The organism is Escherichia sp. HH41S (assembly GCF_009820115.1).
GTDB lineage: Bacteria > Pseudomonadota > Gammaproteobacteria > Enterobacterales > Enterobacteriaceae > Escherichia > Escherichia coli_F.
The window spans coordinates 1-56,813 of sequence record NZ_VNXE01000119.1 but is presented as its reverse complement, the minus strand read 5'-3'; the positions used below and the strand labels follow the sequence as shown (position 1 = coordinate 56,813).

Annotated in this window: 61 protein-coding genes and 2 pseudogenes (1 of these 63 running past the window's edge); 25 read left to right on the top strand and 38 right to left on the bottom strand. The window is 49.7% G+C overall.

The genetic code is table 11. The features are described from left to right. On the bottom strand, positions 1-177 hold the 5' end (the start) of the coding sequence (yoaE, locus tag FQZ95_RS22230) for a CNNM family cation transport protein YoaE (protein WP_000394976.1). Its footprint begins 1,380 nt before the window's first position; 177 of the gene's 1,557 nt are visible here — the first part of the coding sequence; its start codon is at positions 175-177; its stop codon lies beyond the left edge, outside the window. After that, a complete protein-coding gene (locus FQZ95_RS26780; protein WP_269218577.1) occupies positions 165-323 on the bottom strand; it encodes a protein YoaL in 159 nt (52 codons plus the stop codon). Before FQZ95_RS26780 ends, yoaE begins: the two co-directional genes overlap by 13 nt. 316 nt (positions 324-639) lie before the next feature. Here FQZ95_RS26780 and manX point away from each other — a divergent pair, with 316 nt between their 5' ends. The 5 genes from manX to mntP all read left to right on the top strand — a co-directional run bounded on the left by manX (position 640) and on the right by mntP (position 4,846). Then, positions 640-1,611, top strand: a complete 972-nt coding sequence (manX, locus tag FQZ95_RS22225; protein ID WP_000150550.1) for a PTS mannose transporter subunit IIAB — start codon at positions 640-642, stop codon at positions 1,609-1,611. A gap of 62 nt (positions 1,612-1,673) precedes the next feature. Next, a complete protein-coding gene (gene manY, locus FQZ95_RS22220) occupies positions 1,674-2,474 on the top strand; it encodes a PTS mannose transporter subunit IIC (protein WP_000406926.1) in 801 nt (266 codons plus the stop codon). Between the two features lie 12 nt (positions 2,475-2,486). Beyond that, positions 2,487-3,338 carry a PTS mannose transporter subunit IID gene (gene manZ, locus FQZ95_RS22215; RefSeq protein ID WP_000228655.1) on the top strand — a complete coding sequence of 284 codons (852 nt, stop codon included), beginning with the start codon at positions 2,487-2,489 and terminating at the stop codon, positions 3,336-3,338. A gap of 54 nt (positions 3,339-3,392) precedes the next feature. Then, complete coding sequence (locus FQZ95_RS22210; protein WP_000156290.1) at positions 3,393-3,851, top strand: DUF986 family protein; 459 nt, start codon at positions 3,393-3,395, stop codon at positions 3,849-3,851. Positions 3,852-4,279: 428 nt separating this feature from the next. After that, positions 4,280-4,846 carry a manganese efflux pump MntP gene (mntP, locus tag FQZ95_RS22205; RefSeq protein ID WP_001296134.1) on the top strand — a complete coding sequence of 189 codons (567 nt, stop codon included), beginning with the start codon at positions 4,280-4,282 and terminating at the stop codon, positions 4,844-4,846. Here the strand turns inward: mntP and rlmA are convergent. The 5 genes from rlmA to mgrB all read right to left on the bottom strand — a co-directional run bounded on the left by rlmA (position 4,843) and on the right by mgrB (position 7,358). Beyond that, positions 4,843-5,652: a 23S rRNA (guanine(745)-N(1))-methyltransferase gene (gene rlmA / locus FQZ95_RS22200; RefSeq protein WP_000010120.1), complete on the bottom strand. Its 810-nt coding sequence runs from the start codon at positions 5,650-5,652 to the stop codon at positions 4,843-4,845. The two genes, mntP and rlmA, sit on opposite strands and share 4 nt — an antisense overlap. Before the next feature lie 165 nt (positions 5,653-5,817). Next, positions 5,818-6,027, bottom strand: coding sequence for a transcription antiterminator/RNA stability regulator CspE (cspE, locus tag FQZ95_RS22195; RefSeq protein WP_001062678.1), 210 nt, complete (start codon positions 6,025-6,027; stop codon positions 5,818-5,820). Between the two features lie 12 nt (positions 6,028-6,039). Further along, positions 6,040-6,183: a DUF2627 domain-containing protein gene (locus tag FQZ95_RS22190; protein ID WP_001295496.1), complete on the bottom strand. Its 144-nt coding sequence runs from the start codon at positions 6,181-6,183 to the stop codon at positions 6,040-6,042. 669 nt (positions 6,184-6,852) lie between these two features. Continuing rightward, positions 6,853-7,140 (bottom strand): YebO family protein, encoded by a 288-nt coding sequence (locus FQZ95_RS22185; RefSeq protein ID WP_001006867.1) that lies wholly within the window; start codon positions 7,138-7,140, stop codon positions 6,853-6,855. Positions 7,141-7,214: 74 nt separating this feature from the next. Beyond that, positions 7,215-7,358 (bottom strand): PhoP/PhoQ regulator MgrB, encoded by a 144-nt coding sequence (gene mgrB, locus FQZ95_RS22180; protein WP_000714550.1) that lies wholly within the window; start codon positions 7,356-7,358, stop codon positions 7,215-7,217. Between the two features lie 158 nt (positions 7,359-7,516). Between mgrB and FQZ95_RS22175 the strand changes: the two genes are divergently transcribed. Beyond that, the gene (locus FQZ95_RS22175) at positions 7,517-7,756 is read left to right on the top strand and encodes a YobH family protein (protein WP_001211011.1); all 240 of its coding nucleotides are present in this window, start codon (positions 7,517-7,519) and stop codon (positions 7,754-7,756) included. Between the two features lie 143 nt (positions 7,757-7,899). Here FQZ95_RS22175 and kdgR read toward each other — a convergent pair whose 3' ends face one another. Then, the gene (gene kdgR / locus FQZ95_RS22170) at positions 7,900-8,691 is read right to left on the bottom strand and encodes a DNA-binding transcriptional regulator KdgR (protein ID WP_001262182.1); all 792 of its coding nucleotides are present in this window, start codon (positions 8,689-8,691) and stop codon (positions 7,900-7,902) included. Between the two features lie 176 nt (positions 8,692-8,867). Here kdgR and FQZ95_RS22165 point away from each other — a divergent pair, with 176 nt between their 5' ends. Next, positions 8,868-10,241: an MFS transporter gene (locus tag FQZ95_RS22165; RefSeq protein WP_001354729.1), complete on the top strand. Its 1,374-nt coding sequence runs from the start codon at positions 8,868-8,870 to the stop codon at positions 10,239-10,241. 45 nt (positions 10,242-10,286) lie between these two features. Here the strand turns inward: FQZ95_RS22165 and htpX are convergent, their stop codons facing one another. From htpX to msrC, 4 genes are all read right to left on the bottom strand, one after another. After that, entirely contained in the window at positions 10,287-11,168 is an 882-nt protein-coding gene (htpX, locus tag FQZ95_RS22160) for a protease HtpX (protein WP_000984517.1), read from the bottom strand. Between the two features lie 191 nt (positions 11,169-11,359). Next, the gene (gene prc, locus FQZ95_RS22155; RefSeq protein WP_160530683.1) at positions 11,360-13,408 is read right to left on the bottom strand and encodes a carboxy terminal-processing peptidase; all 2,049 of its coding nucleotides are present in this window, start codon (positions 13,406-13,408) and stop codon (positions 11,360-11,362) included. A gap of 19 nt (positions 13,409-13,427) precedes the next feature. After that, positions 13,428-14,126: an RNA chaperone ProQ gene (proQ, locus tag FQZ95_RS22150; protein WP_000431368.1), complete on the bottom strand. Its 699-nt coding sequence runs from the start codon at positions 14,124-14,126 to the stop codon at positions 13,428-13,430. A 96-nt stretch (positions 14,127-14,222) separates the two neighbouring features. Next, the gene (gene msrC, locus FQZ95_RS22145; RefSeq protein ID WP_001043890.1) at positions 14,223-14,720 is read right to left on the bottom strand and encodes an L-methionine (R)-S-oxide reductase; all 498 of its coding nucleotides are present in this window, start codon (positions 14,718-14,720) and stop codon (positions 14,223-14,225) included. 129 nt (positions 14,721-14,849) lie between these two features. Here msrC and yebS point away from each other — a divergent pair, with 129 nt between their 5' ends. The 5 genes from yebS to FQZ95_RS22120 all read left to right on the top strand — a co-directional run bounded on the left by yebS (position 14,850) and on the right by FQZ95_RS22120 (position 20,904). Beyond that, complete coding sequence (gene yebS, locus FQZ95_RS22140) at positions 14,850-16,133, top strand: membrane integrity lipid transport subunit YebS (protein WP_160530681.1); 1,284 nt, start codon at positions 14,850-14,852, stop codon at positions 16,131-16,133. Further along, positions 16,102-18,735, top strand: coding sequence for a lipid-binding membrane homeostasis protein YebT (gene yebT, locus FQZ95_RS22135; protein WP_001360729.1), 2,634 nt, complete (start codon positions 16,102-16,104; stop codon positions 18,733-18,735). Before yebS ends, yebT begins: the two co-directional genes overlap by 32 nt. Positions 18,736-18,814: 79 nt before the next feature. Then, complete coding sequence (rsmF, locus tag FQZ95_RS22130; RefSeq protein ID WP_160530679.1) at positions 18,815-20,254, top strand: 16S rRNA (cytosine(1407)-C(5))-methyltransferase RsmF; 1,440 nt, start codon at positions 18,815-18,817, stop codon at positions 20,252-20,254. 117 nt (positions 20,255-20,371) lie between these two features. Continuing rightward, the gene (locus tag FQZ95_RS22125; protein ID WP_001295499.1) at positions 20,372-20,608 is read left to right on the top strand and encodes a YebV family protein; all 237 of its coding nucleotides are present in this window, start codon (positions 20,372-20,374) and stop codon (positions 20,606-20,608) included. A 104-nt stretch (positions 20,609-20,712) separates the two neighbouring features. Further along, entirely contained in the window at positions 20,713-20,904 is a 192-nt protein-coding gene (locus FQZ95_RS22120; RefSeq protein ID WP_001296140.1) for a YebW family protein, read from the top strand. On the opposite strand, the gene pphA is transcribed toward FQZ95_RS22120, so the two are convergent. The 4 genes from pphA to yobA form a co-directional block, all read right to left on the bottom strand. Continuing rightward, positions 20,905-21,561 carry a protein-serine/threonine phosphatase gene (gene pphA / locus FQZ95_RS22115; protein ID WP_088541808.1) on the bottom strand — a complete coding sequence of 219 codons (657 nt, stop codon included), beginning with the start codon at positions 21,559-21,561 and terminating at the stop codon, positions 20,905-20,907. 394 nt (positions 21,562-21,955) lie between these two features. Continuing rightward, positions 21,956-22,297 (bottom strand): YebY family protein, encoded by a 342-nt coding sequence (locus FQZ95_RS22110; RefSeq protein WP_000976467.1) that lies wholly within the window; start codon positions 22,295-22,297, stop codon positions 21,956-21,958. 12 nt (positions 22,298-22,309) lie between these two features. Beyond that, on the bottom strand, positions 22,310-23,182 hold the full coding sequence (gene copD / locus FQZ95_RS22105) for a copper homeostasis membrane protein CopD (protein WP_160530677.1): 873 nt from the start codon (positions 23,180-23,182) through the stop codon (positions 22,310-22,312). Between the two features lie 3 nt (positions 23,183-23,185). Beyond that, positions 23,186-23,560, bottom strand: a complete 375-nt coding sequence (gene yobA / locus FQZ95_RS22100) for a CopC domain-containing protein YobA (RefSeq protein ID WP_000204701.1) — start codon at positions 23,558-23,560, stop codon at positions 23,186-23,188. A gap of 138 nt (positions 23,561-23,698) precedes the next feature. On the opposite strand from yobA, the gene holE reads away from it, so the two are divergent. The 3 genes from holE to exoX all read left to right on the top strand — a co-directional run bounded on the left by holE (position 23,699) and on the right by exoX (position 25,373). After that, complete coding sequence (gene holE, locus FQZ95_RS22095; RefSeq protein WP_000916763.1) at positions 23,699-23,929, top strand: DNA polymerase III subunit theta; 231 nt, start codon at positions 23,699-23,701, stop codon at positions 23,927-23,929. Positions 23,930-24,030: 101 nt separating this feature from the next. Then, positions 24,031-24,687: a carbon-nitrogen hydrolase family protein YobB gene (yobB, locus tag FQZ95_RS22090; protein WP_160530675.1), complete on the top strand. Its 657-nt coding sequence runs from the start codon at positions 24,031-24,033 to the stop codon at positions 24,685-24,687. 23 nt (positions 24,688-24,710) lie between these two features. Next, the gene (exoX, locus tag FQZ95_RS22085) at positions 24,711-25,373 is read left to right on the top strand and encodes an exodeoxyribonuclease X (protein WP_000944256.1); all 663 of its coding nucleotides are present in this window, start codon (positions 24,711-24,713) and stop codon (positions 25,371-25,373) included. Here the strand turns inward: exoX and ptrB are convergent. The 4 genes from ptrB to yebG all read right to left on the bottom strand — a co-directional run bounded on the left by ptrB (position 25,370) and on the right by yebG (position 29,335). Then, positions 25,370-27,430: an oligopeptidase B gene (gene ptrB, locus FQZ95_RS22080; protein WP_160530673.1), complete on the bottom strand. Its 2,061-nt coding sequence runs from the start codon at positions 27,428-27,430 to the stop codon at positions 25,370-25,372. The genes exoX and ptrB overlap by 4 nt on opposite strands. 206 nt (positions 27,431-27,636) lie before the next feature. Next, positions 27,637-28,296, bottom strand: a complete 660-nt coding sequence (locus FQZ95_RS22075) for a tellurite resistance TerB family protein (RefSeq protein ID WP_105279000.1) — start codon at positions 28,294-28,296, stop codon at positions 27,637-27,639. 325 nt (positions 28,297-28,621) lie between these two features. Beyond that, positions 28,622-28,978, bottom strand: a complete 357-nt coding sequence (yebF, locus tag FQZ95_RS22070; protein WP_001295500.1) for a protein YebF — start codon at positions 28,976-28,978, stop codon at positions 28,622-28,624. A 66-nt stretch (positions 28,979-29,044) separates the two neighbouring features. Further along, positions 29,045-29,335, bottom strand: coding sequence for a DNA damage-inducible protein YebG (gene yebG / locus FQZ95_RS22065; protein WP_000257738.1), 291 nt, complete (start codon positions 29,333-29,335; stop codon positions 29,045-29,047). Positions 29,336-29,468: 133 nt separating this feature from the next. Between yebG and purT the strand changes: the two genes are divergently transcribed. Then, positions 29,469-30,647 carry a formate-dependent phosphoribosylglycinamide formyltransferase gene (gene purT, locus FQZ95_RS22060; RefSeq protein ID WP_160530671.1) on the top strand — a complete coding sequence of 393 codons (1,179 nt, stop codon included), beginning with the start codon at positions 29,469-29,471 and terminating at the stop codon, positions 30,645-30,647. A 54-nt stretch (positions 30,648-30,701) separates the two neighbouring features. On the opposite strand, the gene kdgA is transcribed toward purT, so the two are convergent. From kdgA to zwf, 3 genes are all read right to left on the bottom strand, one after another. Beyond that, positions 30,702-31,343, bottom strand: a complete 642-nt coding sequence (gene kdgA / locus FQZ95_RS22055) for a bifunctional 4-hydroxy-2-oxoglutarate aldolase/2-dehydro-3-deoxy-phosphogluconate aldolase (RefSeq protein ID WP_000800512.1) — start codon at positions 31,341-31,343, stop codon at positions 30,702-30,704. Positions 31,344-31,379: 36 nt separating this feature from the next. After that, positions 31,380-33,191, bottom strand: a complete 1,812-nt coding sequence (edd, locus tag FQZ95_RS22050) for a phosphogluconate dehydratase (RefSeq protein WP_001069467.1) — start codon at positions 33,189-33,191, stop codon at positions 31,380-31,382. A 234-nt stretch (positions 33,192-33,425) separates the two neighbouring features. Further along, positions 33,426-34,901: a glucose-6-phosphate dehydrogenase gene (zwf, locus tag FQZ95_RS22045; protein WP_160530668.1), complete on the bottom strand. Its 1,476-nt coding sequence runs from the start codon at positions 34,899-34,901 to the stop codon at positions 33,426-33,428. A 337-nt stretch (positions 34,902-35,238) separates the two neighbouring features. Between zwf and hexR the strand changes: the two genes are divergently transcribed. After that, positions 35,239-36,108 (top strand): DNA-binding transcriptional regulator HexR, encoded by an 870-nt coding sequence (gene hexR / locus FQZ95_RS22040; RefSeq protein WP_001056701.1) that lies wholly within the window; start codon positions 35,239-35,241, stop codon positions 36,106-36,108. Positions 36,109-36,235: 127 nt separating this feature from the next. Next, complete coding sequence (gene pyk, locus FQZ95_RS22035) at positions 36,236-37,678, top strand: pyruvate kinase (RefSeq protein ID WP_000091148.1); 1,443 nt, start codon at positions 36,236-36,238, stop codon at positions 37,676-37,678. Positions 37,679-37,809: 131 nt separating this feature from the next. On the opposite strand, the gene lpxM is transcribed toward pyk, so the two are convergent. The 3 genes from lpxM to znuA form a co-directional block, all read right to left on the bottom strand. Then, on the bottom strand, positions 37,810-38,781 hold the full coding sequence (gene lpxM / locus FQZ95_RS22030) for a lauroyl-Kdo(2)-lipid IV(A) myristoyltransferase (RefSeq protein WP_000448381.1): 972 nt from the start codon (positions 38,779-38,781) through the stop codon (positions 37,810-37,812). Between the two features lie 119 nt (positions 38,782-38,900). Continuing rightward, positions 38,901-40,223 carry a murein DD-endopeptidase MepM gene (gene mepM, locus FQZ95_RS22025; protein ID WP_032184424.1) on the bottom strand — a complete coding sequence of 441 codons (1,323 nt, stop codon included), beginning with the start codon at positions 40,221-40,223 and terminating at the stop codon, positions 38,901-38,903. A 15-nt stretch (positions 40,224-40,238) separates the two neighbouring features. Further along, complete coding sequence (gene znuA, locus FQZ95_RS22020) at positions 40,239-41,171, bottom strand: zinc ABC transporter substrate-binding protein ZnuA (protein ID WP_032184796.1); 933 nt, start codon at positions 41,169-41,171, stop codon at positions 40,239-40,241. A gap of 78 nt (positions 41,172-41,249) precedes the next feature. Here znuA and znuC point away from each other — a divergent pair, with 78 nt between their 5' ends. Further along, entirely contained in the window at positions 41,250-42,005 is a 756-nt protein-coding gene (znuC, locus tag FQZ95_RS22015; protein WP_000202996.1) for a zinc ABC transporter ATP-binding protein ZnuC, read from the top strand. Next, complete coding sequence (gene znuB, locus FQZ95_RS22010; protein WP_000571478.1) at positions 42,002-42,787, top strand: zinc ABC transporter permease subunit ZnuB; 786 nt, start codon at positions 42,002-42,004, stop codon at positions 42,785-42,787. Before znuC ends, znuB begins: the two co-directional genes overlap by 4 nt. A gap of 146 nt (positions 42,788-42,933) precedes the next feature. Here znuB and ruvB read toward each other — a convergent pair whose 3' ends face one another. The 4 genes from ruvB to FQZ95_RS21985 form a co-directional block, all read right to left on the bottom strand. Beyond that, complete coding sequence (gene ruvB, locus FQZ95_RS22005; protein ID WP_000568522.1) at positions 42,934-43,944, bottom strand: Holliday junction branch migration DNA helicase RuvB; 1,011 nt, start codon at positions 43,942-43,944, stop codon at positions 42,934-42,936. Between the two features lie 8 nt (positions 43,945-43,952). Further along, positions 43,953-44,564 (bottom strand): Holliday junction branch migration protein RuvA, encoded by a 612-nt coding sequence (gene ruvA / locus FQZ95_RS22000; RefSeq protein ID WP_000580323.1) that lies wholly within the window; start codon positions 44,562-44,564, stop codon positions 43,953-43,955. A 167-nt stretch (positions 44,565-44,731) separates the two neighbouring features. Next, positions 44,732-45,316 (bottom strand): hypothetical protein, encoded by a 585-nt coding sequence (locus FQZ95_RS21995; RefSeq protein WP_105276930.1) that lies wholly within the window; start codon positions 45,314-45,316, stop codon positions 44,732-44,734. A 37-nt stretch (positions 45,317-45,353) separates the two neighbouring features. Beyond that, positions 45,354-46,178: a hypothetical protein gene (locus FQZ95_RS21985; protein ID WP_001235962.1), complete on the bottom strand. Its 825-nt coding sequence runs from the start codon at positions 46,176-46,178 to the stop codon at positions 45,354-45,356. Positions 46,179-46,271: 93 nt separating this feature from the next. Between FQZ95_RS21985 and FQZ95_RS21980 the strand changes: the two genes are divergently transcribed. Continuing rightward, a complete protein-coding gene (locus FQZ95_RS21980; protein WP_032184426.1) occupies positions 46,272-46,874 on the top strand; it encodes a YebB family permuted papain-like enzyme in 603 nt (200 codons plus the stop codon). Between the two features lies 1 nt (position 46,875). Here the strand turns inward: FQZ95_RS21980 and ruvC are convergent, their stop codons facing one another. Genes ruvC through aspS form a run of 4 tightly spaced genes read right to left on the bottom strand, consistent with a single transcriptional unit; the run spans position 46,876 to position 50,418 of the window. Continuing rightward, positions 46,876-47,397 (bottom strand): crossover junction endodeoxyribonuclease RuvC, encoded by a 522-nt coding sequence (ruvC, locus tag FQZ95_RS21975; protein ID WP_001295503.1) that lies wholly within the window; start codon positions 47,395-47,397, stop codon positions 46,876-46,878. A gap of 34 nt (positions 47,398-47,431) precedes the next feature. Next, positions 47,432-48,172, bottom strand: coding sequence for a YebC/PmpR family DNA-binding transcriptional regulator (locus tag FQZ95_RS21970; RefSeq protein ID WP_000907234.1), 741 nt, complete (start codon positions 48,170-48,172; stop codon positions 47,432-47,434). Positions 48,173-48,200: 28 nt separating this feature from the next. Further along, entirely contained in the window at positions 48,201-48,653 is a 453-nt protein-coding gene (gene nudB / locus FQZ95_RS21965; protein ID WP_077626310.1) for a dihydroneopterin triphosphate diphosphatase, read from the bottom strand. Continuing rightward, positions 48,646-50,418, bottom strand: coding sequence for an aspartate--tRNA ligase (aspS, locus tag FQZ95_RS21960; protein ID WP_001258663.1), 1,773 nt, complete (start codon positions 50,416-50,418; stop codon positions 48,646-48,648). Before aspS ends, nudB begins: the two co-directional genes overlap by 8 nt. Before the next feature lie 309 nt (positions 50,419-50,727). Here aspS and FQZ95_RS21955 point away from each other — a divergent pair, with 309 nt between their 5' ends. Beyond that, positions 50,728-51,294, top strand: a complete 567-nt coding sequence (locus tag FQZ95_RS21955) for a hydrolase (RefSeq protein WP_160530666.1) — start codon at positions 50,728-50,730, stop codon at positions 51,292-51,294. Further along, positions 51,291-51,392, top strand: a pseudogene (locus FQZ95_RS26600) (DUF72 domain-containing protein); the annotation flags it as partial. The gene FQZ95_RS21955 and the pseudogene FQZ95_RS26600, both read left to right, overlap by 4 nt. Positions 51,393-51,716: 324 nt before the next feature. Here FQZ95_RS26600 and FQZ95_RS21950 read toward each other — a convergent pair. Together FQZ95_RS21950 and FQZ95_RS21945 are read right to left on the bottom strand one after the other, a co-directional pair. Continuing rightward, positions 51,717-51,821: pseudogene (locus FQZ95_RS21950) on the bottom strand (tail fiber assembly protein); the annotation flags it as partial. A 27-nt stretch (positions 51,822-51,848) separates the two neighbouring features. Next, the gene (locus FQZ95_RS21945) at positions 51,849-52,097 is read right to left on the bottom strand and encodes a recombinase family protein (RefSeq protein ID WP_237428046.1); all 249 of its coding nucleotides are present in this window, start codon (positions 52,095-52,097) and stop codon (positions 51,849-51,851) included. Positions 52,098-52,407: 310 nt separating this feature from the next. Here FQZ95_RS21945 and FQZ95_RS21940 point away from each other — a divergent pair, with 310 nt between their 5' ends. Further along, positions 52,408-53,067 (top strand): tail fiber protein, encoded by a 660-nt coding sequence (locus FQZ95_RS21940; RefSeq protein WP_001703203.1) that lies wholly within the window; start codon positions 52,408-52,410, stop codon positions 53,065-53,067. A 2-nt stretch (positions 53,068-53,069) separates the two neighbouring features. Further along, positions 53,070-53,603, top strand: coding sequence for a tail fiber assembly protein (locus FQZ95_RS21935; protein WP_000972143.1), 534 nt, complete (start codon positions 53,070-53,072; stop codon positions 53,601-53,603). A gap of 28 nt (positions 53,604-53,631) precedes the next feature. Here the strand turns inward: FQZ95_RS21935 and FQZ95_RS21930 are convergent, their stop codons facing one another. Further along, complete coding sequence (locus FQZ95_RS21930; RefSeq protein ID WP_106493851.1) at positions 53,632-54,159, bottom strand: tail fiber assembly protein; 528 nt, start codon at positions 54,157-54,159, stop codon at positions 53,632-53,634. A gap of 3 nt (positions 54,160-54,162) precedes the next feature. Next, positions 54,163-56,813, bottom strand: a 2,651-nt coding sequence (locus FQZ95_RS26595) for a tail fiber protein (RefSeq protein WP_237428045.1), incomplete at its 5' end; no start/stop codon positions are given.

Sequence of the window (56,813 nt, the reverse complement as noted above, 5' to 3'; positions counted from 1 at the left end):
CAGACGCATAATCAGCGCCAGTGATAATCCCAGCAAACGCGCTTTATCGCGTTGTTTTGGCGGCAGTTTGTCAGCAAGAATGGCGATGAAGACCAGGTTATCGATACCCAGCACAATTTCGAGAACAACAAGCGTGAGTAGCCCCGCCCAAATTGAGGGGTCCATTAAGAATTCCATGACAAGCTCCTGCTTAAGGAATAGCTATTCGGCGCCAGAAATAATGCAGGCGTAACGACAAAAGGCAAACGAAAGGTGCGGCATAAAGTGCCAGAAAAGCAGGCGTTAAAAGGCCTGATGCTGAAATGACGTCGGTGACGATCCATACTGCGGGCTACTGCCCTATACTCCATGGTTGTTAAACGGGAGTTAAACATATCAGAGACACATCTGATTTGGCAAAGATTTACCTTCCTTTGCAAACGAATGTGACAAGGATATTTTACCTTTCGAAATTTCTGCTAATCGAAAGTTAAATTACGGATCTTCATCACATAAAATAATTTTTTCGATATCTAAAATAAATCGCGAAACGCAGGGGTTTTTGGTTGTAGCCCTTATCTGAATCGATTCGATTGTGGACGACGATTCAAAAATACATCTGGCACGTTGAGGTGTTAACGATAATAAAGGAGGTAGCAAGTGACCATTGCTATTGTTATAGGCACACATGGTTGGGCTGCAGAGCAGTTGCTTAAAACGGCAGAAATGCTGTTAGGCGAGCAGGAAAACGTCGGCTGGATCGATTTCGTTCCAGGTGAAAATGCCGAAACGCTGATTGAAAAGTACAACGCTCAGTTGGCAAAACTCGACACCACTAAAGGCGTGCTGTTTCTCGTTGATACATGGGGAGGCAGCCCGTTCAATGCTGCCAGCCGCATTGTCGTCGACAAAGAGCATTATGAAGTCATTGCAGGCGTTAACATTCCAATGCTCGTGGAAACGTTAATGGCCCGTGATGATGACCCAAGCTTTGATGAACTGGTGGCGCTGGCAGTAGAAACAGGCCGTGAAGGCGTGAAAGCACTGAAAGCCAAACCGGTTGAAAAAGCCGCGCCAGCACCCGTTGCCGCAGCACCAAAAGCGGCTCCAACTCCGGCAAAACCAATGGGACCAAACGACTACATGGTTATTGGCCTTGCGCGTATCGACGACCGTCTGATTCACGGTCAGGTCGCCACCCGCTGGACTAAAGAAACCAATGTCTCCCGTATTATTGTTGTTAGTGATGAAGTGGCTGCGGATACCGTTCGTAAGACACTGCTCACCCAGGTTGCACCTCCGGGCGTAACAGCACACGTGGTTGATGTCGCCAAAATGATTCGCGTCTACAACAACCCGAAATATGCTGGCGAACGCGTAATGCTGTTATTTACCAACCCTACAGATGTAGAGCGTCTCGTTGAAGGCGGCGTGAAAATCACCTCTGTTAACGTTGGTGGTATGGCATTCCGTCAGGGTAAAACCCAGGTGAATAACGCGGTTTCTGTTGATGAAAAAGATATCGAGGCGTTCAAGAAACTGAATGCGCGCGGTATTGAGCTGGAAGTCCGTAAGGTTTCCACCGATCCGAAACTGAAAATGATGGATCTGATCAGCAAAATCGATAAGTAACGTATTGTGTTGATTATCACTCAGTTTTCACACTTAAGTCTTACGTAAACAGGAGAAGTACAATGGAGATTACCACTCTTCAAATTGTGCTGGTATTTATCGTAGCCTGTATCGCAGGTATGGGATCTATCCTCGATGAATTTCAGTTTCACCGTCCGCTAATCGCGTGTACCCTGGTGGGTATCGTTCTTGGGGATATGAAAACCGGTATTATTATCGGTGGTACGCTGGAAATGATCGCGCTGGGCTGGATGAACATCGGTGCTGCAGTTGCGCCTGACGCCGCTCTGGCTTCCATCATTTCTACTATTCTGGTTATCGCAGGTCATCAGAGCATTGGTGCAGGTATCGCACTGGCAATCCCTCTGGCTGCTGCAGGTCAGGTACTGACCATCATCGTTCGTACTATTACCGTTGCTTTCCAGCACGCTGCGGATAAGGCTGCTGATAACGGCAACCTGACAGCGATTTCCTGGATCCACGTTTCTTCTCTGTTCCTGCAAGCAATGCGTGTGGCTATTCCGGCCGTCATCGTTGCGCTGTCTGTTGGTACCAGCGAAGTCCAGAACATGCTGAATGCGATTCCGGAAGTGGTGACCAATGGTCTGAATATCGCCGGTGGCATGATCGTGGTGGTTGGTTATGCGATGGTTATCAACATGATGCGTGCTGGCTACCTGATGCCGTTCTTCTACCTCGGCTTCGTAACCGCAGCATTCACCAACTTTAACCTGGTTGCTCTGGGTGTGATTGGTACTGTTATGGCAGTGCTCTACATCCAACTTAGCCCGAAATACAACCGCGTAGCCGGTGCGCCTGCTCAGGCCGCTGGTAACAACGATCTCGATAACGAACTGGACTAACAGGTGAGCGAAATGGTTGATACAACTCAAACTACCACCGAGAAAAAACTCACTCAAAGTGATATTCGTGGCGTCTTCCTGCGTTCTAACCTCTTCCAGGGTTCATGGAACTTCGAACGTATGCAGGCACTGGGTTTCTGCTTCTCTATGGTACCGGCAATTCGTCGCCTCTACCCTGAGAACAACGAAGCTCGTAAACAAGCTATTCGCCGTCACCTGGAGTTCTTTAACACCCAGCCGTTCGTGGCTGCGCCGATTCTCGGCGTAACCCTGGCGCTGGAAGAACAGCGTGCTAATGGCGCAGAGATCGATGACGGTGCTATCAACGGTATCAAAGTCGGTTTGATGGGGCCGCTGGCTGGTGTAGGCGACCCGATCTTCTGGGGAACCGTACGTCCGGTATTTGCAGCACTGGGTGCCGGTATCGCAATGAGCGGCAGCCTGTTAGGTCCGCTGCTGTTCTTCATCTTGTTTAACCTGGTGCGTCTGGCAACCCGTTACTACGGCGTAGCGTATGGTTACTCCAAAGGTATCGATATCGTTAAAGATATGGGTGGCGGCTTCCTGCAAAAACTGACGGAAGGGGCGTCTATTCTCGGCCTGTTTGTCATGGGGGCATTGGTTAACAAGTGGACACATGTCAACATCCCGCTGGTTGTCTCTCGCATTACTGACCAGACGGGCAAAGAACACGTTACCACTGTCCAGACTATTCTTGACCAGTTAATGCCGGGCCTGGTACCACTGCTGCTGACCTTTGCTTGTATGTGGCTGCTGCGCAAAAAAGTTAATCCGCTGTGGATCATCGTTGGCTTCTTCGTCATCGGTATCGCTGGTTACGCTTGCGGCCTGCTGGGACTGTAAGATTGTTGTACACTACCGGGGCCTTTTGGCCCCGTTTTTTTATCTGGAGGATTAATGACAATCACGGACCTGGTACTGATTCTTTTCATCGCCGCACTCCTGACCTTCGCGATCTACGATCAGTTCATCATGCCCCGCCGCAACGGCCCCACCCTGCTGGCAATTCCTTTGCTCCGACGTGGCCGCATCGACAGCGTTATCTTCGTAGGACTGATTGTCATTCTTATCTATAACAACGTCACGAATCATGGCGCGCAAATAACGACATGGTTATTAAGTGCACTGGCTCTAATGGGGTTTTATATTTTCTGGATCCGCGTTCCGAAGATCATCTTTAAACAAAAAGGTTTTTTCTTCGCCAATGTCTGGATTGAATATAGTCGAATTAAAGCGATGAACTTGTCTGAAGATGGCGTGTTAGTGATGCAATTAGAACAGCGCCGGCTGTTAATCCGCGTTCGAAATATCGACGACCTGGAGAAAATTTATAAACTTCTTGTTTCCACTCAATAAGTTATGAATTTAGCCAAAGCTATGCTTGCTGTATTTTAAATAATCAGACATAGCTTAGGCTATATTATCCCATCCCTTATTTGTTATTTATTTTAACGTTTCATTGATATATAAATCTAAATGAAAATCGTTATCAATTAACTGCTGAAATAATATATCCCAACAGTTGTTTTATATTCTAAAAATATGTTAATGTTGCGCCCTCATTTGGGGAGTAGCCGATTTCCAGATTCCGGAAATGTACGTGTCAACATACTCGTTGCAAAACGTGGCACGTACGGACTGAACACTTTCAGTCAGGCGAGACCATATGCACATCAATCGCTATGCCTGCATGAACGCGAAAATCATCGCGGTTTGTTGTTCATGTATGCATGTTTGCTGGGGGCGATGATGTGTTTTATGGATACCCCGGTCAGGACGTTGTCATGAATATCACTGCTACTGTTCTTCTTGCGTTTGGTATGTCGATGGATGCATTTGCTGCATCAATCGGTAAAGGTGCCACCCTCCATAAACCGAAATTTTCTGAAGCGTTGCGAACCGGCCTTATTTTTGGTGCCGTCGAAACCCTGACGCCGCTGATCGGCTGGGGAATGGGCATGTTAGCCAGCCGGTTTGTCCTTGAATGGAACCACTGGATTGCGTTTGTGCTGCTGATATTCCTCGGCGGGCGAATGATTATTGAGGGTTTTCGTGGCGCAGATGATGAAGATGAAGAACCGCGCCGTCGACACGGTTTCTGGCTACTGGTAACCACCGCGATTGCCACCAGCCTGGATGCCATGGCTGTGGGTGTTGGTCTCGCCTTCCTGCAGGTCAACATTATCGCGACCGCATTGGCCATTGGTTGTGCAACCTTGATTATGTCGACATTAGGGATGATGGTTGGTCGCTTTATCGGCTCAATTATTGGGAAGAAAGCGGAAATTCTCGGCGGGCTGGTACTGATCGGCATCGGCGTCCAGATCCTCTGGACGCACTTCCACGGTTAATAAGAACGCTGCCAGAGGTGAATATTAAAGTCCGTCTGGCAGTCGAACACTTCTTTTGCTGCCAGTGTTTGCCAGACTTCTGGCTTCGCACGCCAGGCAAACGGCGTCATCTGCAATAATGCGACGGCTTCATCACCGCGAAGACGCATCGGATAACACAACTCAGCACTCTGCTGTAATGTAAAACCTTCCAGTTGTTCTGCATGAGGTGCATGAAGATGTACTTCATTGTAAATCAGCCCCTTCAGCTCCATCAAATGTCGCGGTCCCGGCGTGGCAGTAATGACCCAACCGCCAGGCTTCACTACTCGCGCTAACTCTTCTGCTTTACACGGCGCGTAAATACGTATTATGGCGTCCATACTGGTATCGGAAAACGGCAAACGGTGGCTGGAAGCAACACAAAAAGTGACCTGCGGATAGCGTTTCGCCGCCGCTTTTATCGCAACCTTCGAGACATCCAGGCCAAACGTGGTGATTTCGGGCAACGCATCGGCAAATGCGTGTGTGTAATACCCTTCACCACAGCCAATATCCAGCACTGCCGTGGCCTTTTCATCAAGCCGTTCCCGCAGTTGGGCGACAATTGCATCACGCAGCGGCTGATAATGTCCGGCATCTAAGAATGCGCGGCGTGCTTGCATCATTTCCGCGCTGTCGCCCGGATCACGAGACCGTTTATGCTGAACGGGCAGCAGATTGACATACCCTTCTTTCGCCATATCAAACTGATGTCGCTGGGGACAGATATAGCTGTTTTTTTCACGCGAAAGAGGCTGATGGCAAAGTGGACAGGAAAACGACATGACAACTCCGGCAGGATACTAAAGGCCGCAAGTGTAACGCGAATCACGCGGCGGGCAAATATCCGAATGCCAGGAGCGAAGATAAAGCAAAGTAAAAAGCCTCGCATTCGACGAGGCTTTATAGCGAGATTGAAGTGTCTTCACACTTCAGATCAGTGGATTCGATCAGATAGCTGTTACGTTAACAGCTGCCGGACCTTTCTGACCGTCCTGAATTTCGAACTCAACGTTCTGACCTTCAGCCAGAGTTTTGAAGCCATTACCCTGGATAGCGGAGAAGTGTACGAACACGTCTTTGCTGCCATCAGCCGGAGTAATGAAGCCAAAACCTTTAGACTCGTTGAACCACTTAACCTGACCTTTAATCTTTGCCATTTGAAAAATTCCTTAGATTGTTTTCTTCGCCCGCAGGCATAACATAGATAAAACTGACACATTACTGCATGAGGCACCAATATAAGGCTCGGCAGAGAAGCGGTATTCAACGTCAACGTGTTTACTCAGGACTTCTTTACTGAAAATGCCACACATAAACAGAACTGTACCTCGTTTAACCCGAAATCTGTTATCACATACAACGTTAATTATGGCAAGCCATTTTTAAACATGTCTCGATCAGACGCACAAATCTCGATACGTCTTCCACTTTTTTTGCACACTTATGCAACGGAATACGCGCCGATATATCATTGTGCTTAACCTTGCCAGTTCAGGCAGATACTTAAACTGACGTATTTTCTAACATAGTTCAATAAGTTCAGTTGTTCCAGGCCAATGGGAGAAGTTATTACATAGTGCGTGCAATATCACATTTTCTGCTATGCAATGAATAAAAAGTTATATCACTTTTTCTCATAAAACAGTCAGTTAACGGCTATCAATCACCCAAAAGAGAAGTCAATCGCCAAAGATATTGTAAATTTAAAATAAGAAAAATTGATGAATGCGCAAAAAAATCAAGAGAGAAACGTTTCGCTAATAAATAATAACACGCTTAATCACAAATCCGATGTAAACATCCTAATAAATTAATGGGCTAAATATCTTTTTCTGATATCCCGTTACGCAAATAAATAATATGATAATTATTTGAAGTCAGACCAGAGTTTTAATTTGAAGCAGTTGCACCATGACAGTGCGTATAATCAGGATGAATTGAGTAACCCTTCAACGACGGGGTTACTCAAGATTGAGGAAGGATTACCGTTCGGCGACCAGACGAATAATATCTTCGTCTTCAACCGATTTTTGACTCTCAACGGTCTTTTTATCTTCTTTCTCAGGTTCGTTTGCTTCGCACAAACGACGTAACAGTGCATTTTGACGTTTTTGCTGATCCAGCAACGCCTCAAGCAGTTCAATCTGTTCGTTAGTTCGTGAACTGGCACGATTGATAAAAAACCACAAGATGAGCCCGATAAGAAGAACCACCACCGATACAACCAAAGACGCAATGTTCATCACGCCTGAATTTACAACTTCGTTCATTTCACCACCTCTGAGTAGAGGCGCTATTCTACCACTGCTGGAGAGGAAGAAAATCTAGTGCTGAAAAAATGATATCACCACGGGATAAACTGGTTAATGGCACAAATTCCGCTGAAAAATTGTACATCCTGATCGCACATCATGTTGAATACCTGCGCCCAAAGCAGCAAGCAAGCCAACACCACGACAACCAGAACGACCCATCGAAACTTTTTCACTCCAATCTCCGTTTCACCTACCTTATGTCATTAAACTAGCATGTGTTAGTTAAACAGCGCCTAACTATGTCGATATTCGTGCTTTTTCAGAATGAGTCGCTTGCTTCAGCGCATATTGCCGCTACGATTAAGCGAACATAAAAAGAGAAGAGGTTGTAATGCGATTCATCATTCGCACAGTTATGCTGATAGCACTGGTATGGATAGGATTATTACTCAGCGGATATGGCGTTTTGATTGGAAGCAAAGAGAATGCCGCGGGATTAGGTTTGCAATGTACCTATCTGACCGCCAGAGGCACCAGCACGGTACAATACCTGCACACTAAAAGTGGTTTTCTGGGGATAACAGATTGCCCGTTGTTACGTAAAAGCAATATTGTGGTCGATAATGGTTAAGGGTAATAAATAACCAGATTCTCACTCATAAGTAAAATATTCTTATCGCAAGTGCGTTTAATATAACGCCACCTTCAACTTTATTTTTCTCATGCTAAATAAAGAACCTGTCTGTTTGATATTCAGACAGGTTCTTACTCTCATCAGAACGGATAGTCGTGATAACCCATTTGTGCAGAAATTTTGCGCGCCGCGGTATGCAACATTGCGACATATTCCTGTAAACGCTCTTCAGAGAAACGCAACGTCGGGAAGGAGATGCTCAGACCGGCAATGACCACGCCAAAGCGATCAAATACCGGAACCGCAATGCAACGCAGTCCTTCTTCCTGCTCTTCGTTATCTTCGCCATACCCCTGCTCGCGCACCTGGTCCAGAACGGGTAATAACGCTTCAGTACTGGTGATGGTCCGTTCGGTACTGCGTTTATACTCCACGCCCTCGAGAATTTGCTTCACTTCATCGCGATCGCGCCATGCCAGCAGTACCTTACCAATCGCGGTGCTGTACAGCGGATTACGACGACCAATCCGTGAATACATGCGCAAATTGTACATAGAGTCAATTTTGTGGATGTAAACAATACTGTCTTCGTCCAGTGCGCCGAGGTGGATAGTTTCTTTGGTCAGGCGGGAGATCTCACGCATCTGGATATCTGCGCTACGAATTAAATCGACGTTTTGTAACGCGCGAGCGCCCAGTTCAAACAATTTCAGGGTCAGCGAATATTTCTCCGACTCCCCTTCCTGCGCCACATAACCCAGGGTTTTCATGGTCTGTAAAAAGCGATAAACGGTGCTTTTTGACATCATGACGCGCTGCGACAGCTCGGTTATCCCTATTTCGCGCTCTTCACCCAGCGCCTGCAAAATGCCAAAAACTTTCAGCACGGAAGATACAGAATCAGGCTGTTTATCCAGATCTGCGTTAGCCATTTATCACCTCATTGCGAGTGTTTTATAAAAATCAGAACTGTTTTTTATTATAATTTCGCACCTGGGTGGTCGCAATCCATCTTTTGCCGGTTAGTTACAATTCTGCGACATCCACCGTGAATATCAGTGCTAGAATCTTACCCCTGTTGATTATTCACCAAAGATATAAAATTCCTATGCCAAAAGTTCAGGCCGACGGCCTGCCGTTGCCCCAGCGATACGGTGCGATATTAACCATTGTGATTGGTATTTCGATGGCTGTCCTTGACGGCGCAATCGCCAACGTCGCCCTGCCAACAATCGCCACGGACCTTCATGCCACGCCAGCCAGTTCCATCTGGGTAGTGAACGCCTATCAAATCGCCATTGTCATCTCCCTGCTCTCGTTTTCGTTTCTGGGCGATATGTTTGGCTATCGACGTATTTATAAATGCGGTCTGGTCGTTTTTCTGTTGTCTTCACTGTTCTGCGCCCTTTCTGATTCGCTACAAATGCTCACCCTTGCGCGTGTCATACAAGGTTTCGGCGGTGCAGCGTTGATGAGCGTTAATACCGCACTTATCCGCCTGATCTATCCACAACGTTTTCTGGGTAGAGGGATGGGCATAAACTCGTTTATTGTTGCCGTCTCTTCTGCTGCCGGGCCGACAATTGCTGCAGCAATCCTCTCCATCGCATCCTGGAAATGGTTATTTTTAATCAACGTACCGTTGGGTATTATCGCCCTGCTTCTGGCCATGCGTTTTCTGCCACCCAATGGCTCTCGTGCCAGTAAACCCCGTTTCGACCTGCCCAGCGCCGTGATGAACGCGTTAACCTTCGGCCTGCTTATTACTGCATTGAGTGGTTTCGCTCAGGGGCAATCGCTGACGTTGATTGGCGCGGAACTGGTGGTAATGGTTGTCGTTGGTATTTTCTTTATTCGCCGCCAGCTTTCTCTTCCCGTACCGCTGCTACCGGTGGATTTACTGCGTATCCCGCTGTTTTCGCTTTCTATTTGCACATCTGTTTGCTCTTTCTGCGCACAAATGCTGGCAATGGTTTCCCTGCCCTTTTACCTGCAAACCGTGCTCGGGCGTAGTGAAGTCGAAACAGGTTTACTTCTGACACCGTGGCCGTTAGCAACAATGGTGATGGCTCCGCTGGCAGGCTATTTGATTGAACGCGTACATGCAGGATTGCTGGGTGCTTTAGGGTTGTTCATCATGGCTGCGGGGCTTTTTTCCCTGGTTCTGCTGCCCGCGTCACCTGCGGATATCAATATTATCTGGCCGATGATCTTATGTGGCGCTGGATTTGGCTTATTCCAGTCACCCAATAACCACACCATTATTACCTCCGCTCCGCGCGAACGTAGCGGTGGGGCCAGTGGCATGTTAGGGACGGCTCGTCTATTGGGTCAGAGTAGTGGCGCGGCGCTGGTGGCGCTGATGCTAAATCAGTTTGGTGATAATGGTACACACGTCTCGCTGATGGCTGCGGCTATTCTGGCAGTGATTGCTGCCTGTGTCAGTGGCTTACGTATTACCCAGCCACGATCCAGGGCATAAAAAAAGCGCGTCGATCAGGACGCGCTTTTTAGTATTTACTTCATATTACTTCAGGTATTCACCCGTACGCAGAGCTTCAATACGTTTATCCAGCGGCGGGTGAGTCATGAACAACTCACTGAGCGATTTCGACTTCCCGTTAATACAGAAAGCCATCATGCTGGTTGCTTCTTGTGGTTCATAGCTGGTTTTCAGGCGTTGCAGCGCGGCAATCATTTTCTCACGACCAACCAGTTTTGCTGAACCCGCATCGGCGTGGAATTCACGGTGACGCGAGAACCACATGGTGATAATGCTCGCCAGAATACCAAACACCAGTTCCAGCACCGTCGCGACGGCAAAGTAGATCAGTGGGTTGCCGTTGCTCTCTTCACCTTCGTCACGGTTACCGCCCATGAAGCCAGCAGCCAACTGCGCCAGAATACGTGAAATAAAGATAACGAAGGTGTTCACCACGCCCTGAATCAGCGTCATGGTGACCATATCACCATTGGCGATGTGACTGATTTCGTGAGCAATTACCGCCTCAGCTTCATCCGGGCTCATGTTCTGCAGCAAACCGGTGCTGACAGCAACCAGAGAGGCATCACGGCGCGCACCGGTTGCAAAAGCGTTGATGTCCGGCGCATGGTAGATAGCCACTTGCGGCATAGCGATCCCCGCCTGACGAGCCTGGGTTGCTACAGTATTGACCAGCCAACGTTCCCTTTCGTTACGCGGTTGCTCGATCACTTCCCCGCCAACAGATCGTAATGCCATCCATTTGGACATCAGAAGCGAAACGAAGGAACCACCAAAACCGAACAGCAAGGCCATGATCATCAGCCCCTGAACGCTGCTCGACTGTATCCCTGTCAGGCTCAGTACCAGCCCGAAAACGACCATTACGGCCAGGTTCGTTAGCAGGAAGAGCGCGATTCGCATCATAATTTTCTTTTTACCTCAGTTTAACAAAACGCAATATGCGATACCCACATCGTATGGGTTACGCGACTATTTTCAAGTCTGGATAGTGCGTAAGTCACCAGAAAGACACAACTTTACATTTTGTAGCATCTGATTTACGGCATCTTGCCGCTGTTAAAAAATCAGGCACAATTTCTTGTGCCTGATTGATGTTACTTGACGGGAGCGGGTTGTTCCGCGGGTCTGGCTTTTTCAAGCTTCGCCAAATCGAGTGCGATATTCACCGTCTCATCCAGATAAGGATCCGGTTCCTGGTAATCTTTCGGTAGATCATCCAGCTTCTTCAACTCCGATTTACCTTCGCGTTTAAAGCGTTCGTTCAAACGCGCCAGACGCGTCGCATCATCTTCATTATTCTCTTTCTCACGCACCGCGTAATTCAGAGAAACGATATTGCGCTTGTCCTTCATGGCGTTGAAGCGCGCGATATCCTTCATGATGTTCTGGAACTCAGGATCTTTCGCGATACGCGCATTATGCGCCTTCAGCAACTCCGGTTCAAAGGCCGTTAAATCGCCTGATTTCACATAGGTTGCAGCATCAATGCTATCCCACGGCAGCGCGTTATCTTCAAATTTCTCTCCCGTTTCCGTTTCTTCATTACCTGTCGGCATGATGATGTCTGGCGTTACGCCCTTACGTTGCGTACTGCCGCCGTTAACGCGATAGAATTTCTGGATCGTGTATTGAACAGAACCCAAAGCTGGCCATTCAGGACGTAACATCTGATCGTAAATACGGTTCAATGAACGGTACTGCTGGACAGTGCCTTTACCAAATGTCGGTTCACCCACAACCAGCGCACGACCGTAATCCTGCATTGCCGCAGCAAAGATTTCTGAAGCCGAAGCACTAAAGCGGTCAACCAGCACCACCAGCGGGCCTTTATAGAAGACCTGACCGTCGGTATCGCTGTCTTCACGAACTTTACCGTTGTTATCACGAACCTGAACAATCGGACCTGCAGGAATAAACAGGCCTGAAAGCGATACTGCCTCGGTCAACGCCCCACCGCCATTGCTACGCAGGTCGATGATCACACTGCTGACATTCTGTTTTTCCAGTTTCTGCAGTTGTACTTTGACATCATCTGTCAAACCCACATAGAAGCCAGGAATATCCAGCACGCCAACTTTCTCTTTACCGACGGTCTTCACCGACATTTTAACCGCGCGGTCTTCGAGGCGAATACGTTCACGGGTCAACGTTACAGTACGGGTCTTGGTCCCTTTACCAGCAGGTAAAATTTCCAGACGAACTTTACTGCCCTTCGGCCCTTTAATTAAGGCAACCACGTCATCAAGACGCCAGCCAATCACGTCAACCATCGGCTTGCCTGTTTGACCAACACCGACAATTTTGTCACCAACGCTGATAGCTTTACTCTTCGCTGCCGGGCCACCTGCCACCATCGAATTGATAACGGTGTAGTCATCATCCATTTGCAGCACTGCGCCAATACCTTCCAGCGACAAACTCATTTCAGTGTTGAACTGTTCGGTATTACGCGGGGAAAGATAGTTGGTATGCGGGTCTATTTCACGAGCAAACGCCGTCATTGCCAGCGAGAAAACATCTTCGCTGTTGGTTTGCGCCAGACGACGAATGGCAAATTTGTAGCGGCGAGTCAGGGTTTCACGAATTTCTTTATCCGTTTTTCCTGTCAGCTTCAGGCTTAACTCGTCGAATTTGACTTTACTGTCCCACAGCGCGTTCAACTCAGCCTCGTTTTTCGGCCATGGAGCTTTGCTGCGGTCAAGGTTATAAGTGTCGTTGCCGGTAAAATCCATCGGCTTTTCCAGTACCGACAAAGCGTACTGGTAACGTTCAAAACGGCGCTTTTGCGCCAAATTGTAGAGATCGTAGAAAACGTCGAGTTTGCCTGAACGCAGTTCATCGCCTAACTCGGTTTTCTTTTTCGCGAACTGTTCAACATCGCTTGCCAGCAGCACGTTGTGGCTGTAATCGAGCAGATTCAGGTAGCGGTCAAAGATTTTAGCCGAAAATGCCTGATCGAGGTCGAACTGGCGATAATGAGAACGGGTGAAGCGCGACGTTACGCGCTCACTCACCGTCGCATGCTGCGTCTCTTCCTTTAACACCGGAATTTGATCAGCACGCGTGATATCTTCTACAGCGAAGGTCTGGCCTGCTATTGCAAGCAGGCCAGCTAACGCGGTAAGCCTAAAAAACATGTTCATGCCTGGCCCGGCCTCCGTTTCAGAACACCAGGTGTTCTGCGCGCACAATCAAAGACATACCCGAATTCAGTTGGACGCGGACGCCGTCTTTGGTGATTTCTAATACGGTGGCATCCATCGCGTTTTGACCCGCTTTCACCTTCAGGGCTTGTCCGACAGTCAGAGCTGAAATGTCAGAAACTGGGGTGTGCTGTTCTTCGCGAGGTGCTTTTGCTGTTTTTGGCGCTTTCTCTACCGGCTTTTGCGCACGTGGTTTACGCTCAGCGCCTTCTTTGCGGCGTGGCGTGGTCGGACGTGGCTTGCGTTCACGGCGCGGTGCGTCTTCTTTCTCACCAGCAGCTGCGGCAGCTTCGCGTTTTTTCGCTTGCTGCTCAGCACGCTGTGCCTGAACACGTGCTTTCGCTTCTTCAAGCTGCTTGCGAGCATGCTCTACATGTTGCTCGTCCAGCTCACCGCATGGGTTGCCGTCAAGATCGACACGCGTTGCGCCGGGTTTAACACCGTAAAGGTAACGCCAGCTCGAGGTATAGAGACGTAAAGCGGATCGCAATTGCGTTTTGCTCAGGTTCATTTCCCCGGCAACACGATCGACCAAATCCTGAAAAATACCGATTTTCAGCGGACGCGCTTCACCTTCCGCACTGAAACAGTGGGGAAAACGTTCGGCCAGAAACGCGATTACTTCTTTACTGCTATTCAACTTAGGTTGATTTTCCATGAAATTTCCTGATTACAACGGACGTAGCCAACAAGCGCAGGCATGAACAGGCGTCATTATAATGACGCCATCAGTAAATGCTACGTTATCCGTTGATTATCCTGCGACGCTCGCAAAGAATTTTTTGTAATCCGTCATTGCAAGCACCTTTTCAAGCTGTGCCACAAGCTGACGTAAGCCCTGCTCGTCCTCGTCTGTAAAGCGACCGAAGACGGTACTGTCGATATCGAGAACACCAATAATCTGATTTTTCACCACCAGCGGCAGGACAATTTCAGAATTACTTGCTGCATCACAGGCAATATGTCCGTCAAAAGCGTGAACATCCTCGATTCGCTGCACTTCATTACGGGCAACTGCAGTGCCACACACACCGCGCCCGACGGGGATGCGTACACAAGCAATTTTGCCCTGAAACGGTCCGAGAACCAACGTCTCGTCCTCAAGTAAATAAAAACCTGCCCAGTTTACGTCAGTGAGACGCTCATATAACAACGCACTGGTGTTAGCAAGCGTTGCCAGAAAACTGGTTTCTCCCGCCATCAGCGCGTTAAAGTCACGGTTTAAATCCGCGTAAAATTCTGTTTTGTTCATTATATAATCACTTGGTTGTCTTACCTGGAACTGCCAGCCTATTAAAATAAGCATTAAATGCGTTAATGCTCAAGATCATTCCCATCATGGGTTAAGATTAATGTTAATTCTTATTACATTTGGCACGTCATGGCTCTTAACACACCACAAATTACGCCGACAAAAAAGATAACAGTGAGGGCAATTGGCGAGGAACTGCCGCGTGGTGATTACCAACGTTGCCCGCAATGTGACATGCTGTTTAGCCTACCCGAGATAAACTCTCATCAAAGTGCCTATTGTCCGCGCTGTCAGGCAAAAATTCGTGACGGGCGCGACTGGTCGCTGACGCGCCTGGCGGCAATGGCGTTCGCTATGCTGTTGCTTATGCCGTTTGCCTGGGGCGAACCGCTGTTGCATATCTGGCTGTTAGGCATTCGTATTGACGCCAACGTCATGCAAGGCATCTGGCAAATGACCAAACAGGGCGATGCGATAACGGGATCAATGGTCTTTTTTTGCGTTATTGGTGCCCCCCTCATTCTGGTGACCTCCATAGCTTATTTATGGTTTGGTAACCGACTGGGAATGAATCTACGCCCGGTACTGCTGATGCTTGAGCGATTGAAAGAGTGGGTGATGCTGGACATCTATCTGGTCGGTATTGGCGTTGCTTCTATAAAGGTGCAGGATTATGCGCACATTCAGGCGGGTATTGGTCTGTTCTCTTTTGTTGCATTAGTGATATTGACCACGGTGACGTTGTCACATCTTAATGTCGAGGAACTGTGGGCGCGATTTTATCCACAGCGTCACGCTACGCGTAGGGACGAGAAACTCCGTGTTTGTCTTGGGTGCCATTTTACCGGCTATCCTGATCAGCGTGGTCGCTGCCCGCGTTGCCATATCCCGCTACGCCTGCGTCGCCGTCATAGTCTGCAAAAGTGCTGGGCGGCGCTGTTAGCATCAATCGTGTTGTTGTTACCTGCCAACCTGTTACCTATTTCTATCATTTATCTAAATGGTGGCCGGCAGGAAGATACGATTCTTTCCGGGATTATGTCGCTGGCAAGTAGCAACATTGCGGTCGCCGGAATCGTGTTTATCGCCAGTATTCTGGTGCCATTTACCAAAGTGATCGTCATGTTCACTTTACTGTTGAGCATTCATTTTAAATGCCAGCAAGGTTTACGCACACGGATTCTGTTACTGCGGATGGTGACCTGGATCGGTCGCTGGTCGATGCTCGACCTGTTTGTCATATCTTTAACCATGTCGCTAATTAATCGCGATCAGATCCTCGCTTTTACTATGGGACCGGCTGCGTTTTATTTCGGCGCAGCGGTAATTTTGACTATTCTTGCTGTGGAATGGCTGGACAGCCGCTTACTTTGGGATGCACATGAGTCAGGAAACGCCCGCTTCGACGACTGAAGCGCAGATTAAAAATAAACGCCGTATCTCACCTTTCTGGCTGCTGCCGTTCATCGCGCTAATGATTGCTGGTTGGCTGATTTGGGACAGTTATCAGGATCGGGGTAATACCGTCACCATCGACTTTATGTCGGCGGACGGTATCGTCCCGGGCCGCACACCTGTTCGTTATCAGGGCGTTGAGGTCGGAACAGTGCAGGATATCAGCCTGAGCGACGATCTTCGTAAGATTGAAGTCAAAGTCAGCATCAAGTCCGATATGAAAGATGCGCTGCGCGAGGAGACACAGTTCTGGCTGGTGACGCCAAAAGCCTCGTTGGCAGGTGTCTCCGGGCTGGACGCCCTCGTCGGGGGTAACTATATCGGCATGATGCCGGGTAAAGGTAAAGAGCAGGATCACTTTGTCGCACTCGATACCCAACCGAAATATCGGCTGGATAATGGCGATCTGATGATCCACCTGCAAGCCCCCGATCTCGGTTCACTGAACAGTGGTTCACTGGTCTATTTCCGCAAGATCCCGGTGGGTAAAGTCTACGACTATGCCATCAATCCCAATAAACAAGGTGTGGTGATAGATGTCCTGATCGAGCGGCGTTTTACCGATCTGGTGAAAAAAGGTAGCCGTTTCTGGAACGTTTCTGGCGTTGATGCCAACGTCAGTATCAGTGGTGCGAAGGTGAAACTGGAAAGTCTGGCGGCACTGGTTAACGGTGCGATTGCCTTCGATTCACCTGAAGAGTCGAAACCTGCCGAGGCGGAAGATACCTTTGGTCTTTATGAAGATCTCGCCCACAGCCAGCGTGGCGTAATAATAAAACTGGAACTGCCGAGTGGGGCCGGATTAACCGCCGACTCGACGCCGTTAATGTATCAGGGGCTGGAAGTCGGACAGCTGACTAAACTGGATTTAAATCCTGGTGGTAAAGTCACTGGGGAAATGACCGTTGATCCCAGCGTCGTCACGCTGTTACGGGAAAATACCCGCATCGAATTACGTAATCCAAAATTATCCCTTAGCGATGCTAATCTCAGTGCCCTGCTGACCGGCAAAACCTTCGAGTTGGTGCCGGGCGACGGTGAGCCACGTAAAGAGTTTATTGTTGTTCCTGGCGAAAAAGCCCTGCTCCATGAGCCAGATGTTCTGACGCTGACCCTGACAGCACCAGAAAGTTACGGCATTGATGCTGGTCAGCCGCTCATTCTTCACGGCGTGCAGGTAGGCCAGGTTATCGATCGTAAACTCACCAGCAAAGGCGTCACCTTTACCGTCGCCATCGAGCCTCAGCATCGCGAACTGGTAAAAGGCGATAGCAAATTTGTCGTCAACAGCCGTGTCGACGTGAAGGTGGGGCTGGATGGCGTTGAGTTTCTCGGTGCCAGCGCCTCAGAATGGATTAACGGCGGGATACGTATTCTGCCAGGCGATAAAGGCGAGATGAAAGCCAGCTATCCGCTGTATGCCAATCTGGAAAAAGCGCTGGAGAACAGCCTTAGCGATTTACCCACCACAACCGTGAGTTTGAGTGCAGAGACATTGCCAGATGTGCAGGCAGGATCGGTAGTGCTGTACCGTAAATTTGAAGTTGGTGAAGTTATTACTGTGCGTCCGCGAGCTAACGCGTTTGATATCGATCTGCATATTAAGCCGGAGTATCGCAACCTTCTGACCAGCAACAGCGTGTTCTGGGCAGAAGGTGGGGCGAAAGTTCAGCTAAATGGTAGTGGTCTGACTGTACAGGCATCCCCGCTCTCCAGAGCATTAAAGGGGGCTATTAGCTTCGATAACCTCAGCGGTGCCAGCGCCAGTCAGCGTAAAGGCGACAAGCGAATTCTGTATGCTTCCGAAACAGCGGCCCGTGCGGTTGGAGGGCAAATTACGCTTCACGCTTTCGATGCCGGAAAACTGGCGGTCGGGATGCCAATTCGCTATCTCGGTATTGATATCGGGCAAATCCAGACGCTGGATCTGATTACCGCGCGCAATGAAGTACAGGCAAAGGCGGTACTCTATCCGGAATATGTCCAGACCTTTGCACGCGGTGGTACACGCTTCTCAGTGGTCACACCGCAAATTTCGGCAGCTGGCGTTGAGCATCTTGATACTATCCTCCAGCCGTATATCAACGTCGAACCAGGCCGGGGCAATCCTCGCCGCGACTTTGAATTACAAGAGGCCACCATAACTGATTCGCGTTACCTGGATGGCTTAAGCATTATTGTTGAAGCGCCGGAAGCCGGTTCGTTAGGCATCGGTACGCCTGTGCTGTTCCGTGGTCTGGAAGTCGGTACGGTTACCGGAATGACGCTGGGGACATTGTCAGATCGCGTGATGATTGCGATGCGCATCAGTAAACGCTATCAACACCTGGTGCGTAACAATTCCGTCTTCTGGTTGGCATCGGGTTACAGTCTGGACTTTGGTCTGACGGGCGGCGTCGTGAAAACCGGCACCTTTAACCAGTTTATCCGTGGCGGCATCGCCTTCGCTACGCCTCCGGGTACGCCGCTGGCACCGAAAGCCCAGGAAGGCAAGCACTTCCTGTTGCAGGAAAGTGAACCGAAAGAGTGGCGTGAATGGGGAACAGCGCTTCCCAAATAATGCCTACTGCTCCGGCGTGCCTGCGCCGGAGCGTTTATGCTAAACTGCGCGCCTGTTTTTTTGCCAGTGGTACATGCTCGTGGCCCAACACACCGTTTATTTCCCGGACGCCTTTCTGACACAAATGCGCGAAGCAATGCCTTCGACGCTCTCATTTGATGATTTTCTTGCCGCCTGTCAGCGCCCGTTGCGCCGCAGTATTCGCGTTAATACGCTGAAAATCTCCGTTGCTGATTTCCTGCAATTAACCGCCCCTTATGGCTGGACGCTTACGCCAATTCCGTGGTGTGAAGAAGGTTTCTGGATTGAACGCGACGATGAAGATGCCTTGCCATTGGGTAGTACCGCCGAGCATTTAAGTGGCCTGTTTTATATTCAGGAAGCCAGTTCAATGTTGCCCGTCGCCGCCTTGTTTGCTGACGGTAATGCACCACAGCGGATGATGGATGTCGCTGCCGCGCCCGGCTCCAAAACGACGCAAATTGCCGCGCGGATGAATAACGAAGGGGCGATCCTTGCCAATGAGTTTTCCGCCAGTCGGGTAAAAGTGTTACATGCCAATATCAGCCGCTGTGGCATCCGTAATGTTGCGCTCACGCATTTTGATGGCCGTGTATTTGGTGGGGCATTACCAGAAATGTTCGATGCCATTTTGCTGGACGCTCCCTGCTCCGGCGAAGGCGTGGTGCGTAAAGATCCCGATGCGCTAAAAAACTGGTCACCAGAAAGCAATCAGGAAATCGCAGCTACCCAACGGGAACTGATCGACAGCGCCTTTCATGCATTACGCCCTGGCGGTACGCTGGTTTACTCGACCTGTACCTTAAACCAGGAAGAAAATGAAGCCGTCTGCCGGTGGCTGAAAGAGACTTACCCCGACGCAGTAGAGTTTTTACCGCTTGGCGATCTCTTCCCTGGTGCAAATAAGGCGCTGACCGAAGAAGGCTTTTTGCATGTTTTCCCACAAATTTACGACTGCGAAGGCTTCTTCGTTGCTCGTCTGCGTAAAACTCAGGCGATCCCCGTCTTACCCGCCCCAAAATACAAAGTGGGCAATTTCCCGTTTAGCCCGGTGAAAGATCGCGAAGCCGGTCAAATTCGTCAGGCGGCTGCAAGTGTTGGCTTAAACTGGGATGGAAACCTGCGACTCTGGCAACGCGACAAAGAACTGTGGTTGTTCCCGGTGGGCATTGAAGCCTTGATCGGTAAAGTCCGATTTTCTCGGTTGGGGATTAAACTTGCCGAAACACATAACAAAGGTTATCGCTGGCAGCATGAAGCGGTTATTGCCCTTGCCTCCCCCGACAATGTGAACGCTTTTGAACTGACACCGCAGGAAGCGGAAGAATGGTATCGCGGGCGCGATGTTTACCCGCAAGCCGCGCCAGTAGCGGATGATGTATTGGTTACTTTCCAGCATCAGCCGATTGGTTTAGCCAAACGGATTGGTTCGCGACTGAAAAACAGCTACCCGCGTGAACTGGTGCGCGACGGGAAGCTTTTTACCGGTAACGCCTGAAAGCGCACAAAAAAAGCGCACTTTTTGACTGGCACATTCGGCTGCCTCAACTAGGCTGAAAAATGGTGCGATCGGACTGGTCGTACCACAACCGGCAGCTAAATGGAGAGCACGAAGATGAAAACCAGTGTGCGCATAGGCGCTTTTGAAATCGACGACGGCGAATTACACGGCGAATCGCCGGGTGATCGAACGTTAACCATTCCTTGTAAATCAGACCCCGATTTATGTATGCAACTGGATGCCTGGGATGCTGAAACCAGTATCCCTGCCCTGCTAAATGGCGAACACTCTGTCCTTTACCGTACCCGTTACGATCAACAATCTGATGCCTGGATTATGCGTCTTGCCTGATCCAAAAAGAACCCGTCGGCATGGCGGGTTATTTGTCCTGGTTATTCCCCCGTTGTAAAATCTCTCCTAAACTTAACGGTACGGCACCACACTTCGGGGATGAAATGTTCGCGCTGGTACTTTTTGTTTGCTACCTGGATGGCGGTTGTGAAGATATTGTTGTGGATGTCTACAACACGGAACAACAGTGTCTTTATTCTATGAGCGATCAACGGATCCGCCATGGCGGTTGTTTTCCGATTGAGGATTTTATAGATGGTTTCTGGCGACCTGCACAGGAGTACGGTGATTTTTAATTATTGCAATTGCACAAGAGTCAGTTCTCCCCCAAAGACAGCACCGGTATCAATATAATGCAGGTTGCCAGTATCCACGCGATGGCGCAACGGTGTATGACCAAACCAGAAATGATCAGCACCTGTAATTCCCTGCCCTTTTTGGCCTTCACGTAATCGTGAGCGGCTCCACAAGACCTGATGCAAATCGACGTCCTTTTGCCATTCATAAACATCATCCGGATAATCGGCATGGGCAATAACATGTTTGCCGGTGCGACTGTGTACTTCAAGAATAAAGGGCAAATACTGACATTTTTCCAGCGCCGTTTTCGCTTGTTTCTGTTGATTATCTGCCAGCGCAATAAACCAGTCGCCGCCATTCATCAACCACAAAGACATCTGCTGGGATGCCAGCGCATCCATCGCCATCTGTTCATGATTGCCTCTTACCGCACGAACCCAATGTTGTTCCAGTAACTGCAGGCAACGTAAACTTTGCGGCCCACGATCGATAACGTCTCCCACTGAGATAAGTAAATCTCGCCACGGATCAAAACGACAATGCCATAATTTGCGGCGCAACTGCTCAAGACAACCGTGTATATCGCCTGAAAGCCAGATATGTCGCCATTGATGACCCGCAACTCTCTGATAAACGGGCGCAGGCTGTTTCATCAATATTTTCCTCCCGCGCTAAAGATCACATAATCTTAACAAGAATGTTAAAAAACGCTGGACTCAGACAGTAGAGTGTGTGTTATGGTTGACTATAAAGTCAGCGAAGGGAATGCTTCTGACTTTTAACAGATAAAAAGAGACCGAACACGATTCCTGTATTCGGTCCAGGGAAATGGCTCTTGGGAGAGAGCCGTGCGCTAAAAGTTGGCATTAATGCAGGCTTAGTTGCCTTGCCCTTTAAGAATAGATGACGACGCCAGGTTTTCCAGTTTGCGTGCAAAATGGTCAATAAAAAGCGTGGTGGTCATCAGCTTAAATGTTAAAAACCGCCTGTTCTGGTGAAAGAACTGAGGCGGTTTTTTATTGGAAATCAAAAGGCTATTTTAGGTAATTAACAGAGTTTTTCAGCTCGCTCTATAAACGGTGCGAGACTCATTTTTTCACCTGGATTGTTAGGATCATCAATCTGAATCACCGAAATGGGCTGGGCATTGGTCTTCCCGCTGGCGACTTCCTTTTGTGCGATATCGTTCAAAGGATACTGCACGAGGGTACTCGGATTAATAACATACAACGCATGGCCCGGTCGGCATGTCAGCATCACCTCTTCGCGGTTAAATGCCCATTTGTCTTTACCCACTTCAAAACGACTGACGGTAATCACCTGCGGTGCCGCCAGCGCCGCTGCAGAACTGGTGAGTAACAGAAACGCCAGAATACTTTTTTTCATCATTTTCGTAATCCATCAAAAAGGTTCGAGAGTCGCAAGCAGGCTGATGATCACCAGCACTACCGCACCTATCGCCCATTCGAGTTTAGTCATCCACACAAACCAGGGAGCCGCACGATTTTCATCCTGCCTCATGCGCGGTACAAGAACATAACGATTAGCCAGCGCGATAACCACCATAATCATCACCAGGATGGCTTTGAGCAATAAGAGTTGGCCCCAGTAAGTCGTAAGCGTGGGGGGAAATCTGGTAATCAACAATGCATTAAGCACGCCGCTTGCCAGTACGCCGATCACCGCAAAATGCCCGCACCAGGAAAAACGCATCAGCGCCTGAATAGCCTGGTGTCGCCAACGGCCTTTGATGAGTTGCATACACCAGAGCACCGGCAGTAATCCTCCAAACCACGCCGCCGCACAGATCAGGTGAATCGCGTGATTAGTCTGATGGATTTTCGCCGTTACCCCTTCATTCAGCGTCGCATGCCCGACTCCCGCCAGCAGAATAAATTGCGCGGTAGTGAGCATAAACAGCAAACGTGGCATATTCCGCGGTTGCATAAGGGCGACGATCAACGTTACGAGGGCGAGAACAATTTGCCATAACCAGACGCCACCAAACTGCGTTTGCAAAACAGCCTGCCAAATGTTTGGCGAAAATACATCTGACCATCCCGTTCCCATCAACCCGCCCTGAACGGCGAGCATTGCAGTGGCACTGATCAAACTCCAGACGGCAGCGTGCTGTTGTAAACCCAGAAAACGCTTCGTCAGCAAGCGACGAATCGTTAAGGGGGCCAGCCAGGCACCGTACATTGCGAAGCCAAAAACCAGCATCAGCGAGGTGAAATGGATAAATCGCAGCGCGATCCAGGTAAACGCCAGCATGATTTATTTCACGCTAAAGGTGTAGTGCCCTTTCGTTTTATGCCCGTCCACCGAAACAACATGCCAGTCAACGGTGTAGGTTCCGGGTTTCAGCGAATCGGCCAGTGGAACAATCAGTTGCTTTTGGTCCTGCTCATTCCGCTTCGCCGGTAATGTTTTAATATTTTCGTTTTTTGGTCCCGTGATTTTTGCACCACTGAATCCTGTTTCAACGCCTTCCGAGAAGTTTAAAGTGATTGCCTGCGGGGCAGCTGTCACTTGCGCGTTTGCCGCAGGATACTGATGCGTTAAATGCGCATGTGCCCAGACGGAAGGTGTCACCAACGTAGTGGTCAGGATTGCCAGCGCGTAGCGAAGGGAGCGTGCAGTTGAAGTCATATTATCTATTCCTTTTTGTAATAACTTTTTTACAGAGCATAACCTTGTCTAATGTCTGAGTCGAGGATCATCAATTCCGGCTTGCCATCCAGGCTCACTCTTAGTAACTTTTGCCCGCGAATGATGAGGAGATTAAGAATGCTGAAGAATCTGGCTAAACTGGATCAAACAGAAATGGATAAAGTGAATGTCGATTTGGCGGCAGCCGGGGTGGCATTTAAAGAACGCTACAATATGCCGGTGATCGCTGAAGCGGTTGAACGTGAACAGCCTGAACATTTGCGCAGCTGGTTTCGCGAGCGACTTATCGCCCACCGTTTAGCGTCGGTCAATCTGTCACGTTTACCTTACGAGCCCAAACTTAAATAAAACTTATACAGAGTTACACTTTCTTACATAACGCCTGCTAAATTATGAGTATTTTCTAAACCGCCCCCATAATTTGCAGTCATTTTGAAAAGGAAGTCATTATGTCGTTCTGGAAAGTTGCAGCAGCGCAATATGAGCCTCGTAAAACCTCACTGACCGAACAGGTAGCTCATCATCTGGAGTTTGTGAGGGCCGCCGCCAGGCAACAATGTCAGCTGTTAGTTTTTCCATCGCTTTCTTTACTGGGGTGTGATTATTCGCGACGTGCCCTTCCTGCCCCACCCGATCTCTCGCTGTTAGACCCGCTTTGTTATGCTGCAACGACCTGGCGAATGACCATCATTGCCGGCCTTCCCGTTGAATATAACGATCGCTTTATTCGTGGAATTGCGGTGTTCGCACCGTGGCGAAAAACGCCGGGGATCTACCATCAGAGTCATGGTGCATGCCTGAGCCGTCGTTCCAGAACCATCACGGTGGTCGATGAACAACCGCAAGGTATGGATATGGACCCGACCTGTTCACTGTTTACGACGGGGCAATGTCTGGGGGAACCCGACCTGCTGGCGTCGACCCGCCGCTTACAATTTTTTTCACATCAGTACTCAATTGCCGTGCTGATGGCAAATGCCCGTGGTAACAGTGCACTATGGGATGAACATGGTCGTCTCATCGTTCGCGCCGATCGTGGTTCATTATTGTTAGTCGGTCAGCGTTCATCACAGGGTTGGCAAGGCGATATCATTCCATTACGCTAGGCTTTTTCGGCCTGGAGCATGCCATGTTGCGCATTATCGATACAGAAACCTGCGGTTTGCAGGGAGGGATCGTTGAGATTGCCTCTGTTGATGTCATTGACGGAAAAATCGTCAACCCCATGAGCCACCTGGTGCGCCCCGATCGTCCTATTAGTCCACAGGCGATGGCGATTCATCGCATCACCGAAGCCATGGTCGCCGATAAACCGTGGATTGAAGATGTGATCCCGCACTATTACGGTAGTGAATGGTATGTCGCGCACAACGCCAGCTTTGACCGCCGCGTACTGCCTGAGATGCCCGGTGAGTGGATTTGCACTATGAAACTGGCCCGTCGTCTGTGGCCAGGGATCAAGTACAGCAATATGGCGTTATATAAAACACGGAAGCTCAATGTACAGACGCCGCCGGGCCTGCATCATCACCGCGCGTTGTATGACTGTTATATCACCGCTGCGTTGCTTATCGATATTATGAACACCTCCGGCTGGACGGCAGAACAGATGGCCGATATCACCGGACGTCCATCGTTGATGACGACCTTCACCTTTGGCAAATACCGTGGCAAAGCGGTTTCCGACGTTGCCGAACGCGATCCGGGCTATCTGCGCTGGTTATTTAATAACCTGGACAGCATGAGCCCGGAGCTGCGTTTAACACTGAAGCATTATCTGGAAAATACTTAATCTACTGGCTTAGCGGGTAATGTTCCCTGTGCCAGCGCGACCAGAAAAGCATATTCCATCGCTACGCCTTCATACGATTTAAAGCGACCAGATTTACCGCCATGGCCTGAGTCCATGTCGGTACAGAGCAATAAAAGATGGTTATCGGTTTTCAGCTCGCGCAATTTAGCGACCCATTTTGCCGGTTCCCAATATTGCACCTGAGAATCGTGTAAACCGGTCGTTACCAGTAAATGCGGATAAGCCTGTGCGGTGACGTTGTCATAGGGGCTGTAGCTTTTCATGTACTCGTAATATTGCGGATCCTGCGGATTCCCCCACTCTTCGAATTCGCCGGTGGTAAGAGGAATTGATTCATCAAGCATTGTTGTTACAACATCAACAAACGGTACCTGGGCGATAACGCCGTTGAACAATTCCGGGCGTTGATTAATTGCAACGCCCATCAACATGCCCCCCGCACTCCCGCCCATCGCATAACAGAGCGAAGGAGAGCCATAGCCCAGTTTTAACAATGCATCGCAGGCATCAAGATAATCATTAAACGTATTTTTCTTCTTCAGAAATTTTCCGTCTTCGTACCATTGTTGCCCCAGCTCACCACCGCCGCGAACATGGACAATGGCGTAGACAAATCCACGATCCAACAAACTCAAGCGGCTAAAACTGAAATCGGCATCAATACTTGCGCCGTAAGAACCGTAGCCATACACCAGTAGCGGGTTGTGTCCTTTGCGAAAATGTTTGCGATGATAAACCAGCGAAACCGGGACTTCGACGCCATCACGGGCGACTATCCACAGGTGTTCACTGCGGTAATTCGCCGCATCAAAACCGGGAACTTCCGTTTGTTTTAATACACGACGCTCACCGGTATCCATATCCAGTTCAAACAAAGTATCTGGTGTGGTCATGGAAGAATAACCATAACGCAATCGCGCGGTTTCAGGTTCTGGATTGTAGGCAATCCAGGTCACATAGGCCGGATCATCAAAGGCAATGCCAATGACTTCCCGGGTCTTGCGGTTGATTTGGCGCAAACTGGTTAACCCGCGCTGACGCTCTTCAACCACCAGCCAGTCGGTAAACAGCGTAAACCCTTCCAGCATAATGTTATCGCGTGGCGGAATTAACTCTTCCCACCGTTGCTCATCACGCATACGGGTACGGTATAAGCCAAAGTTTTTACCATTGCGGTTGGAACGCAGATAAAACCGCTGCTGGTAGTGATCAAGGCTGTATTCGTGATCTTTGCGGCGTGGCAGAAAAACAAACGGCTCAGCATCGGCCATTTCCGCGTCCAACAGGCGAACTTCACTGGTGGTGGCGCTGGCCAGATGAATGACAACATAGTGCTTCGACGTCGTTTTATGCAGGCTGACGTAATAGGTATCGTCTTTTTCTTCGTAAATCAGTTTATCGTGCGATGCTGGCGTACCGATGGCGTGACGCCAGACCTGATAAGGCAGCAGTGTCACCGGATGCTTACGTACGTAGTAAAACGTCCAGGAGTCATTCGCCCAGACAAAGCTGGGTTCAACGTTATCCAGCAGTTCCGGATACCAGTTACCTGTTTCCAGATTACGAAAACGAATTCCGTACTGGCGTCGGGAAAGAAAATCTTCTGCCAGAGCCATAATGGTGTTATCGGGCGTAATCGCCATTCCGCCCATGGAATAAAACTCACTGTGCGCTGCGCGTTTGTTAGCATCGAGCAATGTTTCCCACTCGTCCCATTCTTCACTGAACGCCGATTGACGCTGGTAGATAGCATATTCACAGCCAGGTTCATAAATATGCCGGTAGCGGTAACCATTTTTAATGTAGGGCGCAGAAACTTCTCTTTGCGGAATACGGTCGATGATTTCCTTTAAGATGCGATCCTGCAAGGCTTGTTGTGAGGCCATCACCCGATGACCGTAACTATTTTCTTGTTGCAGGTAGTCCAGCACTTCCGGCTGCGAACGCGTATCGTCCCGCAGCCAGTAGTAATTATCGATGCGCGTATCGCCATGAAGCGTCATGGCGTGGGGAATGCGAGCGGCTTTTGGTAGCATGTTATTGTTCTTTCTGGTTGAAACATCTTATAAGGGTGGCAAAACTCACCGGGGATGCAAGCGAAACAGGGGAGTCATTGCTTAGATGATGAAAGGTAATGGCGCGGATATCGAATGTTATGCAGACAGAGAAAATCAGCCTGCTTAAATGGCTGTGCGGTTCTGGATAGCCCGAAATAGTCAACTTCAGGCTATCCAGAGCGGAATTATTCCGCCAAAGTACGTTTTTGCTGTTCGAGATCGCGTTCAATACCTTCACGAACATCCTGGGGGATTTTCAGCGCGTCACCCAGGGCATTCAGGTAACTGCGTTCCATAAAATGGTCAATATCAATAGCCGCGCAGCTCAGGAAATAGATTTCCAGCGCCTCTTCTTCATTACGAACCCCGGTAGCCAGGCGTTGTGGATCCAGCGGTTGTTCTATTGCCTGCTCAATGAGTACACGCCCCTGCTCTTCCACGCCGGCTTCACGCAATTGCTGGTCGATTGCCGCACGTTCTCTGGCATCAATATGACCATCACTTTTAGCGGCAAAGACCAGCGCAAGGATCAAACGTGCCGTACGCTCATCCAGCGGCGTACTTTGCGCGCCAAACTGCGGTTCGTCCTGATGCGCCGCGCGAATTTTATCTTTGTATTTATTCCACAGCACCGTACCCGCTACCGCTCCGCCGCCAACCAGCAACGCGTTGGTGCCATATTTCGTAAGAAGTTTACGTGCTGATTTATTTGCGACCAGCAGCCCAGCCAGTCCGCCTAATGCGCCAGGCACTAAAAGTTTGCCCAATCCCTGATCCGCAGACGAGGAGGTAGAAGAACTGCTTTGCCCAAGCAGGGATTGCAGTTGATTTAACCAGTTAGCCATATTTGCTCCTCAATAACCATTTTTAGTGCCTGTAGCATAGCGGATGAGGATGTCAGAAAATGTATATCGAGACAAAGATGCGCAAATAAGCGGGTCGGCAGGCCGTTATTCAAAGAAATTCGCGCCAGGTAAGGTGTTCACTGTATATCAGGTGATAAGGGTATTTTAGGTGAACGTAATTTGACGTTTTGAGTGGCATTGTTTGATGCTGATTGCCCGATGCGACGCTGTTGCGTCTTCCCAGGCCTACGATTGAGGTGCCTTGTAGGGCGGACCAGGCACTCGCGCCGCATCCGCCGACGGTCAATCGAATTATCAGAGGCCATTAACGCCGCTGATATTCCGCCATTCCCGCTTTGCAGTCCACGCTGACCTGGTAATGAATATCGGCACTTTTACCACGCACGGTTAGCGGTACTGACCATTTATCATCTTTACCCTGAATGTCCTGCAAACTGACCCATGCCACAGGATCGGCCTGACCGACAATTTTTTGATCATCTGCCCAGCGCGCCACGCGATTTTGTTGATAATCACGTTTTACGCTCGCGGCAATTCCGGCAGCATCCAGACCTTCACACTTTGGGAAAGTGACCGACTTGCTGGTTTCATTATTGGCAGCGAAAACTGATGCGCAGGCAGAAACCAACAACAGCCCTAAAAACGCCCCTCTTTTTTTCATGTTTTTCTCCATAGCACAATGATTCAGGAGAAAGCATGGTACAAATTGTCAGGAGCGCAAGTTGCTTCAGGCCGCGTGTGAGGCATCTTCCTCTTCGGATTCAGCACCGACGACCTGTGGGGACGGTAATTTGCCGGTTTTCAGAATGGTGCTCAGCACATCTTTTTGTTCTGCCAGCCATAGCGAAAGGGCTTCACGTTGCTCGTCTTCCATTTGCACTGGAGAATTTGTCAGCCAGGTGTCAAGCAGATCCGCCGTATCAAGCATTTTGTCATAAGCATCGGCTTCCTTTTTGCTGGTAAACGACATTTTCTCTTCGCCCTCACGAATGACTACGTATTTAACTTCAACCGCCATTTACAGCCTCTCATAATAACTGTGATTTTATACAGTATATTTCTTCTCGATTGGGAAATCAACTTCAACAATAAAGACACGCGCAAACGTTTTCGTTTATACTGCGCGCGGAATTAATCAGGGGATATTCGTTATGACGTTATTAGGCACTGCGCTGCGTCCGGCAGCAACTCGCGTGATGTTATTAGGCTCCGGTGAACTGGGTAAAGAAGTGGCAATCGAGTGTCAGCGTCTCGGCGTAGAGGTGATTGCCGTCGATCGCTATACCGACGCGCCAGCTATGCATGTCGCGCATCGCTCCCATGTCATTAATATGCTTGATGGTGATGCATTACGCCGTGTGGTTGAACTGGAAAAACCACATTATATCGTGCCGGAGATCGAAGCTATTGCCACCGATATGCTGATCCAGCTTGAAAAGGAAGGACGGAATGTTGTCCCCTGCGCTCGCGCAACGAAATTAACGATGAATCGCGAGGGTATCCGTCGCCTGGCGGCAGAAGAACTGCAGCTGCCCACTTCCACTTATCGTTTTGCCGATAGTGAAAGTCTTTTCCGCGAAGCAGTTGCCGCTATTGGCTATCCCTGCATAGTTAAACCGGTAATGAGCTCTTCCGGCAAAGGGCAGACGTTTATTCGTTCCGCCGAGCAGCTTACACATGCGTGGGAATACGCTCAGCAAGGTGGACGCGCCGGAGCGGGCCGCGTGATTGTTGAAGGCGTCGTTAAGTTTGACTTCGAAATAACCCTGCTAACCGTCAGCGCAGTGGATGGCGTCCATTTCTGTGCACCGGTAGGTCATCGCCAGGAAGATGGCGACTATCGTGAATCCTGGCAACCGCAGCAAATGAGTCAGCTGGCTCTGAAACGTGCGCAGGAGATTGCCCGCAAAGTAGTACTGGCACTGGGCGGTTATGGGCTGTTTGGTGTCGAGCTGTTTGTCTGTGGTGATGAGGTGATTTTCAGTGAGGTCTCCCCTCGCCCACATGATACCGGGATGGTGACGTTAATTTCTCAGGATCTCTCGGAATTTGCCCTGCATGTGCGTGCTTTCCTCGGACTTCCGGTTGGCGGGATCCGCCAGTATGGCCCTGCAGCTTCTGCCGTTATCCTGCCACAACTGACCAGTCAGAATGTCACGTTTAATAATGTGCAGAATGCCGTAGGGGCAGGTTTGCAGATTCGTTTATTTGGTAAGCCGGAAATTGATGGCAGCCGTCGTCTGGGTGTAGCGCTGGCGACCGCTGAGAGTGTTGATGAAGCGATTGAGCGCGCAAAGCACGCCGCAGCACAGGTAAAAGTACAAGCTTAACCCCGGCGAAAAACGCTACAAAAATGCCCGATTCACGATCGGGCATTTTGACTTTTATAGCTTAGCGCCTTCTACAGCTTCACGCGCCAGCTTAGTAATGCGGTCGTAATCGCCCGCTTCCAGCGCATCTGCCGGAACCAGCCAGGAACCACCGATGCAGAGCACGCTTTTCAGCGCCAGGTAGTCACGGTAGTTAGCCGGAGAAATACCACCTGTCGGGCAGAAACGGACTTGGGAGAACGGACCCGCGATCGCCTGCAGGGCTTTCACGCCGCCGTTAGCTTCAGCCGGGAAGAATTTGAACTCTTTCAAACCGTAGTCCATACCCAGCATCAGTTCGGAAACAGTGCTGATCCCCGGAATCAGAGGAATAGTCCCTTCGGTAGCAGCTTTCAGCAGCGGCTCGGTCAGACCCGGGCTAATTGCGAACTGTGCACCCGCTTCGGTGACTTCTGCCAGCTGCTGTGGATTCAGCACCGTACCGGCACCCACAATCGCTTCAGGCACTTCTTTGGCGATAGCACGGATAGCGTCAACTGCACACTCGGTACGCAGAGTCACTTCCAGAACGCGCACCCCACCAGCAACCAACGCTTTTGCCATCGGCACCGCGTGTTCCAGTTTTTTTACCACGATAACCGGTACAACCGGGCCGGTGGTGAGGATTGATTCTGCACTTGTTTTCCAGTTTTTCATCAGAGTTTTCTCTCGCCTGATTACAAATTTGTCGTCTTAAAAAGTGATACAGGTTGCGCCCTGTTCGGCACCGGACAGTTTTTCGCGCAAGGCGCTGAATAATTCACGTCCTGTTCCCACGCGTGACGCGCTCAGGTCAGGAATGTGTGGTTCGCGAGCAGCCAGTTCCGCTTCGTCTACCAGCAGCGTCAGTTCGCCTGTCTGTCCATTCACACGAATGATGTCCCCGTCGCGCACTTTTGCCAGCAGCCCGCCATCGTAGGCTTCTGGTGTTACGTGGATAGCTGACGGCACTTTACCTGAAGCGCCGGAGAGTCGTCCATCGGTAACTAACGCAATTTTGAAACACCGGTCCAATAATACACCAAGTGGCGGCATGAGTTTATGTAATTCTGGCATTCCGTTCGCTTTTGGCCCCTGATGACGGACAACAACGACACAATCGCGGTCCAGCAAACCCGCTTCAAAGGCTGGCATAACGTCATGCTGGCTTTCAAAAACAACCGCAGGCGCTTCAATCACCTGGTTCTCAACCGGCACGGCAGAGGTTTTCATAACCGCGCGGCCCAGGTTACCGCTTAACACTTTTGTCCCACCATGATGAGAGAAAGGTTGTTCGAAGGAAGCGATCACATTGCTGTCGAGTGATTTTTCCGCCCCTTCCCGCCAGTCCAGTTCACCATTATTCAGCCATGGTTCAAGGGTATAACGAGACAGACCAAAGCCTGCCACCGTATTGACATCTTCATGCAGCAGGCCTGCTTTGAGCAGTTCACGCACCAGAACCGGTACGCCACCTGCCGCCTGGAAGTGGTTAATATCGGCCGGACCGTTCGGGTAGAGACGTGCCATCAGCGGTACAACATCAGAAAGGTCAGAGAAGTCATCCCAGTTAATCTGAATACCAGCCGCGCGCGCCATCGCCACCAGGTGCATGGTGTGGTTAGTGGAACCACCGGTCGCCAGCAGTGCAACGATACCGTTCACCACCACTTTCTCATCGATCATCTTACCGATCGGCATCCATTCATTACCATTGCCGGTCATGCGTGTAACCTGGCGCGCAGCGGCAGCGGTCAAAGCATCGCGCAGCGGGGAGTCCGGATGAACAAAAGAAGAGCCCGGCAACTGCATCCCCATAAACTCCACCACCATCTGGTTGGTGTTGGCGGTACCGTAGAAAGTACATGTCCCTGGAGCATGATAAGACGCAGCTTCTGACTCCAGCAGCGCCATGCGGTCCACTTTACCTTCAGCATAAAGCTGGCGAATCCGCACTTTTTCTTTATTTGGCAAACCGCTTGCCATCGGACCTGACGGCACAAACACCGCAGGCAAATGCCCAAACGACAGGGCTGCCATCGTCAGCCCGGGGACAATCTTGTCGCACACACCGAGGAACAGCGCACCATCAAACATGTTATGGGACAGCCCCACCGCCGCAGACATCGCAATCACTTCGCGGCTTAACAGCGACAATTCCATTCCATCCTGCCCCTGGGTGACACCATCACACATCGCCGGAACACCGCCCGCAACCTGACCAACCGCATTCGCTTCATGCAGGGCTTTACGAATGATTTCTGGATAGTGTTCATAAGGCTGGTGTGCGGAGAGCATGTCGTTATAGGAAGTGATGATGGCGATATTGTTACGCAACATGCTTTTCAAAGAGGCTTTGTCTTCTGGCTGGCAGGCAGCGAAACCGTGTGCCAGGTTACCACATGCCAACTGCGAACGATGAACGGTCGAAGTTTTCGCTTGTTCTATCCGGGCGAGGTAAGCAGAGCGAGTCTCGCGCGAACGTTCAATGATTCGATTTGTTACGCGTAACAATTGTGGATTCATAAAGGCTCCTGAAATTGAGTTGTCAGAGCAGGATGATTCACAACGCGTTTCATTCAGAGGATTTATGACTGAAACGCCTGTAACCGGAGCTCATAGGGCAAAAATGTTTCAGTCAGTGTAATAAAAAAAGCCTCGTGGGTGAATCCACACGAGGCCTGAAAGTGTAAAAATTGTTCTACAATCTGTGCAAGATCATGTTACCGGTAAAATAACCATAAAGGATGAGTGCAGATATTACTCAAACTCATTCCAGGAACGGCCATCACGAGTAATCATCGCCACCGAGGCAACCGGTCCCCAGGTTCCGGCCTGATAGGGTTTCGGCGCATCATTGTCCATCGCCCACGCCTCAGTAATGGAGTCCACCCATTTCCAGGCTTCTTCTACTTCATCACGACGTACAAACAGTGCCTGAATACCACGCATGGTTTCCAGCAGCAGACGTTCATAGGCATCTGCCAGATGCGTTTGATTAAAGGTTTCTGAATAGCTCAGATCCAGCTTGGTGATTTGCAGGTTATGTTTGTGGTCAAGGCCAGGAACTTTATTCAGTACCTGGATATCCACGCCTTCATCAGGTTGCAGACGGATAGTCAGTTTATTCTGCGGCAGATCCTGCCACGACTCTTTAAACAGATTCAGTTCAGGTGTTTTGAAATAGACCACGACTTCAGAACATTTGGTCGGCAGGCGTTTACCAGTACGCAGGTAGAATGGCACACCGGCCCAGCGCCAGTTATCAATGTCGACGCGGATCGCCACGAAGGTTTCTGTATTGCTGCTCTTGTTCGCGCCCTCTTCTTCCAGATAGCCCGGCACTTTTTTGCCCTGGGCGAAGCCCGCAGTATATTGCCCGCGTACGGTTTTTTCGCGCACGTTGGAGCGGTCAATGCGGCGCAGAGACTTCAGTACTTTCACTTTTTCATCGCGGATGCTGTCTGCACTCAAATCAGACGGCGGAGACATCGCAATCATGCAAAGAATTTGCAGCAGGTGGTTCTGGATCATGTCGCGCATCTGACCGGCTTTATCAAAATAGCCCCAGCGCCCTTCGATCCCCACTTCTTCTGCCACGGTAATCTCAACATGATCAATAGTGCGATTGTCCCAGTTATTCACAAACAGGGAGTTAGCAAAACGCAGCGCCAACAGGTTCAGCACCGTTTCTTTACCAAGATAGTGGTCGATACGGTAAACCTGGCACTCCTCGAAGTATTCGCCAACCTGATCGTTGATTTCCCGCGAGGTCGCCAGCGACGTCCCCAGCGGTTTCTCCATAACTACGCGTGCCGGTTTAGCATTCAGTTTTGCCTCGCCAAGCCCTTTGCAGATTGCACCAAAAGTGCTGGGCGGCATGGCAAAGTAGTTAATGGTGATACGATTTTTTTGATCCAGCATCGCGCCGAGACGGCTGAATGCAGCTGTGTCATTGACATCGAGATTACAAAAATCCAGACGTGCACTCAGGATGTCCCATAAACCTTCATCAATGGTTTCTTTCATGAAAGTTTCGAGTGCCTCGCGGACAACTTTGGTATATGCCGCTTTATCCCAGTCAGCACGCCCTACGCCGATAATCCGGGTGTCCGGGTTGAGCTGACCGGCTTTTTCCAGTTGATACAGGGAAGGCAGCAATTTACGACGCGCAAGGTCGCCTTTCGCGCCGAAAATGACCAGGTCACAGGCCTGGGCTGTTTGCGTTACCGCCATGTCATTCTCCTTAAGTTAACTAACCCGGTACTTAAGCCAGGGTATACTTGTAATTTTCTTACGGTGCACTGTACTGCTTTTACGAGCTTGCGAAAACTGTAAACGCTTATCCACCCGTGCGATTACAGTAAAAGCGCGCAAAGTGCGGCAAAACTGATAAAAAAATCATCGTTTTCCATTGGGTAAAAATCTGACACTGATCATGTTATGAAAAAAAATAACAACTTTTTTATCTGCTTTTGTCATTAACACAGCGCACAGGCGTAATATCTGTCAAAACTGCATTTCGATTTCTTTCAGTGCGGAAATCGTCATTACCCGTGAGTCTCTTTACATCATGAATATGCTGGAAAAAATCCAGTCTCAGCTGGAACATTTGAGCAAATCAGAGCGCAAAGTTGCCGAGGTCATTCTGGCTTCGCCCGATAACGCGATCCATTCGAGTATTGCTGCTCTGGCGCTGGAGGCCAATGTTAGTGAACCGACGGTGAATCGTTTCTGTCGCAGTATGGACACGCGCGGTTTTCCTGATTTTAAACTGCATCTGGCACAAAGTCTGGCGAATGGCACCCCCTATGTTAATCGCAACGTCAATGAAGATGACAGCGTTGAATCATACACGGGAAAAATATTTGAGTCGGCAATGGCGACGCTCGATCATGTCCGTCATTCACTGGATAAATCTGCCGTTAACCGCGCCGTCGACTTGCTCACTCAGGCCAAAAAAATCGCGTTTTTTGGATTAGGCTCTTCTGCCGCCGTTGCCCACGATGCGATGAATAAGTTCTTTCGCTTTAATGTTCCGGTGGTGTACTCCGATGATATCGTGCTGCAACGCATGAGTTGTATGAATTGTAGCGACGGAGACGTGGTGGTGCTGATTTCTCACACTGGAAGAACAAAAAATCTGGTCGAGTTGGCGCAGTTGGCACGGGAAAACGACGCCATGGTGATTGCCCTCACCTCTGCGGGTACCCCGCTTGCCCGAGAAGCAACGCTAGCAATTACCCTCGATGTACCGGAAGATACTGACATTTATATGCCCATGGTTTCTCGACTTGCACAGCTGACCGTGATAGATGTGCTGGCAACAGGTTTTACTTTGCGACGCGGTGCAAAATTCAGAGATAACTTGAAGCGGGTCAAGGAAGCGCTGAAGGAATCGCGTTTTGATAAGCAGTTACTTAATTTAAGTGACGATCGCTAAAAACGACTGTCACTGTTCTAATCTTATACGACATCCGAATGAGATTACTTTATCGCCATAACGGCGTTATTTCATTCGGATTTCATGTTCAAGCAACACCTGGTTGTTTCAGTCAACGGAGTATTACATGTCCAGAAGGCTTCGCAGAACAAAAATCGTTACCACGTTAGGCCCAGCAACAGATCGCGATAATAACCTTGAGAAAGTTATCGCTGCGGGTGCAAACGTTGTACGTATGAACTTTTCTCACGGCTCTCCTGAAGATCACAAAATGCGCGCGGATAAAGTTCGTGAGATTGCCGCAAAACTGGGGCGTCATGTGGCTATTCTGGGTGACCTCCAGGGGCCCAAAATCCGTGTATCCACCTTTAAAGAAGGCAAAGTTTTCCTCAATATTGGGGATAAATTCCTGCTCGACGCCAACCTGGGTAAAGGTGAAGGCGACAAAGAAAAAGTCGGTATCGACTACAAAGGCCTGCCTGCTGACGTCGTGCCTGGTGACATCCTGCTGCTGGACGATGGTCGCGTTCAGTTAAAAGTACTGGAAGTTCAGGGCATGAAAGTGTTCACCGAAGTGACCGTCGGTGGTCCCCTCTCCAACAATAAAGGTATCAACAAACTTGGCGGCGGTTTGTCGGCTGAAGCGCTGACCGAAAAAGACAAAGCAGACATTAAGACTGCGGCGTTAATTGGCGTAGATTACCTGGCCGTCTCCTTCCCACGCTGCGGCGAAGATCTGAACTATGCCCGTCGGCTGGCACGCGATGCAGGATGTGATGCGAAAATTGTTGCCAAGGTTGAACGTGCGGAAGCCGTTTGCAGCCAGGATGCAATGGATGACATCATCCTCGCCTCTGACGTGGTAATGGTTGCACGTGGCGACCTCGGTGTGGAAATTGGCGACCCGGAACTGGTCGGCATTCAGAAAGCGTTGATCCGTCGTGCACGTCAGTTAAACCGCGCGGTAATCACTGCGACCCAGATGATGGAGTCAATGATTACTAATCCAATGCCGACCCGTGCAGAAGTCATGGACGTAGCAAACGCCGTTCTGGATGGTACTGACGCTGTGATGCTGTCTGCAGAAACTGCTGCTGGTCAGTATCCTTCAGAAACCGTTGCAGCCATGGCGCGTGTTTGCCTGGGTGCGGAAAAAATCCCGAGCATCAACGTTTCTAAACACCGTCTGGACGTTCAGTTCGACAATGTGGAAGAAGCTATCGCCATGTCAGCAATGTACGCGGCTAACCACCTGAAAGGCGTTACGGCGATCATCACTATGACCGAATCGGGTCGTACCGCTCTGATGACCTCCCGTATCAGCTCCGGTCTGCCGATTTTCGCTATGTCGCGCCATGAACGTACGCTGAATCTGACTGCTCTCTATCGTGGCGTTACGCCGGTGCACTTTGATAGCGCTAATGACGGCGTAGCAGCTGCCAGCGAAGCGGTTAATCTGCTGCGCGATAAAGGTTACTTGATGTCTGGTGACCTGGTGATTGTCACCCAGGGCGACGTGATGAGTACCGTGGGTTCTACTAATACCACGCGTATTTTAACGGTAGAGTAAGTACGTTGCCGGATGCGGCGAAAACGCCTCATCCGGCCTACAGTTCAATGATAGTTCAACAGATTTCGAATCTTCTGAAGCAAACTTGAACTTATCACACGGCGGAAGCCTCTCCTCGCGAGAGGCTTTTTTTATTTGATGGGATAAAGATCTTTGCGCTTATACGGTTGGATTTCGCCCGGTTTGCGAGTTTTCAGCAATTTTAATATCCAGGTGTATTGTTCTGGTCGCGGACCAACAAAAATCTCGACTTCTTCATTCATCCGCCGCGCAATCGTATGATCATCCGCCTCTAACAGATCATCCATCGGTGGGCGCACCTGAATCGTCAGACGATGCGTCTTGCCATCATAAATCGGAAACAGCGGTACAACGCGCGCACGACACACTTTCATCAAACGACCAATCGCGGGCAACGTCGCTTTATAGGTGGCAAAGAAATCAACAAATTCGCTGTGCTCTGGACCATGATCCTGATCGGGTAAATAATATCCCCAGTAGCCCTGACGTACCGACTGGATGAAAGGCTTAATACCATCATTTCTCGCATGCAGACGACCGCCAAAGCGACGACGCACCGTGTTCCAGACATAATCAAAAACCGGGTTACCCTGATTATGGAACATCGCTGCCATTTTCTGCCCTTGCGAGGCCATCAGCATGGCAGGGATATCGACGGCCCAGCCGTGCGGCACCAGAAAGATCACTTTCTCGTTATTACGCCGCATCTCTTCAATGATCTCCAGACCTTGCCAGTCAACACGCGGCTGAATTTTCTCCGGCCCGCGTATTGCCAACTCAGCCATCATTGCCATCGCTTGCGGCGCAGTGGCAAACATCTCATCAACAATCGCTTCGCGTTCAGCTTCACTACGTTCTGGAAAGCAGAGCGACAGATTGATTAACGCACGACGGCGTGAGCTTTTACCCAGTCGTCCGGCAAAACGTCCCAGCCGTGCCAGAATGGGATCGCGGAACTTTGGCGGTGTTAAAGCGATACCCGCCATCGCTGCTACGCCCAGCCATGCTCCCCAGTAGCGAGGATGGCGAAAGGATTTATCAAACTCAGGAATGTATTCGCTATTATTTTTTTTCGTTTCCATGCTTTTCCAGTTTCGGATAAGGCAAAAATCAATCTGGTGATAGTGTAGCGGCGCAACTTGCCCCGCACCAAATAAAAAAAGCCGGTACTGACTGCGTACCGGCTGCGAATGGATGTTAATTAATCAAACCGTAGCTGCGGCACAATCTCTTTGGCCTGCGCCAGGAATTCGCGACGATCGGAGCCGGTCAGCCCTTCGGTACGCGGCAGTTTTGCCGTCAGCGGGTTTACGGCCTGCTGGTTTATCCATACTTCATAGTGCAGATGCGGCCCGGTTGAACGTCCGGTATTACCGGAAAGCGCGATACGGTCGCCACGTTTCACCTTCTGTCCTGGTTTCACCAGAATCTTACGCAAGTGCATATAACGCGTGGTGTAGCTACGACCATGACGAATAGCCACATAATAACCTGCTGCGCCACTGCGTTTGGCAACCACCACTTCACCGTCACCCACTGAAAGTACTGGCGTACCCTGTGGCATGGCGAAATCAACACCTCTGTGTGGCGCAACACGACCAGTCACCGGATTAGTACGACGCGGGTTAAAGTTAGACGAGATACGGAACTGTTTCGCCGTCGGGAATCGCAAGAATCCTTTCGCCAGACCAGTACCGTTACGATCGTAGAATTTGCCATCTTCAGCGCGGATTGCGTAATAATCTTTACCTTCTGAACGCAAACGTACGCCCAGCAGTTGGCTTTGCTCACGTTTGCCATCAAGCATTTCTCGTGACATTAACACCGCAAATTCATCGCCTTTTTTCAGTTTGCGGAAATCCATTTGCCACTGCATGGCTTTAATCACTGCGCTCACTTCGGCGCTGGTTAAACCGGCGTTTCTGGCGCTGGCAACAAAGCTTCCCCCGACGGTACCTTTCAGCAGATTGTTGACCCACTCTCCTTGCTGCATTTCGCTGGTCATTTTAAAACCGTTAGCGGCAGTACGGTCATAGGTTCGGGTTTCCCGACGAGATACTTCCCAGGTAAGGCGCTGCAATTCGCCGTCCGCGGTTAATGTCCAGGAAAGTTGTTGACCGATTTTCAGGTTACGCAATTCTTTGTCAGCAGCAGCCAGTTGGGTGATATCCCCCATATCAATACCATACTGATTGAGAATGCTGCTTAGCGTATCGCCAGTGGAAACAACATATTCATGCACGCCCGCTTCACCGGCGATTTTGTCATCCAGTTCATCCTGGGGAATGGCTTCATCTTCTTGTGCAGCTTGATCAATCGGCTCACTGGCTTCAGGTAAGAGCGAACGAATTTCGTTCTGTTCCAGCTCAATGGTTTTGACAATTGGCGTGGTATCGCGGTGATAAACATAGGGCCGCCAGACAGCGACGGCCAGAGTAAGAACGGTGAGCGACCCCAACATAACGCGGTGTGGTCGCGGTAAATTATTAAACGCCAGGGCGACAGAGCGGGCTATCTGTTGCACGTAATCACTTCCTCATTAATCTCCTTTCAGGCAGCTCGCATACTGGTTGGCTAATTGATTCAGGAATTCTGAATAGCTTGTTTTACCCAGTTTGATATTCGTCCCCAGGGGATCCAACGTTCCCATACGAACGGATGTCCCTCGTGCGACGCTCTCAACGACCGCTGGCCTGAACTGTGGCTCAGCAAAAACGCAGGTTGCTTTTTGCTCAACCAACTGTGTTCTTATTTCATGTAAACGCTGCGCGCCAGGTTGAATCTCAGGGTTAACGGTAAAATGACCAAGCGGTGTCAGTCCGAACTGTTTTTCGAAATAGCCGTAAGCATCGTGAAAAACGAAATAACCTTTCCCCTTGAGCGGCGCGAGCTCGTTACCAACCTGCTTTTCGGTTGAGGCTAATTGTGCCTCAAAATCCTTCAGGTTGGCGTCAAGTTTGGCTCGACTTTGCGGCATAAGTTCCACTAATTTTCCATGGATTGCAACCGCTGTAGCCCGCGCTATCTCTGGGGAGAGCCAAAGATGCATGTTGAAATCGCCGTGATGGTGATCTTCGTCACTTTTTTCCGCGTGGTCGTGATCATCATCATCGCCGTGAATACTTTTCATCAGCAGCGGTTTCACATTCTCTAGCTGCGCAATCGTTACCTGTTTCGCTTCAGGTAATTTACTTACCGGTTTTTGCATGAACGCTTCCATCTCCGGGCCAACCCAAACGACTAAGTCCGCGTTCTGTAAGCGTTTTATATCTGATGGACGCAGTGAATAATCATGTTCTGAAGCGCCGTCAGGTAGTAAAACCTCCGTTTCTGTTACCCCATCAGCAATGGCAGAAGCAATGAACCCAACGGGTTTAAGCGAAGCGACAACGGCAGCATCTGCGGCCTGTGTTGCACCACCCCAGAGAGCGGCGGATAATGCTGCGAAAAGAAGCGTTTTTTTATGTAACATAATGCGACCAATCATCGTAATGAATATGAGAAGTGTGATATTATAACATTTCATGACTACTGCAAGACTAAAATTAACATGACAAGTCTGGTTTCCCTGGAAAATGTCTCGGTTTCTTTCGGCCAACGCCGCGTCCTCTCTGATGTGTCGCTGGAACTTAAACCTGGAAAAATTTTAACTTTACTTGGGCCAAATGGCGCAGGTAAGTCGACACTGGTACGGGTAGTGCTCGGACTGGTAACACCCGATGAAGGGGTTATCAAGCGCAACGGAAAACTGCGCATCGGCTACGTACCGCAGAAGCTGTATCTCGACACCACATTGCCACTGACCGTAAATCGATTTTTACGCTTACGCCCTGGCACACATAAAGAAGATATATTGCCTGCACTGAAACGTGTCCAGGCCGGGCATCTGATTAACGCACCGATGCAAAAGCTCTCGGGTGGCGAAACACAGCGTGTATTGTTAGCGCGAGCATTGTTAAATCGACCGCAATTATTAGTGCTGGATGAACCCACTCAGGGCGTGGATGTGAATGGTCAGGTGGCGTTATATGACCTTATTGACCAGTTGCGTCGCGAACTGGATTGTGGCGTTTTAATGGTGTCTCACGATCTGCATTTGGTAATGGCAAAAACCGATGAAGTGCTTTGCCTGAATCACCACATTTGTTGTTCCGGCACACCGGAAGTTGTTTCCCTGCATCCGGAGTTTATTTCTATGTTTGGTCCTCGTGGTGCTGAACAACTGGGTATCTATCGCCATCATCATAATCATCGTCACGATTTACAGGGACGAATTGTTTTGCGTCGGGGAAATGATCGCTCATGATTGAATTATTATTTCCTGGTTGGTTAGCCGGGATCATGCTCGCCTGTGCCGCGGGTCCGCTGGGTTCATTTGTAGTCTGGCGTCGTATGTCTTATTTCGGTGATACACTGGCTCATGCCTCATTACTTGGCGTCGCGTTTGGTTTATTGCTGGACGTGAATCCATTCTATGCGGTAATTGCCGTTACGCTGCTGCTGGCGGGCGGTCTGGTATGGCTGGAGAAGCGCCCACAGCTGGCGATCGACACGTTATTAGGGATTATGGCGCACAGTGCCCTGTCGCTGGGCCTGGTGGTCGTTAGTCTGATGTCTAACATTCGTGTTGATTTGATGGCTTACCTGTTCGGTGATTTGCTGGCAGTGACGCCAGAAGATCTCATCTCTATTGCGATTGGCGTGGTCATCGTAGTGGCGATTCTGTTCTGGCAATGGCGCAATTTGCTGTCAATGACGATTAGCCCGGATCTGGCGTTTGTTGATGGTGTGAAATTACAGCGCGTGAAATTGTTGTTGATGCTGGTGACAGCATTGACGATTGGTGTAGCGATGAAATTTGTCGGCGCGTTGATTATTACTTCGCTGCTGATTATTCCTGCAGCTACAGCGCGTCGCTTTGCCCGCACGCCGGAACAGATGGCCGGTGTCGCTGTTTTGGTGGGAATGGTGGCAGTAACTGGCGGTTTAACCTTTTCCGCATTTTACGATACGCCGGCGGGTCCGTCGGTAGTGCTATGTGCGGCACTGTTATTTATTATCAGTATGATGAAAAAGCAGGCCAGCTAATCTGTCGCTGAACACATTTGTCGGATGCGGCGCGAGCGCCTTATCCGACCTACGGTTCGCTACTTTTGGTAGGCCTGATAAGACGCGAACAGCGTCGCATCAGGCTTATCGCCAATGTCGGAAGCGGCTTGAATGCCTTATTCAACTTAAGGCATTTCTGGTGGCGTGATGCCGAAGTGGTTCCACGCCCGCACTGTCGCCATACGCCCGCGCGGTGTACGCTGCAAAAAGCCTTGCTGAATCAAATAAGGTTCCAGTACATCCTCAATGGTTTCACGTTCTTCGCCAATGGCTGCCGCCAGGTTATCCAGACCTACCGGCCCACCAAAGAACTTATCGATTACCGCCAGCAACAATTTGCGGTCCATATAATCGAAACCTTCAGCATCAACATTCAGCATATCCAGTGCCTGGGCGGCGATATCCGCCGAGATGGTGCCATCGTGCTTCACTTCGGCAAAATCGCGAACACGACGCAGCAGACGGTTGGCAATACGTGGCGTACCACGCGCCCGGCGAGCAACTTCCAACGCGCCATCGTCACTCATCTCAAGCCCCATAAAACGGGCACTACGACTGACGATATATTGCAGATCCGGCACCTGATAAAACTCCAGACGTTGCACAATACCAAAACGATCACGCAGCGGTGATGTCAGCGAACCTGCGCGCGTGGTTGCACCAATCAGAGTAAACGGCGGCAAGTCAATTTTAATGGAGCGTGCCGCCGGACCTTCACCAATCATAATATCCAGTTGGTAGTCTTCCATTGCCGGATACAACACCTCTTCCACCACTGGTGAAAGACGGTGGATCTCATCAATAAACAGCACGTCATGCGGTTCAAGGTTAGTGAGCATCGCTGCCAGATCGCCCGCCTTTTCCAGCACTGGACCGGAAGTCGTGCGTAAATTCACGCCCATTTCATTGGCGACAATGTTGGCAAGCGTAGTTTTACCTAAACCCGGAGGACCAAAAATCAACAGATGATCGAGGGCATCGCCGCGCAGTTTCGCTGCTTTGATGAAAATCTCCATCTGTGAACGAACCTGCGGCTGACCAACATACTCTTCCAGTAATTTGGGGCGAATGGCGCGATCTGCCACATCTTCCGGCAAAGTGGTACCGGCAGAAATCAGACGGTCTGCTTCAATCATCCTTTACCTCATAACGCGGCGCGTAGGGCTTCGCGAATTAATGTTTCACTGCTGGCGTCAGGGCGAGCGATTTTGCTCACCATCCGGCTTGCTTCTTGTGGTTTATAGCCCAGCGCCACCAGCGCGGCAACCGCTTCCTGTTCAGCATCGTCGGTCGCCGGGCTGGCAGGTGACGTGAGTACCAGGTCGGCAGCTGGCGTAAAGAGATCGCCATGTAAACCTTTAAATCGGTCTTTCATTTCGACAATCAAGCGTTCGGCGGTTTTTTTGCCAATACCCGGCAGTTTCACCAGAGCCCCCACCTCTTCACGCTCAACGGCATTAACGAACTGCTGCGCTGACATTCCGGAGAGGATTGCCAATGCCAGTTTAGGCCCAACGCCGTTGGTTTTGATCAACTCTTTGAACAACGTGCGCTCTTGTTTATTGTTAAAACCGTACAGCAGTTGCGCGTCTTCACGCACCACAAAGTGGGTGAAAACGATCGCTTCCTGACCCGCTTCAGGGAGTTCATAAAAACAGGTCATCGGCATATGCACTTCATAGCCTACGCCGCCCACTTCAATTAATACCAGCGGGGGTTGTTTTTCAATGATGATGCCTCTGAGTCTGCCTATCACATGACGCTCCTGCGTAATGAATCAAAGATAATGCTGTATGATAAAAAAATGCTGGATAGATATCCAGCGAGGGATGATATTAAATCATTTCAGAACTGATAATCCTTTGGCTCACGGTATCTGAAATTTTCTATGAATCACCTTACATCGCACTCTTTCTTTGACTTCTAATGGCCAATTTTTCCACGTTCCTTGCTGGCGTGCTTCCATTCGCGGCATTTTTTTAGTTGGTGAAGGAGTAAGACCGCAAATATAAATGCGCTTATTGCCCATATAGCTATCAGAATCGGCAAAGGGCTGATATTGAAAAACACGTTTTCACAGGGTTTCCCGATGGCGGGGCGATCTTTTACAACCTTCACGCACATGGTGATTCCTGGTTTTATACGCTTGTCCTCAACATGCAAATTCCAGGTCTTACCGTCAATCTGCCAGGTCAGGTCATAGGCATACAGCCCCGTGCAATCAATCCTTCCTCCCCGCAGTAAATTGCAGGAGTGCGAGGCGCTACGCTCAAAATTACTGGTATAACGAACCGAAGAAACTTTTGCGAGCGTAGTCAAGCTATTGCGGTGGTACTCATACTCCAGAACGGCAGCATAACTGGTATAAATCGCTAAAAAGAAGTAAAAGAGCGCAATTGGCTTCCTGAAACGTGGGTAGTGAGCTTCCATGAGATAGATGCTTAATATCAACGTCCCGGCAAGAGCAAATGAGATTAAAAGCTGATTGAATACGCTTGATAAATTCATCCGCGCCTCTGTATCTGGCAAGCAGGTAGAGGACTAATCATTCAGCGAGTCCCTGAACGCTGAATTTTTGCGGGATCATTCCACTATCAATACGCCACTGATATGACTCCGTATGCGCTAACTCGTCACCATTAAGATCAATCGAGACCTGGTTTGAGTAAATATCATACTCATCAATTATGTCAGCGCCTGAGTATTCATACAGAGCATAATATCCTGCCATCAAATCCCCCTTCGACACCCTTTCATAACTTTTTAGCACATAGCCATATCGCCAGTTAATCAAATCAAAAAGAATGCTTTCGGCGTCCTCTCTTGCAAAAATATCATCCCCCACTCTGATGATAAAACTTCCGGCATTAATTTTATAATGATGTTTTCCCGGCAGAAATTCAAAAGCCTGAGTGAGTGAAAATGATTCTTTATAATGATCACCCGCAGGAATAACTTGCCAGCCATCGACCCCATCATAAATTCCACACATCCCATCAAGGACAATGTTGCTTGTTGTGATGTCAAAGGCTTTATTGCAAGGCATCAAACCACCTTCAAAGATATAAGCAGGTTGATTATTGCTATTGTAGAAATCCAGTAAAGCATTCACCACCTGCCCCTGCTGTATAACGCTAAGCCTCACGGTGACACCACTTTGCGCCATTCTCGCATCGTTAAGGCTTGCACCAGCTTCACCCACGCCGTAGATATCATCACGCATATGAATAATTTGAGGCACAAACTCATTATTCTCATTTAAAGAAATACGTCCATATCGCCAGGGATAGCGGATGACATTATCTTGAGCAAATACATTCACGCATTGACTGATCGAAACTATAATTATCACATTAATAAATAACCGCATAAAACATTCCTTGTTATTATTACAATACAATGCTAATGCTTTACCATCACGAAAGATAGATGCTGTTTTATATATAAATAATGGATTGATATAGTGAAAATAAATTACCCAGCTAAATATGAAACCGGTGATATTGTTTTTACCTGCATCGGTGCTCGCCTGTTTGGGCAAATCTCTGCAGCCTCGAAATGCTGGAGCAACCATGTGGGGATAATCATTGGACATGACGGTGATGATTACCTGGTTGCGGAGAGTCGAGTTCCGCTCTCCACAATCACAACTTTGTCACGATTTATTGAACGGTCGACCGATCAACGCTACGGTGTTCGCCGCCTGGCAGGAGGTTTAACCGCAGAGCAGAAACTTGCTCTTGTCGAAAAGGTCCCTGCCCGGTTGCATAAGTTCTACCACACCGGTTTTAAATACGAATCATCCCGCCAGTTCTGTTCAAAATTCGTTTTTGATATTTATAAAGAGGCGCTATGTATTCCAGTGGGTGAAATAGAGACGTTTGGAGAACTGTTAAATAGCAATCCGAATGCAAAACTCACTTTCTGGAAATTCTGGTTCTTAGGTTCTATTCCGTGGGAGCGTAAAACCGTCACGCCAGCCAGTTTGTGGCATCATCCGGGTTTGGTGTTGATTCATGCGGAGGGAGTAGAAACGCCTCAGCCTGAATTGACCGAGGCGGTATAACTTAACGCAGTCGCCCTCTCGCCAGGTTCAGCCGCGATTCGCTCATTTGCATCGCATTCTGACTAACGTGGCAGTGGGTGATGGCAATTGCCAGCGCATCAGCGGCATCCGCCTGAGGATTAGCGGGGAGTTTCAGCAAGGTGCGGACCATATGCTGCACCTGGCTTTTTTCGGCACTACCAATACCTACCACCGTTTGCTTTACCTGACGTGCCGCGTATTCAAATACTGGTAATTCCTGATTCACCGCCGCCACAATCGCCACGCCACGCGCCTGCCCCAGCTTCAGGGCCGAGTCGGCATTTTTAGCCATAAAGACTTGTTCAATGGCGAAATAATCAGGCTGGAACTGGGTGATGATTTCCGTCACGCCCGCATAGATGAGCTTAAGACGAGACGGTAAATCATCTACTTTGGTGCGTATACATCCGCTACCCAGGTAGGACAGCTGCCTGCCCACCTGGCGGATGACGCCATAGCCGGTCACGCGCGAACCCGGGTCAATGCCGAGAATAATAGCCATCACGCGTCTCCGTTTTGCTGTTTAGCAGGCCTCATCAGAGAGTCGCTGCAACCTCATCAGAGATTTCACCGTTATGGTAGACTTCCTGCACGTCGTCGCAATCTTCCAGCATATCGATCAGACGCATCAGTTTCGGTGCGGTTTCTGCATCCATATCAGCTTTGGTGGACGGGATCATGGAAACTTCCGCGCTGTCTGCTTTCAGACCTGCAGCTTCCAGAGCGTCGCGTACTTTGCCCATTTCCTCCCATGCAGTGTAGACGTCAATCGCGCCATCATCATAGGTCACAACATCTTCAGCACCAGCTTCCAGAGCTGCTTCCATGATGGTGTCTTCATCGCCTTTCTCAAAGGAGATCACGCCTTTTTTGCTGAACAGATAGGCTACGGAACCATCAGTACCGAGGTTACCGCCACATTTGCTGAATGCGTGACGCACTTCAGCAACGGTACGGTTGCGGTTATCAGACAGACATTCAATCATGATTGCCGTGCCGCCAGGACCGTAACCTTCGTAGATGATGGTTTCCATGTTTGCATCATCATCACCACCCACACCACGGGCAATTGCGCGGTTCAGGGTGTCACGGGTCATGTTGTTAGACAGTGCTTTATCAATAGCTGCTCGCAGACGCGGGTTAGCATCCGGATCGCCACCGCCCAACTTAGCCGCGGTTACCAGCTCACGAATGATTTTAGTGAAGATTTTACCGCGCTTAGCATCCTGCGCAGCTTTACGATGTCTGGTGTTGGCCCATTTACTATGACCTGCCATAAAAATATCTCCAGGTAGCCCTGCCTGTTCAGGCAGCGTTAATTACAAACTGTTCAATCGCCTGCCGGTTGCTCCATGACTTTGTGAGCGCCGCCGCAGCATGCGCATCAAGCCACTTGTAGGCCAGATGTTCAGTGAAAACGATCTGGCGCTCGTGCGGGAGTGCAAGACAGAACCAAGATTCCGTATTACGCGTTACGCCCGGCGCATAGCGATGACGTAAATGTGAAAAAATTTCAAACTCCACCGTGCGCTGACAGTCAATTAAGGTCAGTTGTTCAGCGACAACATCAATGGTGACCTCTTCCTTTACTTCGCGCATGGCAGCTTGCGGCGCGGTTTCCCCCTCTTCCACACTGCCGGTTACCGACTGCCAGAAATCGGGATCATCACGCCGCTGTAACATCAGCACCCGTTTCGTATCTTGCGCATAAATAACCACCAGAATAGAAACGGGACGCTTATAAGTCATATCAATTATTCTCTGCCTTCTTCACAACCTGAATGCTCAGCTCGGACAGAGCAGTCGGGTTAGCAAAGCTTGGCGCTTCGGTCATCAGACACGCTGCCGCCGTGGTTTTCGGGAAGGCGATAACGTCACGGATGTTGTCGGTACCGGTCAGCAGCATGGTCAGACGGTCAAGACCGAATGCCAGACCTGCGTGCGGCGGAGTACCGTATTTCAGGGCGTCGAGCAGGAAGCCGAACTTCTCGCGCTGTTCCTCTTCGTTGATCCCCAGAATACCAAACACCGTCTGCTGCATATCCCCATTATGGATACGCACAGAACCACCGCCCACTTCGTAACCATTGATGACCATATCGTAAGCGTTCGCCACCGCATTTTCCGGTGCAGCTTTCAACTCTGCCGCCGTCATGTCTTTCGGTGAGGTGAACGGATGGTGCATTGCCGTCAGGCCGCCTTCACCGTCGTCTTCAAACATCGGGAAGTCGATAACCCACAGCGGTGCCCATTTGCTTTCGTCGGTCAGACCAAGGTCTTTACCCACTTTCAGACGCAATGCGCCCATCGCGTCGGCAACAATTTTCTTGTTATCGGCACCGAAGAAAATCATATCGCCATCTTGCGCGGCAGTACGATCCAGGATGGCTTCGATGATTTCAGCGTTGAGGAACTTCGCTACCGGGCTGTTGATACCTTCCAGACCTTTCGCACGTTCGTTAACTTTGATGTACGCCAGACCTTTCGCGCCGTAGATTTTAACGAAGTTACCGTATTCGTCGATCTGCTTACGGGTCAGCGATGCGCCACCCGGAACACGCAGAGCAGCAACGCGGCCTTTCGGATCGTTCGCCGGACCTGCGAATACCGCGAACTCAACGGATTTCAGCAGATCAGCAACGTCAGTCAGTTCCATCGGGTTACGCAGATCCGGTTTATCAGAACCATAACGGCGTTCTGCTTCCGCAAAGGTCATTACCGGGAAATCGCCCAGATCCACGCCCTTCACTTCCAGCCACAAATGGCGTACCAGCGCTTCCATCACTTCACGCACTTGCGGCGCGGTCATGAAAGAGGTTTCCACATCGATCTGGGTGAATTCAGGCTGACGATCAGCACGCAGGTCTTCGTCACGGAAGCATTTTACAATCTGATAGTAGCGGTCAAAGCCGGACATCATCAGTAGCTGTTTGAACAACTGCGGGGATTGCGGCAGTGCGTAGAATTTACCTTTGTGCACACGGGAAGGCACCAGGTAGTCACGCGCGCCTTCCGGCGTGGCTTTGGTCAGCATCGGAGTTTCGATGTCGAGGAAGCCGTGGTCATCCATAAAACGGCGCACCAGGCTGGTGATTTTAGCGCGGGTTTTCAGGCGCTGAGCCATTTCCGGGCGACGCAGGTCGAGGTAGCGGTATTTCAGACGCGCTTCTTCGGTGTTGACGTGGTTAGAGTCAAGCGGCAGAACGTCTGCGCGGTTGATGATGGTCAGCGAGGAGGCCAGCACTTCGATTTCGCCGGTCGCCATATCGCGGTTGATATTTTTTTCGTCACGCGCACGTACGGTGCCCGTGACCTGAATGCAGAACTCATTACGCAGTTCAGAGGCCAGCTTTAACGCGTCCGCACGATCCGGATCGAAAAATACCTGCACGATACCTTCGCGGTCGCGCATATCGATGAAGATCAGGCTACCAAGATCACGACGACGGTTGACCCAACCACACAGAGTCACCTGCTGCCCCACGTGGGACAAACGGAGCTGTCCACAATATTCTGTACGCATGAGATATCCCTTAACTTAGCTGCCGGCGGATGCCCCCTGCTGCGCAGGTGACCAAGTCGCAGCGTTAGCTGTATGTCACAACTGAATGAAAAAAGGCGGCTATTATACTGGAAATTCTGCCGCACCGTAAGAGCCTGGCCCGCGCTGGAACGCCTCGTTACCACTTTATATCGGGCCTGAAATCAGACTCTACGCCAGTTTGCTATAAAGGTGTTGCCCGAACTCATAAAAATTAACAAAATTTGTCGTTCCGCCATCGGCTAATCGCATTAAGGTGAAAGGCACGATTTTGTTTTATCAGGAGACAACATGCTTGAACTGAATGCTAAAACCACTGCGCTGGTGGTAATTGACTTACAAGAAGGCATCTTACCTTTTGCCGGTGGTCCTCATACTGCCGATGAGGTGGTTAATCGAGCAGGGAAGCTGGCGGCGAAATTTCGCGCGAACGGTCAGCCCGTGTTTCTGGTGCGCGTTGGCTGGTCTGCCGATTATGCCGAAGCATTAAAACAGCCGGTTGATGCCCCCTCCCCCGCTAAAGTGTTACCCGAAAACTGGTGGCAACATCCTGCTGCATTAGGTGCAACCGACAGCGATATCGAAATCATCAAACGTCAATGGGGTGCGTTTTACGGTACGGATCTGGAGTTGCAATTACGCCGCCGGGGTATCGATACAATAGTATTATGTGGGATCTCGACCAATATCGGTGTTGAATCCACCGCCCGCAATGCCTGGGAACTCGGTTTTAATCTGGTGATTGCCGAAGACGCCTGTAGCGCAGCCAGCGCAGAACAGCACAATAACAGTATTAATTATATCTACCCGCGCATTGCCCGTGTGCGCTGCGTGCAAGAGATCCTCAACGCATTATGATTTACATCGGTCTGCCGCAATGGTCGCATCCTAAATGGATCCGTCTGGGGATAACCAGCCTGGAAGAGTATGCCCGCCATTTTAACTGCGTGACAGGGCTATTTTAAAAATCACTAAAGATCGCCCAAGAGCACTCGCTTTCTCTAGTGTATTCAATGCGTTAAAAAATAATATCATACGTAATTCGGCAAAGTTCGTATGTGTTACAGTGTCCCAACCATGCCCCAAAATGTCCCAAAACAGACATTTCTGTCCCATACATGTCCCAAACAAATTCCACAATAGACAAGTAGTTTATTCATAAATTTACACGTAAAATCAATAATGGCTGGAAATCATTCAATACTCGCACTATTGAAAGTTCACCAGCCAGCCGCAGCACGTTCCTGCATACGACGTGTCTGCGGCATATCACAAAACGATTACTCCATAACAGGGACAGCAGGCCACTCAATATCAGGTGCAGTTGATGTATCAACACGGTTCAGCAACACCCGATACTTTTTCCAGGCTTCCACCACCAGCACGACAAGATGCCGCATACAGTGACCCAGTCAGTCCAGTTTCCAGACAACCAGTGCGTCACCTTTTTGAAGGCGCTTTAAAGCACGTTTTAATCCAGGTCGGCCTGTCCTTATTCCGCTTAATTTATCTTCAAATATTTGTTCACATCCTGCACAAACAAGAGCGTTTCGTTGCAGGTCTGTATTCTGGTCATTTGTTGATACCCTTACATAGCCAATCAGCACGCTGAATCTCCCGTCCAAAGCACAAATCATGCCATGCAGGCCAGAAACCGCCATTATCTAAAACCTCGGTTTACAGGAAACGGTAAATCAGGCTTCTGGCGCATTACAGAAAAACCAGAACGGCGCAGATATTCCGGGAAAAGATACCTTCACCAAAAACATTGGTGCCTGCCGCGCATATAGCGCATGGCTGAATATTGGTGGCGATAGTCAGGTCTGGACAACTGCGCAATTTATTTCGTGGCTGGAGAGTCAGGGGGCATTTAACCATCCTTACTGGATGTGCAAAGGCTCATGGGCTTATGCAAATAATAAGGTTATTACAGATACAGGTTGCGGAAATATTTGTCTTGCAGGTGCTGTGGTGGAAGTTATTGGCACTCGCGGCGCAATGACCATACGCGTTACTACGCCGAGCACGTCCAGCGGTGGCGGAATTACTAACGCTCAATTCACTTATATTAATCATGGTGATGCTTACGCTCCTGGCTGGCGACGAGACTACAACACGAAAAACCAGCAGCCTGCATTTGCTTTAGGGCAAACAGGACGCAGGGTCGCAAATGATAAAGCTGTTGGCTGGAACTGGAATAGCGGTGTTTATGATGCAGATATCAGTGGTGCATCGACATTAATCCTCCACTTCAATATGAATGCGGGGAGTTGCCCTGCTGTACAGTTCCGCGTGAATTACAGGAACGGCGGTATTTTTTATCGTTCAGCGCGTGATGGTTATGGCTTTGAAGCTAACTGGTCAGAGTTTTACACCACAACACGCAAACCCTCTGCGGGGGATGTTGGTGCATATACGCAGGCAGAATGTAACTCAAGGTTTATTACAGGTATTCGCCTTGGCGGTCTGTCATCTGTTCAGACATGGAAAGGCCCCGGCTGGTCTGACAGGTCAGGTTATGTCGTTACGGGTTCAGTTAACGGAAACCGTGATGAATTAATTGATACAACTCAGGCAAGGCCAATTCAGTATTGCATTAATGGGACGTGGTATAACGCGGGGAGTATTTAACGATGATGCACTTAAAAAACATTACTGCTGGCAACCCTAAAACAAAAGAGCAATACCAGCTAACAAAGCAATTTAACATCAAATGGCTTTATTCAGATGATGGAAAAAACTGGTATGAGGAACAAAAGAATTTCCAGCCAGACACTTTGAAAATGGTCTATGACCATAACGGCGTTATTATTTGTATTGAAAAGGATGTTTCAGCAATTAATCCAGAGGGTGCAAGCGTCGTTGAATTACCTGATATTACAGCAAATCGCCGGGCTGATATTTCGGGGAAATGGATGTTCAAAGATGGCGTAGTGATAAAGCGAACTTATACCGAGGAAGAGCAGAGGCAACAAGCGGAAAATGAAAAGCAAAGCCTGTTGCAACTTGTCAGGGATAAAACCCAGCTATGGGACTCACAGCTACGGCTGGGCATCATTTCCGACGAGAATAAACAAAAATTAACCGAGTGGATGCTCTATGCGCAGAAAGTCGAATCTACAGACACTTCCGGCCTGCCAGTAACGTTTCCCGAACAACCAGAATGAGAGAAGGCCCGCTATCGGGCCTTAATTTTTACTCTGGTTTTTGTGGCCATTCAGGATTTGCCGTATCCACACGGCTGACCAGAACACTGTAGCGTTCCCATGACTCCAGTCGTGCGCGTTCCTCATCCGTCGCCATATTCAGCCTGACAGCGCGTTCCAGTGGCTGAATAACGTTTTCTGCTTCGGAAAGTAACGCGGCCTTTTGTGATTCGGCCTGTTGTTGTTGCTCGTCTGCCGTATAAATCCGTTTAACTACAGCTCCATCCTTAAACATCCACTTTCCTGAATCATCAGCGCGGCGGTTGGCTGTAATATCGGGAACCTCAACGACGCTAAAACCTTCAGGGTTAAGCGTGGATGCATCTTTGGTGATGGCGACAATAATATTATTTTCATCGTAAACAATCTTTATTGTATCTGGTTGAAAGTTTTTCACTTCCTCATACCAGTTTTTTCCGTCTTCAGACCACAACCAGATTACGTCAAAATTCTTTGTTAATTGGTATTGCTCTTTTGTCTTTGGGTTTCCTGACCTGATATTTTTTAAGTGCTGCATAATTTACACCTGTGCGACGTTATACCATATGCCATTGATGTATTTTTGTATCGGCCTGAAGATAGCTTCATCATCGCCATCAACTTCACCAATAATCCTTAATCCGGTAAGTGCGTGTCCGGCTATTTCATAACGCCCTCCACGCGCCATCAATTTAACAACACGTGTGCCAAGTCGGACATCTCTCACATAGCGTGAGTCAAAATTGCCATAATTTCCGGGAATAATTTGCGCGCCACAAAGCCAGTTACCGTTATTGTCCATGTACGCCTGACCATCGGTGCCATTGGCTGTCCTTGAGTTATTAATCATGTAGATGCCAAATTGCTTATTTCCCAGACCGCCAATCATAAATTTGCGGTCGGCATGGTCCTGACGTAGCAATGCCTGGGCGCTATCAGTGTTAACTATATTTTTCCCAAAGATAGCGTTGTTATCGCGCATCTGAATCCACATACCATTACTGCTGTTAATTGCAAACCTGTTTGCATAAACCCAGGCGTTAGTTGTTATATCTCCTGTAACATCCAGACCATGCCCCATAGTTATGCGGCCAGTTCTGAGATTAAGCGTAAAGGGGCGTAGCGGCCCTATATCGCCATTTTCCCCCTCATTCTCTCGTGTAGGGATGATATGCAGGCATTCTTCAGAACGACGAAAAATGGCACCAAAAGATGAATTAAATATCCTCAGTGCATTGACTGTCGATATTTTTACTTCACTGCCGAAAAGGGCTTTAACAAGAACAGACAAAGCATCCCATTTAAGATTCATCAGGTCTTTTGTTGTGGTGCTTTGTTTGCTTCTCCATTTGAAATATTCATTGCCGTTGTCGCCTGTTTCAAACCACATGTATGAATCAGTATCGCTGTCGGCATTATTTTTAAAACCAATCTTTGCCCAGTCAGTATTTCTAATCCAGGCAAGGATTGAGTCGTTTTCAAAAGTAAGCCCACCGGACAAGGTATCGCCATTCTTTTGCACGGCGTTCCTGGCCCTGTTTGCCGTTTCCTGTAAACCGAGGTATTCGATAACGGCAGCAACGGTCGATTTCGCAAGAATATCCCGCCCGACTTTTGTCAGGGTTGCCAGGCTGGCGACATCATTCCCCGTAAAATACGGAAACCTGTCTGCCGCAGTAGCAAGCCCGGCCAGCGCCGTCAGGGTGGCATCTTTCGGTTGCTTACCCGCAAGCGCGTTAGTCATGGTGGTCGCAAAATTCGGGTCGTTGCCCAGCGCCGCCGCTAACTCGTTCAGCGTATTCAGTGCGTCAGGCGACGAGTTTACAAGGGCGGCAATCGCGGCCATCACATAAGCCGTACTTGCGATCTGAGTATTATTAGTACCTTTTGGCGCAGTTGGCGTTGTTGGCGTTCCGGTCAGTGCAGGACTATTTAAGGGCGCTTTCTTGTTCGTTTCATCCATTACCGCCTTAACCGCTTTTGGTGTCGCAGCCAGCGTTTCAGACGGGCTGTTAGTGGCGCTACTGAGCTGAACTATCCCTTTTCGTGCCGTCGTTGCGTCCTGAGCGGTATATTTTGCGTTAGCAAGGTCATATGCTGCCTTTACTGCTTTCGGCGTTGCAGCCTGCGTTTCAGACGTGCTGTTGGTTGCACTACTAAGCTGAACCACACCTTTTTTCGTCGTACTCGCATCTTCCAGAGATACGGCATCAGCAATATCCTCTGCCCGTTTTGCCGCTGTTTCGGCACGCGTTGCCGCGGATTCAGCAGCAACTTTGCTCTGAGATGCAGCCGTCGCACTGCCTGCCGCCTCTGATGCTTTCGTTGTTGCTGTCGTGGCACTACCTTTCGCTGCTGACGCTTGTCTGGTCGCCTCATCTTTTGAAGCAGACGCAGATGATGCCGATGACGCCGCTGAACCAGCGGACGATGCGGCTGCCGCCTTAGAGGAAGCAGCATTGTCTGCTGAAGTCTTTGCATTTGTTTCAGAGGTTTTTGCTGCAGAAGCAGACCTCGCTGCTGCAGTGGCTTGCTCAGTGGCTTCGCCAGCCTTCGTTGTGGCTGTTGAAGCGGATGATGCGGCGCTTTCTGCCGATTTTCCGGCGGCGGTGGCACTGGCTGAGGCCTGCCCGGCACTTGTTGACGCAGCACTGGCAGACGACGCAGCCGCTGTTTTTGAACCTGCCGCAGCTGAGGCGCTCTGTCCCGCTGCCGTTTCAGAAAACCTGGCGTTCGTCTCGGACGTTTTGGCCGCCTTCGCAGAATTTGCTGTCGCCGTTGCCGAGGAAGCTGCGCTACTGGCGCTTGAGGATGCGTTCGTTTCTGATGATTTTGCCGCCTCTTTTGAAGCCGCCGCATCCCGGGCTGAGGTGGCAGCTTCTGACGCTTTCGTAGTCGCGGTGGATGCAGAAGTGGCTGCTGATTGTTGTGACGCTGCAGCATTCGTTTCTGACGTTTTCGCGGCACTGGCACTGGTAGCTGCCGCGCTTTTTGAGGACTCTGCAGCAGCAGCACTTTTCGATGCCTCAGTGGCCTTTGTTGATGCCGTTCCTGCGCTGGAAGACGCTGACTGAGCCGACGAAGCGGCCTGTCCGGCTGACGTGCTGGCTGCGCGTGCTGAGCCTGCAGCATCAGTCGCATGGGTTGCCGCCTCACGGGCTGATGTGCCGGCATCGCTGGCTGACTTCTTCG

Coding starts and splice junctions, on each gene's coding strand:
- FQZ95_RS26780 (WP_269218577.1), bottom strand. CDS start 323: ATGGATCGTCACCGACGTCATTTCAGCATCAGGCCTTTTAACGCCTGC.
- manY (WP_000406926.1), top strand. CDS start 1,674: ATGGAGATTACCACTCTTCAAATTGTGCTGGTATTTATCGTAGCCTGT.
- manZ (WP_000228655.1), top strand. CDS start 2,487: ATGGTTGATACAACTCAAACTACCACCGAGAAAAAACTCACTCAAAGT.
- FQZ95_RS22210 (WP_000156290.1), top strand. CDS start 3,393: ATGACAATCACGGACCTGGTACTGATTCTTTTCATCGCCGCACTCCTG.
- mntP (WP_001296134.1), top strand. CDS start 4,280: ATGAATATCACTGCTACTGTTCTTCTTGCGTTTGGTATGTCGATGGAT.
- rlmA (WP_000010120.1), bottom strand. CDS start 5,652: ATGTCGTTTTCCTGTCCACTTTGCCATCAGCCTCTTTCGCGTGAAAAA.
- cspE (WP_001062678.1), bottom strand. CDS start 6,027: ATGGCAAAGATTAAAGGTCAGGTTAAGTGGTTCAACGAGTCTAAAGGT.
- FQZ95_RS22190 (WP_001295496.1), bottom strand. CDS start 6,183: ATGTGTGGCATTTTCAGTAAAGAAGTCCTGAGTAAACACGTTGACGTT.
- FQZ95_RS22185 (WP_001006867.1), bottom strand. CDS start 7,140: ATGAACGAAGTTGTAAATTCAGGCGTGATGAACATTGCGTCTTTGGTT.
- FQZ95_RS22175 (WP_001211011.1), top strand. CDS start 7,517: ATGCGATTCATCATTCGCACAGTTATGCTGATAGCACTGGTATGGATA.
- kdgR (WP_001262182.1), bottom strand. CDS start 8,691: ATGGCTAACGCAGATCTGGATAAACAGCCTGATTCTGTATCTTCCGTG.
- FQZ95_RS22165 (WP_001354729.1), top strand. CDS start 8,868: ATGCCAAAAGTTCAGGCCGACGGCCTGCCGTTGCCCCAGCGATACGGT.
- htpX (WP_000984517.1), bottom strand. CDS start 11,168: ATGATGCGAATCGCGCTCTTCCTGCTAACGAACCTGGCCGTAATGGTC.
- prc (WP_160530683.1), bottom strand. CDS start 13,408: ATGAACATGTTTTTTAGGCTTACCGCGTTAGCTGGCCTGCTTGCAATA.
- proQ (WP_000431368.1), bottom strand. CDS start 14,126: ATGGAAAATCAACCTAAGTTGAATAGCAGTAAAGAAGTAATCGCGTTT.
- msrC (WP_001043890.1), bottom strand. CDS start 14,720: ATGAACAAAACAGAATTTTACGCGGATTTAAACCGTGACTTTAACGCG.
- yebS (WP_160530681.1), top strand. CDS start 14,850: ATGGCTCTTAACACACCACAAATTACGCCGACAAAAAAGATAACAGTG.
- yebT (WP_001360729.1), top strand. CDS start 16,102: ATGAGTCAGGAAACGCCCGCTTCGACGACTGAAGCGCAGATTAAAAAT.
- FQZ95_RS22125 (WP_001295499.1), top strand. CDS start 20,372: ATGAAAACCAGTGTGCGCATAGGCGCTTTTGAAATCGACGACGGCGAA.
- FQZ95_RS22120 (WP_001296140.1), top strand. CDS start 20,713: ATGTTCGCGCTGGTACTTTTTGTTTGCTACCTGGATGGCGGTTGTGAA.
- pphA (WP_088541808.1), bottom strand. CDS start 21,561: ATGAAACAGCCTGCGCCCGTTTATCAGAGAGTTGCGGGTCATCAATGG.
- FQZ95_RS22110 (WP_000976467.1), bottom strand. CDS start 22,297: ATGATGAAAAAAAGTATTCTGGCGTTTCTGTTACTCACCAGTTCTGCA.
- copD (WP_160530677.1), bottom strand. CDS start 23,182: ATGCTGGCGTTTACCTGGATCGCGCTGCGATTTATCCATTTCACCTCG.
- yobA (WP_000204701.1), bottom strand. CDS start 23,560: ATGACTTCAACTGCACGCTCCCTTCGCTACGCGCTGGCAATCCTGACC.
- holE (WP_000916763.1), top strand. CDS start 23,699: ATGCTGAAGAATCTGGCTAAACTGGATCAAACAGAAATGGATAAAGTG.
- yobB (WP_160530675.1), top strand. CDS start 24,031: ATGTCGTTCTGGAAAGTTGCAGCAGCGCAATATGAGCCTCGTAAAACC.
- exoX (WP_000944256.1), top strand. CDS start 24,711: ATGTTGCGCATTATCGATACAGAAACCTGCGGTTTGCAGGGAGGGATC.
- ptrB (WP_160530673.1), bottom strand. CDS start 27,430: ATGCTACCAAAAGCCGCTCGCATTCCCCACGCCATGACGCTTCATGGC.
- FQZ95_RS22075 (WP_105279000.1), bottom strand. CDS start 28,296: ATGGCTAACTGGTTAAATCAACTGCAATCCCTGCTTGGGCAAAGCAGT.
- yebF (WP_001295500.1), bottom strand. CDS start 28,978: ATGAAAAAAAGAGGGGCGTTTTTAGGGCTGTTGTTGGTTTCTGCCTGC.
- yebG (WP_000257738.1), bottom strand. CDS start 29,335: ATGGCGGTTGAAGTTAAATACGTAGTCATTCGTGAGGGCGAAGAGAAA.
- purT (WP_160530671.1), top strand. CDS start 29,469: ATGACGTTATTAGGCACTGCGCTGCGTCCGGCAGCAACTCGCGTGATG.
- kdgA (WP_000800512.1), bottom strand. CDS start 31,343: ATGAAAAACTGGAAAACAAGTGCAGAATCAATCCTCACCACCGGCCCG.
- edd (WP_001069467.1), bottom strand. CDS start 33,191: ATGAATCCACAATTGTTACGCGTAACAAATCGAATCATTGAACGTTCG.
- zwf (WP_160530668.1), bottom strand. CDS start 34,901: ATGGCGGTAACGCAAACAGCCCAGGCCTGTGACCTGGTCATTTTCGGC.
- hexR (WP_001056701.1), top strand. CDS start 35,239: ATGAATATGCTGGAAAAAATCCAGTCTCAGCTGGAACATTTGAGCAAA.
- pyk (WP_000091148.1), top strand. CDS start 36,236: ATGTCCAGAAGGCTTCGCAGAACAAAAATCGTTACCACGTTAGGCCCA.
- lpxM (WP_000448381.1), bottom strand. CDS start 38,781: ATGGAAACGAAAAAAAATAATAGCGAATACATTCCTGAGTTTGATAAA.
- znuA (WP_032184796.1), bottom strand. CDS start 41,171: ATGTTACATAAAAAAACGCTTCTTTTCGCAGCATTATCCGCCGCTCTC.
- znuC (WP_000202996.1), top strand. CDS start 41,250: ATGACAAGTCTGGTTTCCCTGGAAAATGTCTCGGTTTCTTTCGGCCAA.
- znuB (WP_000571478.1), top strand. CDS start 42,002: ATGATTGAATTATTATTTCCTGGTTGGTTAGCCGGGATCATGCTCGCC.
- ruvB (WP_000568522.1), bottom strand. CDS start 43,944: ATGATTGAAGCAGACCGTCTGATTTCTGCCGGTACCACTTTGCCGGAA.
- FQZ95_RS21995 (WP_105276930.1), bottom strand. CDS start 45,316: ATGAATTTATCAAGCGTATTCAATCAGCTTTTAATCTCATTTGCTCTT.
- FQZ95_RS21985 (WP_001235962.1), bottom strand. CDS start 46,178: ATGCGGTTATTTATTAATGTGATAATTATAGTTTCGATCAGTCAATGC.
- ruvC (WP_001295503.1), bottom strand. CDS start 47,397: ATGGCTATTATTCTCGGCATTGACCCGGGTTCGCGCGTGACCGGCTAT.
- FQZ95_RS21970 (WP_000907234.1), bottom strand. CDS start 48,172: ATGGCAGGTCATAGTAAATGGGCCAACACCAGACATCGTAAAGCTGCG.
- aspS (WP_001258663.1), bottom strand. CDS start 50,418: ATGCGTACAGAATATTGTGGACAGCTCCGTTTGTCCCACGTGGGGCAG.
- FQZ95_RS21955 (WP_160530666.1), top strand. CDS start 50,728: ATGCTTGAACTGAATGCTAAAACCACTGCGCTGGTGGTAATTGACTTA.
- FQZ95_RS21945 (WP_237428046.1), bottom strand. CDS start 52,097: ATGGCGGTTTCTGGCCTGCATGGCATGATTTGTGCTTTGGACGGGAGA.
- FQZ95_RS21935 (WP_000972143.1), top strand. CDS start 53,070: ATGATGCACTTAAAAAACATTACTGCTGGCAACCCTAAAACAAAAGAG.
- FQZ95_RS21930 (WP_106493851.1), bottom strand. CDS start 54,159: ATGCAGCACTTAAAAAATATCAGGTCAGGAAACCCAAAGACAAAAGAG.